Origin of the sequence: Flavonifractor sp. AGMB03687 (assembly GCF_017811815.1) — a bacterium.
Taxonomy (GTDB): Bacteria; Bacillota; Clostridia; order Oscillospirales; family Oscillospiraceae; genus Flavonifractor.
Map to the genome: position 1 here is coordinate 399,347 of NZ_JADKZI010000001.1, position 56,607 is coordinate 455,953.

Annotated in this window: 55 protein-coding genes and 1 pseudogene (2 of these 56 only partly in view); 45 read left to right on the forward strand and 11 right to left on the reverse strand. The window is 62.6% G+C overall.

Features of this window, described 5'->3' with window-relative positions; all coding sequences use genetic code 11:
- The 3 genes and pseudogenes from J9789_RS01905 to J9789_RS01915 form a co-directional block, all read left to right on the forward strand.
- A pseudogene (locus tag J9789_RS01905) lies at positions 1-138 on the forward strand (peptidoglycan recognition family protein); its annotated part reaches 390 nt to the left of the window's first position; the annotation flags it as partial.
- Between the two features lie 26 nt (positions 139-164).
- On the forward strand, positions 165-362 hold the full coding sequence (locus J9789_RS01910) for a hypothetical protein (protein ID WP_209341705.1): 198 nt from the start codon (positions 165-167) through the stop codon (positions 360-362).
- Positions 363-388: 26 nt separating this feature from the next.
- Complete coding sequence (locus tag J9789_RS01915; protein WP_209341712.1) at positions 389-580, forward strand: hypothetical protein; 192 nt, start codon at positions 389-391, stop codon at positions 578-580.
- Between the two features lie 48 nt (positions 581-628).
- Here the strand turns inward: J9789_RS01915 and J9789_RS01920 are convergent, their stop codons facing one another.
- Both J9789_RS01920 and J9789_RS01925 read right to left on the reverse strand, forming a co-directional pair.
- The gene (locus J9789_RS01920; RefSeq protein ID WP_348633614.1) at positions 629-1,654 is read right to left on the reverse strand and encodes an LCP family protein; all 1,026 of its coding nucleotides are present in this window, start codon (positions 1,652-1,654) and stop codon (positions 629-631) included.
- Between the two features lie 217 nt (positions 1,655-1,871).
- Positions 1,872-2,180, reverse strand: a complete 309-nt coding sequence (locus J9789_RS01925) for a hypothetical protein (protein WP_209341715.1) — start codon at positions 2,178-2,180, stop codon at positions 1,872-1,874.
- A gap of 165 nt (positions 2,181-2,345) precedes the next feature.
- Here J9789_RS01925 and J9789_RS01930 point away from each other — a divergent pair, with 165 nt between their 5' ends.
- The 4 genes from J9789_RS01930 to J9789_RS01945 all read left to right on the forward strand — a co-directional run bounded on the left by J9789_RS01930 (position 2,346) and on the right by J9789_RS01945 (position 6,840).
- Positions 2,346-3,377, forward strand: a complete 1,032-nt coding sequence (locus J9789_RS01930) for an ABC transporter substrate-binding protein (protein ID WP_209341717.1) — start codon at positions 2,346-2,348, stop codon at positions 3,375-3,377.
- Entirely contained in the window at positions 3,352-4,146 is a 795-nt protein-coding gene (locus tag J9789_RS01935; RefSeq protein ID WP_209341719.1) for an ABC transporter permease subunit, read from the forward strand. Before J9789_RS01930 ends, J9789_RS01935 begins: the two co-directional genes overlap by 26 nt.
- The gene (locus J9789_RS01940; protein WP_209341720.1) at positions 4,143-4,718 is read left to right on the forward strand and encodes an ATP-binding cassette domain-containing protein; all 576 of its coding nucleotides are present in this window, start codon (positions 4,143-4,145) and stop codon (positions 4,716-4,718) included. Before J9789_RS01935 ends, J9789_RS01940 begins: the two co-directional genes overlap by 4 nt.
- 337 nt (positions 4,719-5,055) lie before the next feature.
- Entirely contained in the window at positions 5,056-6,840 is a 1,785-nt protein-coding gene (locus J9789_RS01945; protein ID WP_209341721.1) for an LTA synthase family protein, read from the forward strand.
- Positions 6,841-6,885: 45 nt separating this feature from the next.
- On the opposite strand, the gene J9789_RS01950 is transcribed toward J9789_RS01945, so the two are convergent.
- The 3 genes from J9789_RS01950 to J9789_RS01960 are packed head-to-tail and all read right to left on the reverse strand — an operon-like array spanning position 6,886 to position 11,205.
- Complete coding sequence (locus J9789_RS01950) at positions 6,886-9,273, reverse strand: transglutaminase-like domain-containing protein (protein WP_209341722.1); 2,388 nt, start codon at positions 9,271-9,273, stop codon at positions 6,886-6,888.
- On the reverse strand, positions 9,270-10,271 hold the full coding sequence (locus tag J9789_RS01955; RefSeq protein WP_209341724.1) for a DUF58 domain-containing protein: 1,002 nt from the start codon (positions 10,269-10,271) through the stop codon (positions 9,270-9,272). Before J9789_RS01955 ends, J9789_RS01950 begins: the two co-directional genes overlap by 4 nt.
- A 4-nt stretch (positions 10,272-10,275) precedes the next feature.
- Positions 10,276-11,205: a MoxR family ATPase gene (locus J9789_RS01960; RefSeq protein WP_209341726.1), complete on the reverse strand. Its 930-nt coding sequence runs from the start codon at positions 11,203-11,205 to the stop codon at positions 10,276-10,278.
- Between the two features lie 250 nt (positions 11,206-11,455).
- Here J9789_RS01960 and rimP point away from each other — a divergent pair, with 250 nt between their 5' ends.
- From rimP to J9789_RS02010, 10 genes are all read left to right on the forward strand, one after another.
- The gene (gene rimP / locus J9789_RS01965) at positions 11,456-11,911 is read left to right on the forward strand and encodes a ribosome maturation factor RimP (RefSeq protein WP_209341735.1); all 456 of its coding nucleotides are present in this window, start codon (positions 11,456-11,458) and stop codon (positions 11,909-11,911) included.
- Between the two features lie 50 nt (positions 11,912-11,961).
- On the forward strand, positions 11,962-13,119 hold the full coding sequence (nusA, locus tag J9789_RS01970) for a transcription termination factor NusA (RefSeq protein WP_209341737.1): 1,158 nt from the start codon (positions 11,962-11,964) through the stop codon (positions 13,117-13,119).
- Between the two features lie 38 nt (positions 13,120-13,157).
- A complete protein-coding gene (locus tag J9789_RS01975) occupies positions 13,158-13,433 on the forward strand; it encodes a YlxR family protein (RefSeq protein WP_209341739.1) in 276 nt (91 codons plus the stop codon).
- The gene (locus J9789_RS01980; RefSeq protein WP_209341741.1) at positions 13,426-13,962 is read left to right on the forward strand and encodes a 50S ribosomal protein L7; all 537 of its coding nucleotides are present in this window, start codon (positions 13,426-13,428) and stop codon (positions 13,960-13,962) included. The genes J9789_RS01975 and J9789_RS01980 overlap by 8 nt, the downstream gene beginning before the upstream one ends.
- A gap of 115 nt (positions 13,963-14,077) precedes the next feature.
- Positions 14,078-16,435, forward strand: a complete 2,358-nt coding sequence (gene infB, locus J9789_RS01985; protein ID WP_348633621.1) for a translation initiation factor IF-2 — start codon at positions 14,078-14,080, stop codon at positions 16,433-16,435.
- Between the two features lie 111 nt (positions 16,436-16,546).
- Positions 16,547-16,936, forward strand: coding sequence for a 30S ribosome-binding factor RbfA (gene rbfA, locus J9789_RS01990; protein WP_209341743.1), 390 nt, complete (start codon positions 16,547-16,549; stop codon positions 16,934-16,936).
- A gap of 3 nt (positions 16,937-16,939) precedes the next feature.
- Positions 16,940-17,890, forward strand: coding sequence for a DHH family phosphoesterase (locus tag J9789_RS01995; protein ID WP_209341745.1), 951 nt, complete (start codon positions 16,940-16,942; stop codon positions 17,888-17,890).
- A complete protein-coding gene (gene truB, locus J9789_RS02000) occupies positions 17,883-18,767 on the forward strand; it encodes a tRNA pseudouridine(55) synthase TruB (RefSeq protein WP_209341747.1) in 885 nt (294 codons plus the stop codon). Before J9789_RS01995 ends, truB begins: the two co-directional genes overlap by 8 nt.
- A gap of 5 nt (positions 18,768-18,772) precedes the next feature.
- Complete coding sequence (locus tag J9789_RS02005) at positions 18,773-19,684, forward strand: bifunctional riboflavin kinase/FAD synthetase (protein WP_209341756.1); 912 nt, start codon at positions 18,773-18,775, stop codon at positions 19,682-19,684.
- 30 nt (positions 19,685-19,714) lie between these two features.
- Positions 19,715-21,034: a DUF1576 domain-containing protein gene (locus J9789_RS02010; protein ID WP_209341758.1), complete on the forward strand. Its 1,320-nt coding sequence runs from the start codon at positions 19,715-19,717 to the stop codon at positions 21,032-21,034.
- A 38-nt stretch (positions 21,035-21,072) separates the two neighbouring features.
- On the opposite strand, the gene J9789_RS02015 is transcribed toward J9789_RS02010, so the two are convergent.
- The 4 genes from J9789_RS02015 to J9789_RS02030 form a co-directional block, all read right to left on the reverse strand.
- Positions 21,073-21,822 (reverse strand): DUF3169 family protein, encoded by a 750-nt coding sequence (locus J9789_RS02015; protein WP_209341764.1) that lies wholly within the window; start codon positions 21,820-21,822, stop codon positions 21,073-21,075.
- On the reverse strand, positions 21,815-22,030 hold the full coding sequence (locus J9789_RS02020) for a helix-turn-helix transcriptional regulator (protein ID WP_209341765.1): 216 nt from the start codon (positions 22,028-22,030) through the stop codon (positions 21,815-21,817). The genes J9789_RS02015 and J9789_RS02020 overlap by 8 nt, the downstream gene beginning before the upstream one ends.
- 145 nt (positions 22,031-22,175) lie before the next feature.
- The gene (locus J9789_RS02025) at positions 22,176-23,105 is read right to left on the reverse strand and encodes an SPFH domain-containing protein (protein ID WP_209341768.1); all 930 of its coding nucleotides are present in this window, start codon (positions 23,103-23,105) and stop codon (positions 22,176-22,178) included.
- A gap of 14 nt (positions 23,106-23,119) precedes the next feature.
- Entirely contained in the window at positions 23,120-23,575 is a 456-nt protein-coding gene (locus tag J9789_RS02030; protein ID WP_209341777.1) for an NfeD family protein, read from the reverse strand.
- Between the two features lie 136 nt (positions 23,576-23,711).
- Between J9789_RS02030 and J9789_RS02035 the strand changes: the two genes are divergently transcribed.
- From J9789_RS02035 to J9789_RS02130, 20 genes are all read left to right on the forward strand, one after another.
- Entirely contained in the window at positions 23,712-24,845 is a 1,134-nt protein-coding gene (locus tag J9789_RS02035) for a class I SAM-dependent RNA methyltransferase (protein WP_209341779.1), read from the forward strand.
- Complete coding sequence (locus J9789_RS02040; protein ID WP_245184992.1) at positions 24,845-26,020, forward strand: S-layer homology domain-containing protein; 1,176 nt, start codon at positions 24,845-24,847, stop codon at positions 26,018-26,020. Before J9789_RS02035 ends, J9789_RS02040 begins: the two co-directional genes overlap by 1 nt.
- Positions 26,021-26,044: 24 nt before the next feature.
- Positions 26,045-26,992 (forward strand): diacylglycerol kinase family protein, encoded by a 948-nt coding sequence (locus J9789_RS02045; RefSeq protein WP_348633615.1) that lies wholly within the window; start codon positions 26,045-26,047, stop codon positions 26,990-26,992.
- Between the two features lie 200 nt (positions 26,993-27,192).
- On the forward strand, positions 27,193-27,477 hold the full coding sequence (locus tag J9789_RS02050) for a co-chaperone GroES (RefSeq protein ID WP_087188593.1): 285 nt from the start codon (positions 27,193-27,195) through the stop codon (positions 27,475-27,477).
- Between the two features lie 214 nt (positions 27,478-27,691).
- Positions 27,692-29,317: a chaperonin GroEL gene (gene groL / locus J9789_RS02055; protein WP_209341781.1), complete on the forward strand. Its 1,626-nt coding sequence runs from the start codon at positions 27,692-27,694 to the stop codon at positions 29,315-29,317.
- A 383-nt stretch (positions 29,318-29,700) separates the two neighbouring features.
- Positions 29,701-30,831 carry an ROK family transcriptional regulator gene (locus tag J9789_RS02060; protein WP_209341782.1) on the forward strand — a complete coding sequence of 377 codons (1,131 nt, stop codon included), beginning with the start codon at positions 29,701-29,703 and terminating at the stop codon, positions 30,829-30,831.
- A gap of 230 nt (positions 30,832-31,061) precedes the next feature.
- The gene (locus J9789_RS02065; RefSeq protein ID WP_209341783.1) at positions 31,062-32,057 is read left to right on the forward strand and encodes a sugar phosphate isomerase/epimerase; all 996 of its coding nucleotides are present in this window, start codon (positions 31,062-31,064) and stop codon (positions 32,055-32,057) included.
- 20 nt (positions 32,058-32,077) lie between these two features.
- On the forward strand, positions 32,078-33,220 hold the full coding sequence (locus tag J9789_RS02070; RefSeq protein ID WP_209341784.1) for a Gfo/Idh/MocA family oxidoreductase: 1,143 nt from the start codon (positions 32,078-32,080) through the stop codon (positions 33,218-33,220).
- 61 nt (positions 33,221-33,281) lie between these two features.
- Positions 33,282-34,379: a substrate-binding domain-containing protein gene (locus tag J9789_RS02075; RefSeq protein ID WP_209341786.1), complete on the forward strand. Its 1,098-nt coding sequence runs from the start codon at positions 33,282-33,284 to the stop codon at positions 34,377-34,379.
- A 76-nt stretch (positions 34,380-34,455) separates the two neighbouring features.
- Entirely contained in the window at positions 34,456-35,967 is a 1,512-nt protein-coding gene (locus J9789_RS02080; protein WP_209341788.1) for a sugar ABC transporter ATP-binding protein, read from the forward strand.
- Positions 35,968-35,971: 4 nt separating this feature from the next.
- Positions 35,972-36,979: an ABC transporter permease gene (locus J9789_RS02085; RefSeq protein WP_209341790.1), complete on the forward strand. Its 1,008-nt coding sequence runs from the start codon at positions 35,972-35,974 to the stop codon at positions 36,977-36,979.
- 28 nt (positions 36,980-37,007) lie between these two features.
- Positions 37,008-38,318, forward strand: coding sequence for a xylose isomerase (xylA, locus tag J9789_RS02090; RefSeq protein WP_209341792.1), 1,311 nt, complete (start codon positions 37,008-37,010; stop codon positions 38,316-38,318).
- Positions 38,319-38,385: 67 nt separating this feature from the next.
- Complete coding sequence (gene xylB, locus J9789_RS02095; protein WP_209341793.1) at positions 38,386-39,912, forward strand: xylulokinase; 1,527 nt, start codon at positions 38,386-38,388, stop codon at positions 39,910-39,912.
- A gap of 125 nt (positions 39,913-40,037) precedes the next feature.
- Positions 40,038-41,039: an iron ABC transporter permease gene (locus J9789_RS02100; protein WP_209341794.1), complete on the forward strand. Its 1,002-nt coding sequence runs from the start codon at positions 40,038-40,040 to the stop codon at positions 41,037-41,039.
- On the forward strand, positions 41,032-41,841 hold the full coding sequence (locus tag J9789_RS02105; protein WP_209341795.1) for an ABC transporter ATP-binding protein: 810 nt from the start codon (positions 41,032-41,034) through the stop codon (positions 41,839-41,841). Before J9789_RS02100 ends, J9789_RS02105 begins: the two co-directional genes overlap by 8 nt.
- A 12-nt stretch (positions 41,842-41,853) precedes the next feature.
- Complete coding sequence (locus J9789_RS02110) at positions 41,854-42,945, forward strand: ABC transporter substrate-binding protein (RefSeq protein WP_209341797.1); 1,092 nt, start codon at positions 41,854-41,856, stop codon at positions 42,943-42,945.
- Positions 42,946-43,695 carry a hypothetical protein gene (locus tag J9789_RS02115; protein ID WP_209341799.1) on the forward strand — a complete coding sequence of 250 codons (750 nt, stop codon included), beginning with the start codon at positions 42,946-42,948 and terminating at the stop codon, positions 43,693-43,695. It abuts the gene before it with no gap.
- The gene (locus J9789_RS02120; RefSeq protein WP_209341801.1) at positions 43,692-43,865 is read left to right on the forward strand and encodes a hypothetical protein; all 174 of its coding nucleotides are present in this window, start codon (positions 43,692-43,694) and stop codon (positions 43,863-43,865) included. The genes J9789_RS02115 and J9789_RS02120 overlap by 4 nt, the downstream gene beginning before the upstream one ends.
- A 35-nt stretch (positions 43,866-43,900) precedes the next feature.
- Positions 43,901-44,662: an Ig-like domain-containing protein gene (locus J9789_RS02125; protein ID WP_209341803.1), complete on the forward strand. Its 762-nt coding sequence runs from the start codon at positions 43,901-43,903 to the stop codon at positions 44,660-44,662.
- Between the two features lie 45 nt (positions 44,663-44,707).
- Positions 44,708-45,808, forward strand: a complete 1,101-nt coding sequence (locus J9789_RS02130) for an S-layer homology domain-containing protein (RefSeq protein WP_209341805.1) — start codon at positions 44,708-44,710, stop codon at positions 45,806-45,808.
- A gap of 88 nt (positions 45,809-45,896) precedes the next feature.
- Here J9789_RS02130 and J9789_RS02135 read toward each other — a convergent pair whose 3' ends face one another.
- Positions 45,897-46,898 carry a M56 family metallopeptidase gene (locus J9789_RS02135; protein WP_209341808.1) on the reverse strand — a complete coding sequence of 334 codons (1,002 nt, stop codon included), beginning with the start codon at positions 46,896-46,898 and terminating at the stop codon, positions 45,897-45,899.
- A gap of 3 nt (positions 46,899-46,901) precedes the next feature.
- Positions 46,902-47,255, reverse strand: coding sequence for a BlaI/MecI/CopY family transcriptional regulator (locus tag J9789_RS02140; protein WP_209341812.1), 354 nt, complete (start codon positions 47,253-47,255; stop codon positions 46,902-46,904).
- 503 nt (positions 47,256-47,758) lie between these two features.
- On the opposite strand from J9789_RS02140, the gene J9789_RS02145 reads away from it, so the two are divergent.
- The 8 genes in view from J9789_RS02145 to plsX are tightly spaced (at most 56 nt apart) and all read left to right on the forward strand, a layout consistent with a single transcriptional unit that may run on beyond the window.
- A complete protein-coding gene (locus J9789_RS02145) occupies positions 47,759-49,141 on the forward strand; it encodes a potassium transporter TrkG (RefSeq protein WP_209341814.1) in 1,383 nt (460 codons plus the stop codon).
- 30 nt (positions 49,142-49,171) lie between these two features.
- A complete protein-coding gene (locus J9789_RS02150) occupies positions 49,172-49,825 on the forward strand; it encodes a TrkA family potassium uptake protein (protein ID WP_209341825.1) in 654 nt (217 codons plus the stop codon).
- A 1-nt stretch (position 49,826) separates the two neighbouring features.
- Positions 49,827-50,597 (forward strand): RNA methyltransferase, encoded by a 771-nt coding sequence (locus J9789_RS17235; RefSeq protein WP_280842566.1) that lies wholly within the window; start codon positions 49,827-49,829, stop codon positions 50,595-50,597.
- Positions 50,598-50,617: 20 nt separating this feature from the next.
- Positions 50,618-51,841, forward strand: coding sequence for a DNA-processing protein DprA (gene dprA, locus J9789_RS02160; protein ID WP_209341827.1), 1,224 nt, complete (start codon positions 50,618-50,620; stop codon positions 51,839-51,841).
- Positions 51,842-51,855: 14 nt separating this feature from the next.
- Positions 51,856-54,177 carry a type I DNA topoisomerase gene (gene topA / locus J9789_RS02165; RefSeq protein ID WP_209341829.1) on the forward strand — a complete coding sequence of 774 codons (2,322 nt, stop codon included), beginning with the start codon at positions 51,856-51,858 and terminating at the stop codon, positions 54,175-54,177.
- 23 nt (positions 54,178-54,200) lie between these two features.
- Positions 54,201-54,818 (forward strand): flavodoxin family protein, encoded by a 618-nt coding sequence (locus J9789_RS02170; RefSeq protein ID WP_209341831.1) that lies wholly within the window; start codon positions 54,201-54,203, stop codon positions 54,816-54,818.
- Between the two features lie 20 nt (positions 54,819-54,838).
- Positions 54,839-56,146, forward strand: coding sequence for a methylenetetrahydrofolate--tRNA-(uracil(54)-C(5))-methyltransferase (FADH(2)-oxidizing) TrmFO (trmFO, locus tag J9789_RS02175; RefSeq protein WP_209341833.1), 1,308 nt, complete (start codon positions 54,839-54,841; stop codon positions 56,144-56,146).
- A 56-nt stretch (positions 56,147-56,202) separates the two neighbouring features.
- Positions 56,203-56,607 carry the 5' end (the start) of a phosphate acyltransferase PlsX gene (plsX, locus tag J9789_RS02180; RefSeq protein ID WP_209341835.1) on the forward strand. It continues 633 nt past the right edge of the window, so 405 of the gene's 1,038 nt are visible here — the first part of the coding sequence; its start codon is at positions 56,203-56,205; its stop codon lies off the right edge, out of view.

Below are 56,607 nucleotides of genomic sequence, written 5' to 3' on the forward strand. Positions count from 1 at the left end.
TATGGCCTGGACCCCGAGCGGGACATCATCGACCATGCGGAAGGCTGTAAGTTGGGGCTGGCCTCCAACCACAGCGATGTGGGACAGTGGTTCCCCAAGCACGGCAAGAGCATGGACACCCTCCGCGCCGACGTGAAAGCGCGGCTGAAGGGGGTGAACCGGAGATGACGCAAGAGCAGTTTGACGCCGCCCTGGCCGCCCGGGAGGGGGAGATCTCCGCCCGGACGGTGAGCGACTGGGCCAAGGTGGCCTGGAAGAAGGCGGAGGACGCGGGGATCTTTGACGGTACCGCTCCCGGCGCGCCCCTGACCCGAGAGCAGGCCGCTTTGATCCTGGAGCGGCTGGGTCTGCTGGGAAAGTGACAGGAAACAAGAGGAGGAAGTAAAAAATGACCTGGGGAACCTACTATTTCTTTTACGAATGCCCGCAGTGCGGCAAGAAGTACCGCTATGAGCTGGAGTTCGCCTCCGAGCCCGAGTTCGGCTTCTGCCCCGACTGCCACGTTATGGGCACCTTCGTGGGCGAGACCAAGGACAACAAGCAGGGCGAGGACAAATTCGTAGTCCACGAATTTGTGTAAGCCTGCACACACGCAAAAAAAGGACGCCTTCCGGCGCCCTTTTTTTGTTCAGTCATATCGCTTGGCGGTGCCGCTCTGGGTGATGTTCAACATGTCGGCGGTAATGTCGGTGGTGTAGGGGTTGAGGCCGGAGGTGTTGACGATGTCCAGCACTTTGTCGGGGTAGAGCTCATAGCACCAGCTCACGCCCTTGTACTTCACCGTGCCGTCGCCAGGCAGGGAGGTGGCGGTCACGTTGTCAAAGTTAAAGCTCAGGCCCTTGTCGGCGAAATAGGCCAGGTCGGAGACCTTCAGATCGGTCTCCACGTTCTCCATAAAGATATTATAGTAGGTGGGCAGATTCAGGGGCTGGGAGATGGCCTTCTTCAGCACTGCCATGATCAGCTCCCGCTGGGTCTTGGTGCGGCCGATGTCGGCGTCGGGGTAGGCGTCGTAAATGTTATGGGGATAGACGCCGGAGCCGTCGGAGTTCTTCCGGCAGCGTACCACCTTCAAAGCGTCGGTACCGGTGAGGTACTGCATCCCCGGCTCAAAGTGGATGTGCAGGTTCTGGGTAGGGTCGTCATAGGCCATGTGGACGGGCACATTGAAGTTGACGCCCCCCACCGCGTCCACCAGCTTCACAAAGCCCTTGGTGTTGACCTTCACATAGAAGTCGATGGGGAAGCCTACGATCTTGCGGACTTCCTCCTTCAGGGCATCGATGCCGTTGTAGGGGTACATACTGCACAGCTTATGGAAAGACTTGCCCTTGGGGGAGACGCCGTCAATCAGGGTGTCCCGGGGGATGGAGGCCATAGCGATGGTCTGATTCACCGTGTCATAGGTGGCTACGATCATGGTGTCCACGTTGCCGCTGGCCTGGTCGCTGGCGCACAGCAGGAAGGTGTAGGTGTACTCTTTCCGCTGGCGGGTGGGCGTGCCGCTGTCGGTGGGCTCCGGCGAATCGGTGGACAGTCCCGCGCTCTCCGCCGGAGGGGGTGTCTCCTCCAGGGCGATCTTTGGGGGCTGGGCCATCAGCCGGAAGGCGGTGTATCCCACCACCACCAGGGATGACAGGATCAGCAGGACCACAAACAGTACCCTGAGTGCCCGTTGGCCGGGGGTCAGACGGACTTTTTCTCTCTTTGCAAGCCTTTTGGCCACGGGAGACCACGCCTTTCTTTGGTAACATTATCAATATTATGTACGATGTACGTGATGCGATTCGAATTGACCGCATTATATCGAATTAGACGGCTGCTCACAAGATAAAGTTTCTTAAGATTTTGTTTTTTTGACAGGAATCGACCTATTCCTCCCCCACGAACCGGCTGCGGATGCTGAGGGTGGCGGCGGTGAGGGCGTTGACCGCCCCCAGCAGCTCCACCAGCAGCTGGTTCTGGCGGGTTAGCTCCTCCAGCACCCGGTCCATGGCCGGGCTGTGCTCCGGACTCTGGGCGGGCCAGGGACAGCCGTTCCAGCAGGGGATGGGATGGACGTACCGCTTCATGGCCGGCTCCTGGGACCGCGGAGGCTCCGGATGACTCTGGGCCAGGATCGCGGCCGCCCGGCGCTGGGCCTCCAGATCCCGGTTTTTCGGACAGGTGGTTTGGCTCATAGAAATACCTCCTTTATGCCCCCATCCTATGCGTTTTGGGCCCCGTCGGTCCTGCCATGGCAGAATTGGGGAAATTGCGCGTTGACATTTTCAGGGGACATGGTACACTAAACTGGATCGTATGAAGGGAAAACCCGTCGATGGTCTAGAAAGGAACGAGACACCATGAAAAAGAAACTGCTTGCACTGGGCCTGACTGTGGCCCTGGCGCTGGGCCTTGTTGCCTGCGCATCCAATACCGACAACCAGGAGAGCACCCCTCCTGCCGAGACCACCCCCGTGGTGGAGAGCGAGACCCCCACCCTGGAGGGGACCGACATCAACCTGGGCCTGCTCAACGGCCCCACCGGCATGGGCGCCGCCAAGCTGCTCTCCGACAATGACGCCGGTGAGACTGTGAACCACTACACCGTCACCATGGGCTCCGATCCCTCCACCGATATCGTGCCCAAGATGAACAGCGGTGAGCTGGACATTGCCGCCCTGCCCACCAATGTGGCCGCCAACCTGTACAACAAGACCGGCAACATCCAGCTGCTGGCCCTCAACACCCTGGGCGTGCTCCACATCCTGGAGAACGGCGACACCGTCCACTCCCTGGCCGACCTGTCCGGCAAGACCATCTATGCCATCAACCAGGGCACCAACACCGAGTTTGTGCTGGACTACCTGCTGACTCAGAACGGTCTGGACCCGGATACCGATGTGGATATCCAGTGGAAGACCAGCGAGGAGGTCACCTCTCTGATGGCCTCCGGTGAGATCGACCTGTGCATGCTCCCCGTTCCCGCCGCTACCACCGTGCTGATGCAGAACAGCGACGTGCGGGACGCCATCGACCTGAGCGACGCCTGGACCGAGTCCGGGGCCTCCGGCACCTTCACCATGGGCTGCGTGGTGGTGCGCACCGAGTTTGCCCAGGAGCATCCCGAGGCGGTTGAGGCCTTCCTCACCGAGTATGAGGCCTCCATCAACTACATCAAGGACAACCCGGAGGAGGGCGGTCAGCTCATCGAGCAGTACGGTATCGTGCCCAAGGCTGCCATTGCTACCGCCGCCATTCCTCAGGCCAACATGATCTTCACCGCCGTTGAGGACCTGAAGTCCATCTCCAGCTACTATGAGGTGCTCTTCGCCGCCGACCCCACTTCGATCGGAGGTTCCATCCCCGATGACGCCTTCTACTACATCCCGTAATTTCAAACGACATAAATTACTGCGAGCTGTCATACCCCTGGCCTTCTGGCTGGGGGTTTGGCAGCTTGCGGCCTTTTTGGTGGACCTGCGCACCAACGGCCACGGGGCCCTGCTGCTGCCCTATCCCATGTTGGTGGCCCAGCGGCTGCGGCTGCTGGCGGTCCAGCCCGCCTTCTGGCAGGCGGCAGCGGTGACCTTGGGCCGCATTTTTGGGGGCTTTGCCGTAGGCGCTGCGGTAGGTGCGTTGGTGGCGGCGGCTACCTCCGCCCTGCGGGCGGCGGACTGGGTGCTCACCCCGGCGGTCAAGGTAATAAGAGCTATCCCGGTGGCCTCCTTCATCGTGCTGGTGCTGCTGTGGGCCCCCTCCTCCGGCTGGGTGCCCGCCATCGTGTCCGGCCTGATGGTGCTGCCGGTGCTGTGGGGCAACGTCAGCAAGGGCGTAGCTCAGACCGACCCTCTGCTGCTGGAGGCCGCCCGGGCCTACCGCTTCGGCCGGGGCAAGACCCTTCGGCTGGTCTACCTGCCCTCGGTGCTGCCCTACTTTGCCAGCGGCTGCGCCACCGGCCTGGGTCTGGCCTGGAAGGCAGGGGTGGCGGCGGAGGTACTGTGCCAGCCCAAGCTGGCCATCGGCACCCAGCTGTACCGGGCCAAAATCACCCTGGAGACCCCCGACCTCTTTGCTTGGACGGCGGTGGTCATCGTGCTGAGTTTCCTGCTGGAATATGTGCTGGGCTTTCTGTTCCGGCGGCTGGGAGGGGGTAAAACATGATATCAGTCAAGGATATTACCGTCCGTTTTGAGGAAAAGACGGTGTTGGACCATTTCTCCCTGGAGCTGCCGGAGGAGGGAATCACCGCCCTGTCCGGCCCGTCGGGCTGCGGAAAGACCACCCTGCTGCGGGTGCTGGCGGGGCTCCAGCCGGTGGAGGGGGGTACGGTGACCGCCCCCAAGCCGCCGGTCATCCTCTTTCAGGAGAACCGGCTGCTGCCCTGGCGGACGGTGGAGCAGCACATCACCGACGTGCTTCCCCGGAGCCGCCGGGAGGAGGCTGGGCGCTGGCTGGCCCTGGCGGAGCTGGAGGGGGAGGAACGGACCTATCCCGCCGCCCTGTCCGGCGGCATGGGGAGGCGGCTGGCCCTGGCCCGTACCCTGGCCTGCGGCGGAGGACTCCTGCTGCTGGACGAGCCCTTCACCGGGGTGGACGCCCCACGGGCGGCGCGTATCCTGGACCGGGTGCGGCAGCTGGGGATGCCGGTGGTGCTCTCCAGCCACGAGGCGGAGGTGGTGGCCCTGTGCGACCGGGTGATCGAACTGTCCGGTCCGCCTCTGCACCAGACCTGACAGAATATTCAGATTGCCTTCAGAGTTGGGAAGGTTTTGTGAATTCAGGCGAAAGCGCGTTGCGCTTTCGCCTTTTTGTGATAAAATGGGAAACATACATTTTTGGTAAAGGCAGCGTAAAGATATGAGTCATCCCATTGAAACCAAGGAACATCCGGAAGTGCCGGAGTCTGTCGAGACTGGGGAGCCGTTGGAAGCCCCGGAACCCATAGAGGAGAAACCGCCGGAAAGGGGGGGTTGCGCAAGGAAATTCAGATACCGAAAGTTCCGCGGAAGGCGCCTGCGGCCCAAATGGCCCAGGCTGCCCCTGTCGCCCCGGCAGTACTGGTGGGTCACCATGGTGCTGCTCATCGTGGTGCCCCTCATCTCCTTCACCATGGTGGAGTACCTCAACTACAACGACCCCTGGCACAGCTTCAGCACCGTCCAGATCGCCCTCAACCTGATGTGGTACTACCTGGCCGAACTGGTGTTTTACTTTTTGCGGGGACGGCGCAGCGGCGCCATCAAGCTGGGCCTGATCGTTACCTGGGGTTTTGGCTTTGCCAACCACTACCTCATCGCCTTCCGGGGCCGCACCCTGTTTCCCGGGGACTTTCTCTGCCTGGGGACCGCTGTCAATGTGGCGGGCAACTATGATTACCGCCTGTCCCAGCGGCAGTTTATTACCCTCCTCGTTGTGGTAGCCATCTTCCTGCTGATGAAATTCCTGCCCAAAGAACCCCGGAAGAAGTTTTCCTGGAAGGTATTCCTCCCCTCAGCGGGGCTGGCTGCCGCCTTCCTGGCGGTGTTCTTCGGCACCAGCATGGTGGAGCGGCTGGGCATCGAGCCCTCCATGTGGACCACCCGGGGCAACGGCCTGTTCCTCAACTTTACCGTGTGCATGAAGTACATGCGGGTGGAAAAACCGGACACCTACTCGGAGGAGACCCTGAACGCTCTGGGCGGGGAGAACATCAGCGACGATGTGTCGGTGAGTGTGGTGGACCCGGACGGCACCACCCGGCCGGTAAATGTCATCGTCATCATGAACGAGTCCTTCTCCGACCTGTCCGTGCTGCCGGGAGTGGAGACCAACATGGACGCCATGCCCTTCCTCCGCTCCCTCACCGAGAACACCATCAAGGGCTACGCCTATTCCTCCGTGTTCGGCGGTACCACCGCCAATTCGGAGTATGAGTTCCTCACCGGCAACACCACCGCCTTCCTGCCCGCCGGCACGGTGCCCTATCAGATGTATGTCTCCGACGGGGACCCCACTCTGGTGGGTCAGATGTCCGCTCTGGGCTACCATACCATTGCGGCCCACCCCTACCGCTCCTCCGGCTGGAACCGCCCCTCGGTGTACAAGAATTTCGGTTTTGACGAGGTGTACTTCGAGAGCGACTTCCAGGACCGCACCTATATGCGGGGGGATGAAAAGACGGGCTACGTCACCGACCAGAGCGACTACGAGAATCTGATCCGACTCTATGAGGAGAAGGAGGAGGGGGAGCCCCTGTTCCTCTTCAACGTCACCATGCAGAACCACAGCGGCTACCAGATGTCCTGGGAGAACCTGCCCCGGGAGGTGTGGCTCACCGGGGAGCTGGAGGGGAAGTTCCAGACGGTGAACCAGTACTTATCCCTCATCTATCAGAGTGACCAGGCCCTGGAGTATCTCATCAACTACTTCTCCCAGGTGGAGGAGCCCACCATGATCCTCCTCTTTGGGGACCATCAGCCCCAGGTGGCTACCAACTTCTACACTGACGTACTGGGGGAGGACCCGGACACCGAACTGGCCCAGAAGAAGCAGATGGTGCCCTTTGCCCTGTGGGCCAATTACGACATCCCGGAGGCGGAGGGGGTGGAGCTCTCCCTCAACTACCTGTCCACCCTGCTGATGGAGACCGCCAATCTGCCTCTCACCGGCTACCAGAAGTTCCTGTCCGAGCTCCAGGAGGTGGCCCCGGTCATCAACACCGTGGGCATCCGGGACGCCCAGGGCAACTGGTACGGGGAGAATGAGACCCTGCCTGCCGACCTGGACGCCGCCATTGAGGAATACAAGGTGCTGCTGTACAACAACATCTTTGATAAGTCCAACCGGCTGGAAGACTTCTTTTCCCTGATCCAATAACAAAACGCGCCCCCGGAGGGAATTCCCTCCGGGGGCGCATCTTGTTTAACAGAGTCCCAGGATATAGCGGCAGCAGAACCGCTTGTACCAGGGCAGGGCCTTGTCCACCTGGGCGGAGATGGTGCGGGCGGCCTCCACGACGGTGGTCCGCTCCTCCTCCGTCAGGGTGTGGGGGCTGAACTTGGCCTTCTTGGCCAGCTCGGCCACCTCATCCGGCATTTGTCCGCCCCAGCGCTCCAGCTTCTTCAGGTGGAGGTAGGCGGCGATGACGGCCCGGTTGGTGTTTTCCTGGCGGAATTTCTTCTCCCGGCGGCTCCGGCCCACAGACCGGCGGACAGGGAAGGCCAGTAGCACCAGCACGGCGGCCAGAGGGATCAGGAGGAAGCGCAGGTCCAGGGGTGCGGCTTCCTCGCCTTCTTCCTGCGGATTGTCAGGAGCGGCGGAGGGTCGGGCGCTGGCCTGGGGCGCCTGGGTGGCGGTGGGCGTGGGTGCCGCAGTAGGCGTGGGAGTGGGCTCCACGGTGCCGCTCTGGCCGGGATTGCTGCCGGCATAGGCGGGGGTGACCTCCACCGGCTCCCAGCCGTAGCCGTCCAGATAGATCTCGACCCAGGCGTGGGCGGCGGAGTCGGGGACATTCACATGGCCGGAGGCGGGCACATCGGCCACATAGCCGGTGACATACCGGGCGGGGATGCCTATATGCCGCAGGATCAGGGTGGCGGCGGAGGCAAAGTGCATGCAGTAGCCCTCGTGGCTCTCGGTCAGGAAGTAGGACACGAAGTCCTCCCCCTCCGGGGTGGCGGGGGTGTCCGGGTTGTACTCCGCCAGACCGTCCAGGTAAGCGGCTACGATGCCGGCCATTACCATGGGATATGTCCGTGTGATGTCTGTTTCTCTTTCGGCACCGCCTTGGAGCAACTCCAGATAGGCCTGATAGGCGGGGTTCTCTGCTCCGCCGGGGAGATGGCCGGGCATATCTGTGACTAGGTCCTCAATAACGGCATCCAAGGCGTCCACAACATCTTCATACACAGCCATATAGGAACTGTCATAGACAAAGTTGGCATAGGTACTCTCGGCCTGGCTGGCCTCCCCTGGCAGCTCCGCGCCCGACAGGGGATCACAGTTGGGCTGGACGTATACCGTGTGGGTCCACACGTCATCCCCCCGGGCCAGGTAGGAGTCGTTGACAAATTTGGCTCCGCTGAGCTCGTCGGGCTGGGAGAGGATGTGGTAGGGCACATACACATAGCCGGGGTCGGCCCCCACGTTGCGGACGGTGACCTTGGCGTAGTCCTTGTTGGGGAACATATCCCGGTCCGCCAGAGCGGGGAAGTTCAGAGGCTGGAAGCCCTCCAGGGAGGGATAGAACACACTGTCCGTAAAGGAGGGAGGCTCACCCTCCTGGGTCTCATCCCAAAACATCCAGCTGTAGCGATCCTCCGGCAGCGGGTTCCAGCTGCCGTCCTCATACACGGCGCTGGAGAAGCCCCGCAGGTAGATGCGGCCCCGCAGGTCGGTGTCCACCTCCAGCACCGTCCGGCCGGAGAAGTTCAGGGGACCGGCGTTAGACAGCTCCACCTTGCCGTCGGCGTCGGCGAAAGAGCCGCCCGACCCGAAGCCGAAGGGCCCTTTTCCGTGGAAGAGAGTCACATCCAGGTGGGTCACCCAGTTGTTGATGGAGTCGAGAGCGTCATCCGCCCATTGGGGCCGCTGATAGCTGTCCTGGGGCATGGCCAGGCCCAGTAGGAAGAGAAGCAGGGCCGCTGCCGGAAGGGAGAGCAGGGTGAGCTTGGCGGCCCCCGCCCGGTCCTGACGGCGGACCAGGGAGCCCAGACCCATGACGGTCCAGCCCAGGATCAGTCCCATCAGGGGCAGCCAGGCCGGAGTCACTGAGATGCACAGGGGCGCCAGCACAAAGGGACTGGTGAGCAGAAAGGACACGGAGAAGGAGGGCCGCCGCACCACGGCCAGGGCCAGCAGTACCCCCAGCACCGCAGCCACCACCAGGGTCAGCAGGGTGGCCGAGCGGACCCAGACACCGGTGGGCAGCTGGGCAATGGGATGGATAAAGCCGTCCAACTCCAGGCTGGTGCACACGGTGTTGACCACGGAACAGCGGTAGGTGATCTCACCCAGCTGCATAATGGGAAACAGCCGCCAGACGGTGAAGCCGGCAGCCCCCAGTACCGCGGCCATGCCGACCAGCATCCAGCGGGTGGGGAGGGCACAGATCAGGGTGAGCAGCACGCTCAGCAAAGCGCAGCCAATCAGCAGCAGAAGGGGGTGGAGGGGCTGTTGCACCGCCGAGGAGAAGGACCACAGGGTACCGGTGAGCAGCAGGAAGAGCAGCAGACAGCCGGTGAAGAGCTCCAGGGGCCGGGGCCGACGGCTGGCGCGGGGCTTGAGCGGATGCTTTGGATGGCGTTTCATCGTCCCCCTCCTTCCACGCCTTCCGGCGTCACATGGAGATGGCGCACCTTACCGGAACCGGCGGGCAGCAGCAGGGTGCCGTCCAGGATGGAGCGGCCCTCCTGGGGCGCCGGGGTGGAGAAGGCCAGCTCCAGGCAGGCCAGCAGAGCATGCTCCCCGTCCACCGACCGGTCCTCCACCATGCTGGTGAGGGGGGCGGCCCACTGGATGTGGTGGGGGCGCTCCTGCTCCAGGAGCCAACGGGACAGGGCGCACAGCTGGGCAAAGGTGCGGTCCAGCACTTCGGGGGAGCCGAAGTGGTCGTAAGTCACCACAATGGCGGCCTGCTGGGGCTCCAGGGTCTCACGGACTACCAGCTCATCCAGCTTGGAGGACAGCTTCCAGTGGACCGACCGCAGCGGGTCGCCCGCCCGGTATTCCCGCAGGTCGTAGTCCTCGCCAGGGCCGCCGCCGGGGCGGGGACGGAGCACCACGCCGTCGTTCTGACCGCCGGTGAGCTCCTGGGTGTCGTCCAGCTCCAGGGCGGGGGGCAGCACCAGCACGGCCCCATCGATCCCACGCCCCACAGGCAGGGGGAAGAGACCCAGCAGGTCGCAGCTCCAGGCACGCTCTGCCCGGCACACCAGCCGGCCGCAGTGGTCGGCGGGGACAGTCAGGGGGACCTCCTTTGTCGGGGAGGCGAAGAGCAGGGCCTGTCCCTCCTCGCCGGTGAGCTGGTTGGTCCAGCGCAGCCTGACCCGGGGGCGGATCAGGGGGAAGGGGGAGGCGGTGTGCAGGGAGATGTGGAACTGGGCACTTTCGCCCCGAACCACGGAGGGGCTGGCAGGCCGAATCTCCAGCCGGCTCCCCGCCAGGCCGGGCAGGGCCAGCAGCAGGGAGAGAACCGGCAGCACGAGGATAAATACCAGGATGAAGGTGGACAGATAGAACCGGAATAAAATTTGAAACAATACCGCCGCCGCCACCAGAACGGCGTACAGGATCCGACGGCTGATCATAGCCTCACCCGATCTTGGGGGGCTGGACCTGCCGGAGGATCTCCGACAGATCGAAGCCGCCGCTGGCCTCCGCCCGGGGGGAGAGGATGAGCCGGTGGGCCACCACATCGGCAAAGACCATGGACACGTCCTCCGGGTTCACGTAGTCCCGGCCCAGCACCAGGGCGGCCGCCTTGGCCATGGCGGTGAGGGCCAGGGAGGCCCGGGGACTGGCACCCTGAACGATCATGGGGTGGGTGCGGGTGGCGTTCACCAGCCGGATGATGTAGTCCAGCACCTCGTCGGACACATACACCCGGTCGGCCCGATCCCGCAGGGCGGCCAGACCGTCCAGATCCAGCACCTGCCGCACCTGCTCCAGGGGATTGCCCTTTTGCTTGCGGCGCACCATGTCCAGTTCGTCCGCCGGAGCGGGGTAGCCGATGGACAGGCGGATCATGAACCGGTCCATCTGGGAGTCGGGCAGCAGCTGGGTGCCCGAGGCCCCCGCCGGGTTCTGGGTGGCGATGACCAGGAAGGGCTGGGGCACCAGGTGGCTCACGCCGTCCACGGTGACCTGTCCCTCCTCCATGGCCTCCAGCAGGGCGGACTGGGTGCGGCTGGTGGCCCGGTTGAGCTCGTCCGCCAGAAACAGGTTGCACAGCACCGCGCCGGGCTGATACTCCATAGCGCCGGTGGCCTTGTTATAGATGGAAAAGCCGGTGATGTCCGAGGGCATCACATCGGGGGTAAACTGCACGCGGTTGTATTTCAGGCTCAAGGCCTTGGAAAAGGCCAGGGCCATGGTGGTCTTGCCCACCCCGGGGATGTCCTCCAACAAAATGTGGCCCCGGGCCAGAATGGCCAGCAGCACCTTGGCCAGCACGTCGTCCTTGCCAACCACCGCTTTCTTCACTTCGCCCAGGATCTCCAGGGCCTGCTTGTTGCCGTCCATGTTCCGCCCTCCTTAAAAATATCTGAAAGCTAAGTTTTATTGTACCAGAGTGTACCATTATGTCAACTATAAGGAATAAAAAAGCCTGGAATGGAAAAAATCACGGCAGACCCTTGCGCAAAACACCACTTTGTGGTATAGTACATACGTTAGTAGTAGAGGTATGATGAGAGTGGGGTCACGGCTCCGCTCTTTCTTATTGAAAAAACGGGGAATGTAAAAAATTTACATCCCTTGCCGGAGGTGGCTTATGGCCAAGGTAACAGAGCTGGTATCCACCCTGGCGGCTCCCCTGGTGGAGGCCGCCGGCTGCACCCTGTGGGACGTGGAATACGTCCGTGAGGCGGGGCAGTGGTTCCTGCGGGTTTATATTGATAAGGAGGACGGCGTCTCCATCAACGACTGCGAGGCGGTGAGCCGCCCCCTGTCCGACGCCCTGGACGAGGCTGACCCCATTGAGGGCAGCTACGTGCTGGAGGTGTCCTCCGCCGGTGCAGACCGGCCCCTGAAGAAGCCGGAGCATTTTGCCGCCTTCATGGGCTCGGAGGTGGAGGTGCGCCTCTACCGTACGGTGGACGGCCGGAAGGACCATGTGGGAGTGCTCTCCGGCTACGAAAACGGCGATGTGACCATTGACACGGCGGACGGACCCAGGACCTTCGTTAAGAAGGACGTGGCTCAGACCCGGCTGTACGTGCGGTTTTAAGATGTAGGGGCGGCAGGAACCGCCCGTGTTGAGGATAAGGAGACAGAACTATGCCGAAGAAGAACGCCAAAGCGCAGAAGACCAATGAGCTGGACGGCAAGGAGTTTTTCGCCGCCATCAATCTGATTGAGAAGGAAAAGGGCATCCCCAAGGCCTACATGCTGGATAAGATCACCCAGGCCTTGGTGTCCGCCTACAAGCGGGACCATGAGTCCGCCGGTGACAACATCGTGGTGGAGGCCGACGAGGAGGCCGGTACCGTCCGCATGTTCGTCAAGAAGGACGTGGTGGAGGAGGTAGATAACCCCTGCACCGAGATGAGCCTGGAGATGGCCCGTTCCAAGCTGCCCCAGGCCCAGTTGGGCGACGTGATCCGCATCGAGATCAAGACCCGGGACTTTGGCCGCATTGCCGCCCAGACCGCCCGTCAGGTCATCATCCAGGGCATGCGTGAGGCCGAGCGGGGCATGGTGTACGACGAGTTCTCCTCCAAGGAGCACGAGATCCTCACCGGCGTGGTCACCCGCATCGATCCTCGTTCCGGTGCTGCCAGCCTGCGCATCGGCTCCGGCAGCGAGGCCACCGAGGCATTCCTGGCCGCCGGCGAGCAGGTCAAGGGCGAGGAGTACGTGGAGGGCATGCGCCTACGCGTGTATGTGGTGGAGGTCCGCCGTTCCACTAAGGGACCCCAGGTCCTCATCTCCCGCACCCACCCCGGCCTGGTGAAGCGCCTGTTCGAGATGGAAGTGCCCGAGATCTACGACGGCACCGTGGAGGTCAAGTCCATTGCCCGTGAGGCCGGTTCCCGCACCAAGCTGGCTGTCTGGTCCGCCGATCCCAACGTGGATCCCATCGGCGCCTGCGTGGGTCCCCGCGGCCAGCGCGTCAACAACATCGTGGAGGAGCTCCGTGGCGAGAAGGTGGACATCGTCAAGTGGTCCGAGGACCCCGCCGTGTACATCGCTGCCGCCCTGTCTCCCGCTGACGTCATCAGCGTGGACATCCACGAGGAGGGCAAGACCTGCCGCGTGGTGGTGCCCGACGATCAGCTCTCCCTGGCCATCGGTAAGGAGGGCCAGAACGCCCGTCTGGCTGCCAAGCTGACCGGCTGGAAGATCGACATCAAGCCTGAGTCCGCTCCTGCCGACGAGGAAGTGGAGGACGAGGACGACGTGATCCTCGAGGACGAGGCCGAGATCGAGGAATAAGGTTTTCGTTTTAAATGTAGTGGAAGGGGGGCAGAAGGATGCCCAAGAAGATTCCCATGCGCCAGTGCGTGGGCTGCCGGGAGATGAAGCCCAAGAAGGAGCTGATCCGGGTGGTGAAGAGCCCGGAGGGAGAGGTCTCTCTGGATTTCAAGGGAAAGAAGCCGGGCCGGGGCGCCTATGTGTGCCCTGACGAGGCCTGCCTGAAGCGGGCCCGGAAGGCCAGGGCGCTGGAGCGGGCCTTCTCCGCCCCCATGCCCGATGAGGTATATGAGGCGCTGGAACAGCAGATGCGGGAGGGCGATCAGGATGGATAGCGTACTGCATCTGCTGGGCATCGCCCGCAAGGCGGGCCGTGTGGAGGTGGGCGAGGAGCCGGTGGGCGCCGCCGCCCGGGCCCATCAGGCCAAGCTGATCCTCACCGCCTGCGACGGCGCCGACAACAGTCTGCGCCGGGCGGCCCACTTTGCCGAGATCGGCAAGGTGCCCCACCTGCCTACCCCCTACACCAAGGGCGGCCTGGGCGGCGCAGTGGGCCGCTCCGCCTGCACCATGCTGGCCCTCACCGACGTGGGGCTGGCCGCGGCCATTGCCGCCAAGCTGGCTTCCGCCGACCCGGAGCACTGCTCCGCCGCGGCGGAAGAGCTGAAGGTCAAGGCCGGGAAGGCCCTTCAGCGACAGAAGGAGCAGCGGGCCCACGAGAAGAACCTGCAGAAGAAGAACAAGAAGCCCTGGGCTCCGCCCCCCAAGGCGGCCAAGGAGCCCCAGAGCGCTCCCCCGGCCAAGAAGCAGGTAAAACCCTTTGCCCCTAAGGGCAAACTGACGATCAAGAAACCCCAGTCATGAACACAACGTGGCTGAGACAGATTGGAACAAGCAGGCTTGTTCCAATAAGAAAGCGCAGCGGACCCGCCGCGTTTTCCTATTGGCGCAAGCCGACCAGTTGGAGGTGGCTTATTTGCTGAACAACAAGTATCGTGTGCATGAGGTGGCCAAGGATTTCAACAAGAATTCCAAGGAGATCACCGACATTCTGACCAAATACGCGACGACCCCGAAGAACCACATGCAGCCTCTGGGCGACCGGGAGCTGTCCCTGATTTTTGAGTATCTCACCCAGCACAACCAGGTGGAGAGCATCGAGAGCATCTACGCCGACGTGTACCGGGAGCCCAAGGCCGCTCCCGCCGAGCAGCCCAAGGCCCAGCCTGCCCAGCAGCAGGGCCAGAAGGGCTCCAAGCAGCCCGCTCAGAACGCTGCCCCTGCTGCCAAGCCCGCTCCTCAGCAGGAGCAGCCCAAGGCCCAGCAGCCTCAGCAGCAGAACCGTCCCACCACCCGCGTGCCCGAGAAGAAGGTGGTGGACACCCGCAAGAGCGGCAACGTGAACCTGGAGAAGTACGACCAGCGGCTGGAGGATCTGGCCGCCGGCAAGACCAAGCAGATGCAGGCCGGCAAGCAGAAGTTCCAGGGCCGCAACCAGCGCAAGGGCGGCTTCCAGGGCGGCAGCAAGCGCCGTCAGGAGGAGCAGGAGAAGATGCGCCGGCTCCAGATGGAGATCGCCAAGAAGACCCCCCTCACCGTCAAGATCCCCGACGAGATCGGCGTGGGCGAGCTGGCTTCCCGCATGAAGAAGACCGGCGCCGAGGTGGTCAAGACCCTGATGAAGAACGGCGTCATGGCCTCTCTGTCCGATGTCATCGACTTCGACACCGCCGCCATCATCGCCGAAGAGCTGGGCTGCAAGGTGGAGAAGGAGATCATCGTCACCATCGAGGAGCGCCTCATCGACACCGCCGAGGACAAGGAGGAGGATCTGCTTCCCCGCGCCCCCGTGGTGGTGGTCATGGGTCACGTCGACCACGGCAAGACCTCCCTGCTGGACTATATCCGCAACGCCCACGTGGCGGCGGGCGAGGCCGGCGGCATCACCCAGCACATCGGCGCTTATCAGGTGGAGGTGGGCGGCAAGCCCATCACCTTCCTGGACACCCCCGGCCATGAGGCCTTCACCGCCATGCGTGCCCGCGGCGCTATGATTACCGACGTGGCCATCCTGGTGGTGGCTGCCGACGACGGCATCATGCCCCAGACCGTAGAGTCCATTAACCACGCCAAGGCCGCCAAGATCCCCGTGATCGTGGCCATCAATAAGATGGATAAGCCGGAAGCCAACCCCGAGCGCATCAAGGAGCAGCTTACCAAGTACGAGCTGGTGCCCGAGGAGTGGGGCGGCGACACCATCATCTGCCCCATCTCCGCCAAGACCGGCGAGGGCATCGACAACCTGCTGGAGATGGTCAACCTGACCGCCGAGATGCAGGAGCTGAAGGCCAATCCCAACCGTTCCGCCCACGGCGCCGTCATCGAGGCCCGTCTGGACAAGGGCCGCGGCCCCGTGGCCACCCTGCTGGTGCAGAACGGTACCCTCCATCAGGGCGACATCATCATCGCCGGCACTGCCGTGGGCCGTGTCCGCGCCATGACCAATGCCCGTGGCGAGAAGCTCACCGAGGCCGGTCCCTCCGTGCCTGTTGAGATCATCGGCATGAGCGAAGTGCCCGGCGCCGGCGACGACTTCCACGCCGTGGATGACGAGCGCATGGCCCGTGAGCTGGTGGAGCAGCGTAAGCACGACCAGAAGATGGCCGCCTCCAGCCCGGTGGGCAAGGTGAGCCTGGAGGATCTGTTCAGCCAGATCAAGCAGGGCGAAATGAAGGACCTGAACATCATCGTCAAGGCCGACGTGCAGGGCTCTGCCGAGGCCGTCAAGGCCTCCCTGGAGAAGATCTCCAACGACGAGGTCCGTGTCCGTGTCATCCACTGCGCGGTGGGCGCCATCAACGAGAGCGACGTTATGCTGGCTACCACCTCCAACGCCATCATCGTGGGCTTCAACGTCCGTCCTGACTCCAACGCCAAGGACACCGCCGCCCGCAACAAGGTGGATATGCGGATGTACCGCGTGATCTACGACTGCATCAACGAGATCGAGACCGCCATGAAGGGCATGCTGGCTCCCAAGTTCAAGGAAGTGGAGCTGGGCCAGGCCGAGGTGCGCAACGTGTTCCGCATCACCGGCGTGGGCATGGTGGCCGGCTGCTACGTCACCAACGGCAAGATGCAGCGCGGCGCCAACATGCGCCTGCTGCGTGACAACGTGGTGATCTATGACGGCTCCATCGCCTCCCTGCAGCGCTTCAAGGACAGCGTGAAGGAGGTCGCCGCCGGTTACGAGTGCGGTATCACCTTCGAGAAGTTCCAGGACATCAAGGAGGGCGACGTCATCGAGGCCTTCCTGATGGAGCAAATCGAAGTTTAATGGATTGAAGGTTTTCCCTGAGGGATAACCAAGGAAAATAAAAACAGACCCGTTCCGTCCCCAATTCATTTGAGGAGGGGGCGGGTCTGTATTGCGTAATAGGAGAAATGTATGGCAAGTAATCGTATCGGACGTATCAACGAGGAGATCCAGCGGGAGCTGGCTACCCTCATCCGCACGGTCAAGGACCCCCGGGTCCACGGTCTGGTGTCCATCACCGGTGTGGATACCACCTCTGACCTGCGCTATTCCAAGATCTATGTCAGCGTGCTGGACAAGAGCGATGTGAAGGAAGTGGTCAAGGGCCTGAAGTCCGCCGGCGGCTATCTGCGCCGGGAGCTGGGCCGCGCCCTTCAGCTGCGCTACACCCCGGAGCTGCAGTTTGTGGAGGACGACTCCATCGACACCGGTGCCCACATCCTGAGCATGCTGCGGGACCCCGAGGTGGTCAAGCCTGCCAATCCGGCCAACGCCCACATTGATCTGGACAGCGAGGAATAAACCATGACCTATACCGAAGCTGCGGCCTGGCTGAAGGAGCACGACCGCTATCTGATCCTCACCCACAAGCGGCCCGACGGGGACACCATCGGCTGTGCCGCCGCCCTGTGTCGGGGCCTGCGTGGCCTGGGCAAGACTGCCCATATCTGTTCCGGCACCGGTGAGACCCACCTGTTCACCCCCTATCTGGAGGGCCTGCTGGCTCCTGAGGGGTATGAGCCGGACACGGTGGTCAGCGTGGATATTGCTGCCAGGAGCCTTTTTACCACATCCGGTCAACCCTGGCTGGAGCGGGGCATCGACCTGGCCATCGACCACCACCCCTCTCAGGAATTCTTTGCCAAGGAGACCTGCCTGGACGCCGGGCGGGCGGCCTGCGGCGAGATCCTCTATGAGATCCTGAAGGAGCTGGGGCAGGTCAATCAGGAGACCGCGATCCCCCTGTATGTGGCCGTCTCCACTGACACCGGCTGCTTCCAGTACGGCAACACCACGGCGGACACCCACTGGGTGGCCGCCGCCCTGATGGCCACCGGCATCGACGTATTCCCCCTGAACAAGCGCCACTTCCGCACCAAGACCTGGGCCCGGCTCCAGGTGGAGCGGCTTATTGTGGAGCGGATGCACCGCTACGAGGACGGCAAGATCGCCGTGGCTCCCGTGTCCCTGTCCCTGATGGACGAGGCAGGGGCCACCGAGGAGGACATGGAGGACATCGCCGCCTTCCTGGGCCAGATCGAAGGAGTGGAGACCTCGGTCACCATCCGGGAGCTGGCGGCAGGGGAGTGCAAGCTGTCCGTCCGTACCAGCGGCGGGCTCAACGCTACCAAGGTGTGCGCCCTGCTGGGAGGCGGCGGTCACGCCGCCGCTGCGGGCTGCACTGTCAGCGGCACCCTGGAGGAGGCGGAGTCCGCCATCCTGGACGCCATCCGGCAGGTGGAACACGATGCCTAACGGAGTCATTATCATCGACAAGCCCCAGGAGTGGACCAGTATGGATGTCTGCGCCAAGGTGCGGGGCATCCTCCATGAGCGGCGGGTGGGCCATGGCGGCACCCTGGACCCCATGGCCACCGGTGTGCTGCCTGTCTTTGTGGGGCGGGCTACCCGGGCGGTGGAGTTCGCCACAGAGGGGAAAAAGGAATATATCGCCGGTTTAAAACTGGGCGTTATCACAAATACCCAGGATACCACCGGCCAGGTGCTGGAGCAGCGGCCGGTACAGGTGGACCGGGCGGCCCTGGAGGGTGCCCTGGAAGGGTTCCGGGGGGATATCCTCCAGATCCCACCCATGTACTCCGCCATCAAGCGGGACGGCAAAAAGCTCTATGAGCTGGCCCGTGCGGGCAAAGAGGTGGAGCGGCCTCCCCGCCCGGTGACCATCTATGGGCTGGAGGTGCTGGAGGAGGTCCCTGAGGGCTTCCCCAAGGAGGCGGATACCTGGTATCTGCGGGTGCGCTGCTCCAAGGGCACCTATGTCCGCACCCTGTGCCACGATATTGGGCAGGCTTTGGGCTGCGGCGGCTGTATGTCGGCCCTACGGCGCACTGAGGCGGCGGGCTACACCCTGGACCGAGCGGTGACCCTGGAGCAGCTTCAGGCTGCCTCCGATCCCACCGCCCTGCTGGCCCCGGTGGATGCCTGCTTTGGAGAGTACCCCGCGGTGACCATCGGTGCGGATGTGCTGAAAAAGGCCAAGAACGGCAGCCCCTTCCCCTGTGCCGCCCAGGACGGCACCTGGCGGGTGTACGGCCCTGACGGCGAGTTCCTGCTGCTGGGCCGGTGCGCCGGGGGCACCATGACCACCATTAAAAGCTTTTTCGAGGTGTAAGTACATTGAACGGGACAGAGACAAGACGTGTGATCGCGCTGGGCTTCTTTGACGGCGTTCATCTGGGCCACGGAGCCCTGCTGCGCCGGGTGGGGGAGAAGGCGGCTGAACTGGGAGCGGTTCCGGCGGCGGTCACCTTTGATACCCATCCGGAGAACCTGATCCTCAAGACCCCGGCGGTGCCCCTGCTCAGCTCGCCCATGGACCGGGCGGAGCTGATGCGGCGGTACTACGGCATCCGGGACGTAATCGTGGCCCACTTTGACGAGCGGATGATGCAAATGCCCTGGCGGGAGTTCGTCACTGACTATCTGGTGAAGGAGCACGGGGCGGTCCACCTGGTGGCCGGCCACGACTTCCACTTCGGCTACAAGGGAGAGGGCAACCCGGACCGGCTCCAGACCCTGTGCCAGGAGCTGGGCATCGGCTGCGACATCATCCCCAAGGTGTGCCGGGACGATATCACCGTGTCCTCCACCTATATCCGTACCCTGGTGGCTCAGGGCGAGATGGAGCGAGCCAATGAATTTCTGGGTCATCCCCATACCCTCACCGACACAGTGGCCCACGGCAAGAAGCTGGGCTCCACCCTGGGCTTCCCCACGGTGAACCTGCGCTTCCAGCCCGGCGTGCTGGTTCCGGCCTACGGTGTGTATGCCACCAAGGTATGGTTTGAAAACGGCGACAGCCGCCCGGCAGTGACCAACGTAGGGGTGCGCCCCACGGTGGATGACGGCGACCGGGTGACGGTGGAGGGCTTCATTCTGGACTTCAGCGGTGATCTGTACGGCCAGACCGTGCGGATGGAGTTTTACAAACGGCTGCGGGGAGAGCGGAAGTTCGACAGCCTGGAAGAACTGAAACAAGAAGTTATGCGCAACGCGGAACAGACCAGACACTATTTTGAGGGCCTGTAATACGGCTGCCCATCCGAAGGGGGACACCATATGCGCTATCATAAGATCTATCCCGCCGCAATTTGTTTCTCTGTCTACCTCATCGCCATCGGTCTGATTTTGGGTGATCCCTCTGAGATCCTGCCCGGTCTGTGGAAGATCATTCAGACTGAGGACGCCCTCATCACCGACTATGTGAAGATCGCGGGTATCGGAGCGGCCTTTGTGAACGCCGCTCTGGTCACCCTCATCAGCCTGGGAATCCTCCACTTGAGCAAGGACCCCCTCAATGGCTACACCTTGGTGGAGATCGGCCTGATGGCGGGCTTTGCCCTGTTCGGCAAGAACATCGCCAACATCTGGCCCATCATCTTCGGTACCTTCCTGTATGCCAAGGTCCGCCGGGAGGAGTTCGGCAAGTACGCCTCCGTATCCCTGCTGGCCACCTCGCTGTCGCCGGTGGTAAGCTATGTGGCGCTGGACAACGGCTGGGGCAACATCTGGTGGGCCATCCTCATCGGTGTCATCATCGGCTTTGTGCTGCCTCCTCTGTCTGCCTATACATACAAGATCCAGAACGGCATGAACCTGTACAACATGGGATTTGCCTGCGGTCTGCTGGCCACCATCATGGTGCCGGTCATGACCTCTCTGGGTGCAAACCCCAATGTGGCCCACCACTGGGCCACCGGCTATAACATGCAGCTGGGCATCTGCCTGGGCGGCCTCTGCCTGATTCTGATCGTCATGGGCCTGTTTTTCAGCGGGCGGCCCATTTGGGCGGCCTGGGCAGGCTACCGGCGACTGCTGCTCACCACCGGCCGGGCCCCCAGTGACTACCTGCGTATGTTCGGCGCGGCGCCCACTTTGATCAACGTGGGTGTCAACGGTCTGATCGGTATGGCGTTTATTCTGCTGACCGGCGGCGACCTGAACGGCCCCACTCTGGGCGGTATCTTTACCATCATGGGCTTCTCCGCCTTCGGCAAACACGCCCGCAATATTGTCCCCATTATGCTGGGCGTGGTGCTGGGCAGCTTCTGTATGCATTGGAGCATCAACGACAGCGCCGTGCAGCTGGCCCTGCTCTTCGGTACCACTCTGGCTCCCATCTCGGGCTACTTCGGCTGGCCCTTCGGTATTTTGGCTGGCTTCCTCCACTCCTCGGTGGTGCTGCGGGCCGGTACCCCGGTGGAGGGCTTCAACCTGTACAACAACGGCTTCTCCGGCGGCCTGCTGGCCATCGTGCTCTATCCCATCATCTCCGAGGCCATCCGGCACCGCCGTCCTCAGCTTCAGGACGCCGACTACCTGGACGTCTTCGAGCACGACAGCCCCACGGTTCCGCCTCCCATTTCCAAAAAACACTGATAAAAGAGCCTGTATCCAATTGGATACAGGCTCTTTTATCAGTGGGACTTACGGCGGCTGAGGCGGATGCACTCCAGGGTGTAGGAGACCTGGAGCACGCCCCAGATCAACACCACCATCAGGATAGGCAGCAGGCCTACCTCAGTTACAAGACTGAGAAGCACAAGTATGACCCAGAGGGCGGGGCAGAGGCCGTTGAGGATTTTATAGGCGTGGAAGGCTGCCTGCCCGATCTGGGCCCGCTCCAGCTCGTCGCAGCTGTCCAGCCACTTCTTATGGAAGTTGACGTCGTAGATGCTGCCCTTCTTCTCTGGATTCATCCGCCGGGTCAGATCCACCACTTTTTGCTGAAGCAGGATGAGAAAGACCAGAGAGATCAGGAAAAGGAGAGCGTTTATCAGGGAAGCATCGTAGAGGAAACCGGCGGCCAGGAAAAAGAGATCAGCCAGCATAGCCAGGGAACTGAACAGCAGGGTGTAGCTCAGCTTCTCCTCAATGGCCTGATAGGCCTCATCACACTCCTGATCCCAGACGGCGTACTCCTTTTTGGCGGAACAATAAAGACAGAGGCCGGGGATCAGCAGAGCGGCGGTGCACACCGGGATGGCCCAGGGGGTGACGGTCCTCAGAAACACATCCAGACCCTCCCGGATGGTGTTCAACGTTCCCAAATCGGCTGCCAAGGCGCTGAAAAAGCCGACTGCACCGCCTACCAGGCCAGCAACCAGGATCACCAGCAGAAAGCGGGGCAGAGACTTCCGGTTGTCCCGTTTTACCGTATCATTCATGTTCTTCCTCCTCCTCATAGATAAAGATATCCTCCACAGTCACTCCGCACAGCCTGGCCAGCTTGAGGGCTAGGGTCACCGAAGGGGAGTAGTCCCCCCGCTCGATTTGGCTGATGGTCTGGCGGGATACCCCCGCCAGGCGGCCCATCTCCTGTTGGTTGACCCCAAGTCTGGCTCGGTACTCCTTGAGCCGGTTGTACAGCGGCATGGTTACACCTCCCGGGCTGACAATTATTCACGTCAAAATGACAACTATCCTTGTCAAACATAGGATAGCATTGACAAGGATAGTTGTCAAGAGGAAGATAAAAAATGCGCCGCGGTTTTCCGCGGCGCATGGATGGGACGGGAGATCAGCTCTTCTTTTCGGAATCGGAGCCGGACTCAAAGGCGGCCTTGGCGGAGGCGCACAGGCCTGCGAGGCCCTGGATCTCCGAGGGAATAATCAGCTTGGTGGCCTGGCCGTTGGCGGCGGCCTGGAAGGCCTCCAGAGCCTTGATCTTCAGCACCTGATCGGTGGGGCTGGCCTCATTGAGGAGCTTGAGAGCTTCGGCGGTGGCCTGCTGCACCTTCAGGATAGCCTCGGCCTCACCTTCGGCCTTCATGATGGCCGCCTGCTTGGCGGCGTCGGCCCGGAGGATCAGGGACTGCTTTTCGCCCTCAGCCACCAGGATCTGGCTCTGCTTCTGGCCCTCGGCCTGGAGGATGGATTCCCGGCGTTCCCGCTCGGCCTTCATCTGCTTCTCCATGGCGTCCTGGATCTCTCTGGGCGGGATGATGTTCTTCAGCTCCACACGGTTGACCTTGATACCCCAGGGGTCTGTGGCCTCGTCCAGAATGGAGCGCATCTTGGAGTTGATGATGTCGCGGCTGGTGAGGGACTGGTCCAGCTCCAGCTCGCCGATGATGTTGCGCAGGGTGGTGGCGGTCAGATTCTCAATGGCGCTCATGGGGTGCTCTACGCCGTAGGTGTACAGCTTGGCGTCGGTGATCTGGAAGTAGAGCACCGTGTCGATCTGCATGGTGACGTTATCCTTGGTGATGACGGGCTGGGGAGCGAAATCTACCACCTGCTCCTTCAGGGAGACCACTTTGGCTACCCGCTCAATAAAGGGAATCTTGAAGTGGACGCCCACGCCCCACACGGAGTGGAACGCGCCCATGCGCTCGATGACGTAGGCCTTGGACTGCTGGACGATCTTCAGGTTGGCGGCCAGCAGCAGAATAATGAAGATCACCAGGATAATAATGATAATGGGGATAAAGGGAATATTGTCAAACATTTTCCTTCCTCCTTTTATCGGTGGATCATACAGCTCTCTTTCGTGGGGGTCACAATGAGCTTCACGCCTTCAATGCGCAGCACGCGCACGGTGGTACCCTCGGGGATGTTTTCCTCCGGATCGGAACGGGCGGTCCACACACTGCCGCCTACCGTTACCTGCCCCTGGGCGTTCCGGTTGTCGATGGCCTGGGTGACCACACCCTCGGCGCCTACCGCCCGGTCGGCGTTGGTAGCCACCTGCTTGGGAGCCACATAGCGTCGGGTGAGGGGCCGGATCACCAGTAGGGTGACCAGGGAGACCACCAGAAATACGGCAAACTGGATCCAGATATTTTGGACGAAGAAGGACGTGATCAGTGCGGCCAGAGCGCCCAGAGCGAACCAAAGGGAGACCAGGGCCACGGTAGCGGCCTCCACCACCGCTAGGACCACCAGGGCCACCAGCCAGCAAATACTGGGTATGGGCATAGACGAACCTCCTTTCTTAGGGCTATCCTAGCATACTTCTGTAAAAAAGGAAAGTGACATTCCGTTACAGTTTGCCAAGCGGCGCGAAATAAGGTATACTGGACCAAACCGATAAGACTGGAATGAGGAGCGAATCATGAGAGAACTGGAATTGCTGATCCCCACCCTGTTTGGCCTGGAGGGCCTGTGCGCCGAGGAGCTGCGCCGGCTGGGCCTGCCCGAGGTGAAGGCGGAGAATGGGCGAGTGGGCTGCAAGGCTCGTCCGGAAGACATTCCCAGAGTAAATTTGAACCTGCGTACCGGCGAGCGGGTGCTGCTGGTGGTAGGCCGGTACCATGCTGCCGACTTTGAGGCCCTCTTTGAGGGGGCCAAGGCTCTGCCCTGGGAGGACTATATCCCCCGGGAGGGCGCCTTCCCGGTGAAGGGCCACTCCCTCAACTCCCAGCTCCATGCGGTGCCCGCCATCCAGTCGGTGCTGAAGAAGGCTCTGGCTGCCCGGCTGGGAGCCAAATACGGCATGGATACCCTGCCGGAGAGCGGGGCCCTGTACCAGGTCCAGTTCTCCATCATGCACGACGAGGTCACCCTGATGCTGGATACCTCCGGCGCGGGCCTCCACAAGCGCGGCTACCGTGCGGTGGGCGTGGTGGCCCCCCTGCGGGAGACCCTGGCCGCCGCCATGGTGCTTCTCTCCCGCTACCGGGGAAGAGACCCCTTCTGCGACCCCTTCTGCGGTTCGGGCACCATTGCCATCGAGGCCGCTCTCATCGCCAAGAACCGGGCCCCCGGCCTGAACCGGGCCTTCTCCGCCCAGCGGTGGCGGTGGCTGGACAGCGGCCTGTGGCTCCAGGCTGCCGATGAGGCCATGGACAAGGAGTTCCACGGGGACTACGACATCTGGGGCGGTGACATCGACCCCAAGGCGGTGGCCATCGCCCGGGACAACGCGGTGAAGGCCGACGTGGAGGATGTGGTGCGCTTTGAGGTGGCCGACGCCACCAAGTTCCACCGGGATGCCCCCGTGGGCCGTGTAGTGACCAACCCGCCTTACGGCGAGCGCATCATGGAGAAGCGGGAGGCGGAGGAGCTGTACCGGGCCTTCGGTAAGGCGGTGCGTACCCTGCCGGAGGGCTGGAAGGTGAGCGTGCTCTCCTCCCACACGGAATTTGAGCGCACCTTCGGCCGGACGGCGGAGAAGAAGCGGAAGCTGTACAACGGTATGCTGAAATGTGATCTGTTCCAGTATGGAATCAACCAACGGAGGAACTGATGATGAGAAAAAAGAGGACCGTTCGGAGTTTGTGCCTGCTGCTGGCCCTCGCACTGCTGCTGGCGGGACAGGCCTTTGCCGCCCCCGAGGGGGCCACGGTATGGGGCTACAGCGAGGGGCTGGCCCAGTGCGAGTACAACGGCAAGTGGGGCTTTGTGGACGCCCAGAAGAAAGTGGTCATTCCCCTGCAGTATGACAGTGTGGTATCCTTCTCCTTGGGCCTGGCCGCTGTCAACCTGGACGGCAAGCTGGGGGTGATCCGACAGGACGGCACCTATCTGATCCGGCCAGAGTACGGCACCCTGCTGCCTCTGGACTGCGGCCTCTATGTGGTGCAGAAGGGGACCCGCTGGGGCGTGGCCAGCATCCTGCCCTTCCCGGACGGCCAGGGAGGCACCACCAACCTGCTCTACGACCTCATCTATGACAGCGCCACCATCACCGAGCAGGGAGGTACCCGAGTCCTTACCCTCACCAAGGACGGGGAGGCCACCAAGATCCCGGTCTTTGAACTGCCCCGTATTCTGGTGGAGAAGGGGGTGCCCTCGGCCCGATTCCCCCTGACCCGGGGCAAGCTGCCCGATTTCAGCGATGTGTCTCCCCGGGACTGGTTTGCCGTGTGGGTGGATATCGCCTATAATGTGGGCCTTACCTCCGGCGTGGGCGGCAACCGGTACGCCCCCAACCAGACCCTGACGGTGGCTGAGGTCCTCAAGTTGGCCGCCACGGTGGAGAGCCGCTACAAAAACGACAGCTTCCACACCAGCAGCTCCACCGGTCCCTACTGGTACTCCGGCGCGGTGAGCTACTGCCTGGCCAGCGGCATTATCAAAAGCGGCACCTTTACCCAGAAGGATTATCTGCGCCCTGCTACCCGGCGGGAGATTGCACAGATCTTTGCGGCCACCAGTCAGGCCCGCAACATGCGCAACATCAACGATCTGAACAAGGTCAAGGCCAGTGTGCCAGATATCACCCCCTCCAGCCCGGGGGCGGACGCCATCTACAGCCTCTATGCCAAGGGCATTCTGGGCGGCGTGGACGACAAGCTGACCTTCAATCCCAAGGGCACCGTGACCCGGGCGGAGGCGGCGGCTATCGTGGCCCGCATGGTGCGGGCCGAGCAGCGGCTGACCCTCTGGGGCAGCTATGATGCCGGTGTCCTGGTGAGCTGAGAAGAAAGAGAGAGGAGGGTGCCTGTGCGGCACCTGTTTATCATGAATCCCCATGCGGGAAAGTATGACCGCAGTCAGGAGATGCTGGAGAAAGTACGCTTCACCATGGCGGGCCGCCGGGAGGAGTGGGACGCGGTACGGACCACCGGACCGGGCCACGCCGTGGCCCTGGTGGAGGAGGCCGCTCAGAAGGGGGACCCGTTGCGGGTCTACGCCTGCGGCGGCGACGGGACCCTGAATGAGGTAGTCAACGGTGCAGCGGGCCAGGAGCATGTGGCGGTGACCCACTGCCCCATGGGCTCGGGCAACGATTTCCTGCGTATCTTCGGCCAGGACGCCGGTCGGTTCCGGCAGCTGGACCAGCTGCTGGACACCCCCCAGACCGCTATGGACCTCATCGAATGCAACGGCCGGTATTCCCTCAACGTGTGTTCCGTGGGCTTTGACGCCCGTATCGGCTTTGGCGCGGCGGACTTCAAAAAGCTGCCCCTGATCAGCGGCTCCGCAGCCTACCAGCTTTCCGCCGTGCGCACCATTATCAAGGGCATCCACCTGCCCTACCAGGTGGAGGTGGACGGGGAGGTCATGCCCGGGGACCGGTTTACCCTGCTGTGTGCCTGCAATGGGCGGTTCTACGGCGGCGGCTTCAATCCAAGCCCCGATGCCATGCCGGACGACGGACTTCTGAACTTCATCGTCATTCCGGCGGTGTCCCGCTTTACGGTGGCGGCCCTCATCCAGAAGTTTGCCCGCGGCGAGATCGGGGACATTCCCCAGGCCATTCTGCGCCAGGGCAGGGAGATGAAGATACACTGCGACCGGGTCAGCGCGGTGAACGTGGACGGCGAGCGGGTGGACGGGCAGGAGATCACCCTGGCCCTGTCAGATAAAAAGGTGCAGTTCTTCTATCCGGCCGGTGCCTCCTGGCAGCCGGAGAAGGCGGGCCACCGGGAAGCAGCCGCGGTAAAATGAGGACATGCGTTAGCACTCCACACCCGAGTTTGTGAACAGAAGTTGAACTTTTTAAAAATCAACCCCCTTTTTTCGAAAAAGGGGTTGATTTTTTTGCGCGGGAGAGGTATTATCATACACGTGGTTAGCACTCCGACAAAATGAGTGCTAACACCTGAATTGGTTAATAAGAAAATGAATCATATAAGGAGGAACCCATTATGAAACTCAAGCCTCTCGCCGACCGTGTGGTCATCAAGCTGGTCGAGGCCGAAGAAAAGACTAAGAGCGGCATCATCCTGACTGGTTCTGCCAAGGAGAAGCCCGAAGTGGCTCAGGTAATCGAGGTTGGCCCCGGCGGCCTGGTGGACGGCAAGGAAGTCACCATGACCGTGAAGGTGGGCGACAAGGTCATCACCAGCAAGTACGCTGGCACCGAGGTGAAGATCGACGGTGAGGAGTACACCATCGTCCGTCAGTCCGACATCCTCGCTATCGTCGAGTAATTACGTCCAGGGGGGATGATATCCACCCTAGATACAAACCCGCCGCGCCGCAAGCGGCACAGCGGGTTTGATACCCCCCTCGCCTTTGCACACAAAGGCGGTTGCCCGCCGGTGGCGGAGCAAGCAGTGGTGTCCTGCGCAGGCGCATGTCCTGCTCCGGACGGAATTCAAATTTAATTCCGCGCAGGCGGAATTTGCATGGAGGTAATTCATTATGGCTAAGATCATTTGCTACGGTGAGGAAGCCCGCCACGCTCTGGAGCGCGGCGTCAATCAGCTGGCTGATACCGTTAAGATCACCATGGGCCCCAAGGGCCGCAACGTGGTGCTGGACAAGAAGTTCGGCGCTCCCCTGATCACCAACGACGGCGTGACCATCGCCAAGGAGATCGAGCTGGACGATCCCTTTGAGAACATGGGTGCTCAGCTGGTGAAGGAAGTTTCCACCAAGACCAACGACGTGGCCGGCGACGGCACCACCACCGCTACCTGCCTGGCTCAGGCCATCATCCGCGAGGGTCTGAAGAACCTGGCTGCCGGTGCCAACCCCATGGTCATGAAGAAGGGCATCTCCAAGGCTACCGCTGCTGCTGTGGAGGCCATCAAGGCCAACTCCAAGAAGGTCAACGGCTCTGACGACATCGCCCGCGTCGGCGCTGTCTCTTCTGGCGACGAGACCATCGGCAAGCTGATCGCCGAGGCCATGGAGAAGGTCTCCAACGACGGCGTCATCACCGTTGAGGAGTCCAAGACCGCTGAGACCTACAGCGAGGTCGTGGAAGGCATGCAGTTCGACCGCGGTTATATCACCCCCTATATGGTCACCGACACCGAGAAGATGGAGGCTGTTCTGGACGATGCCCTCATCCTCATCACCGATAAAAAGATCTCCAACATCCAGGAGCTGCTGCCCATCCTGGAGCAGGTGGTGCAGTCCGGCAAGAAGCTGCTGGTCATCGCCGAGGACGTGGAGGGCGAGGCTCTGTCCACTCTGATCGTCAACAAGCTGCGCGGCACCCTGAACGTGGTGTGCGTCAAGGCCCCCGGCTTCGGCGACCGCCGCAAGGAGATGCTGGAGGATATCGCTGTTCTGACCGGCGGTACCGTCATCACCGCCGACATGGGCTATGAGCTGAAGGAAGCCACCATGGATATGCTGGGCAAGGCTCGCCAGGTGAAGGTCTCCAAGGAGAACACCATCATCGTGGACGGCGCCGGCAGCTCCGAGGCCATCAAGAACCGCACCAACCAGATCCGCAGCCAGATCGAGACCACCACTTCCGACTACGACCGCGAGAAGCTCCAGGAGCGTCTGGCCAAGATGGCCGGCGGCGTGGCCATCATCCGCGTGGGTGCTGCCACCGAGGTGGAGATGAAGGAGAAGAAGCTGCGCATCGAGGACGCTCTGAACGCTACCCGTGCCGCTGTTGAGGAAGGCATCGTGGCCGGCGGCGGTACCGCTTACGTGAACGCCGTCTCCGCTGTTGAGGCTCTGCTGGACAGCACCGAGGGCGACGAGAAGACCGGTGTCCGCATCATCGCCAAGGCTCTGACCGAGCCCATGCGCCAGATCGCCACCAACGCCGGCATCGACGGCTCCGTGGTGCTGGAGAACGTGAAGAAGGCTGACAAGACCGGCTACGGCTTCGACGCCTACAACGAGACCTATGTGGACATGATCTCCGCCGGTATCGTGGATCCCACCAAGGTGACCCGTTCCGCTCTGGAGAACGCCGCTTCCATCGCCGCCACTCTGCTGACCACCGAGGCTCTGGTGGCCGACAAGAAGGAGCCCGCTCCTGCTGCTCCCGCTGCCCCCGACATGGGCGGTATGTACTAATCTAACGCCAAAGATTTTGGGCCCCCGGAACTTTGTTCCGGGGGCCTTTTCTTGTCGGCCGCCAGACCAAGCGGTTTGCCGGAGGCAAAACCTTGATGCCGGGCGGATTCATTCCGCCCGAGCAGATACAATGGGGATCCCCGCGGGATCGGCGATCCCGTGGGGGAGGCCGACAAGAAGGAGCCCGCTCCCGCGGCTCCCGCTGCCCCCGACATGGGCGGTATGTACGAATCCAACGCCAAAGATTTTGGGCCCCCGGAACATGGTTCCGGGGGCTTTTTTTAATTGGGATGAAAATTATTTTATACGCCCCTTGCATTTTGGAGCAGAATGTGATAGGTTGATGGTAATAGAAAATACTTTTACAAAAGAAGGGGTAGCATATGCAAAGAGCGTTGACGTCGGCTGCCCTCAAGCAGACCAACCGGCGCAGAATCTACCAATATGTCTACCAGAACGCTGAGCCTGTCACCAAGCAGGAGATCGCCGGCGCTCTGGGACTGAGTCTGCCCACGGTGTCCAATAATCTGAACGATTTTCTGGATGAGGGGCTGCTCTCCTATTCCGGGACCCAAGCCTCCACCGGCGGGCGCAAGCCCCGCACCATTGCGCTGGTGGCGGACGCCCGCTTCTCGGTGGGCATCTCCATCATGGACGACGCGGTACGGCTGGTGGCCATTGATATCCGTGCCCAGGAGCTGGGCTATCAGAAGGTGCGCCGGAAGTTCAGCCACACGCCGGAATACTATCAGGAGGCAGCCCGACTGCTGGAGAATTTCCTGGATCGCCTCGGTCTGGACCGGAAGCGGTTGCTGGGCGTGGGCATCACCGTGCCCGGCATTGTGGACGCGGAGCGGGAACAGGTGGTATTTGCCCCCACGCTGGATCTGCGCAACATCCCCCTGTCCGAAGTGATGGAAGCGTTCTCCGCCTATCCGGTCCGGGTGGAGAACGACGCCAACGCCAGCGGCTATGCTGAAAGTTGGGTGCGCAGCGAGAACCGCAACCTGATTTACCTCTCTCTGGAGCGCGGTGTCGGTGGTGCCATTTTGATGGGGGATAAGCCCTACACGGGAGACAACGGCCGCAGCGGTGAGTTCGGACACATCTGCATCGTGCCCAACGGGCGGCCCTGCCGCTGCGGAAAGCGGGGATGCCTGGAGGCCTACTGTTCTACCTCCCGCCTCAGCGACGATCTGGGTATTACCCTGGAGGAATTTTTCACCATGCTCAAATGCGGCAACCAGCAGATTGCCCTGACCTGGGAGCAGTACCGCAACCATCTCACCGACGGCCTGGCCATCATCCGGATGGGGATGGACTGCGACATCGTGCTGGGCGGTATGCTGGCCGCCTACCTGGAGGACCACCTGGATCGCATCCGGCAGGAGGTCTGTCAAAAGACCCTCTTTGACGAGGATGGCCAGTTTTTGACGCTGGACTGTTTTAAATCCCACAGCGCGTGCGTGGGTACTGCCCTCCATTACGTGGAGCGCTTCCTCAGTGCATTTTAATCACTCATGTTACAAAAGCCGAAGCAGACGAAAAAAGTCTGCTTCGGCTTTTGTTGTGAAAAAGCACATAGCGAATTGCACAATCTTTTTCTCCTTTATTAAAAATGGCAAAAAAGGGATTGACTTTTCCGAAAAGAGGGAGTAATCTATCGGCAAGAACTTTAGTAAATATATTTTATAAAACGGATTTATGATAGCGTAACGGTGATAAGCAAAAGGAGGAACCAGTTATGGGTAAGCGACCTGTTACATTGACCACCTGCCAGTGGGCGGACCTGCCCCTGGATGAGCTGTGCGCCCTTGCGGAGAAGATGGGCTATGACGGTCTGGAGATCGCCTGCTGGGGCAACAACCTGGATCTGGACCGGGCCCTGGAGGATGAGAGCTACATCCCCTGGGTGCAGGAGACTCTGAAGAAACACAACCTGATCTGCAAGGCCCTGGCTACCCATATCATCGGTCAGTGCGTGGGTGATGCCCCCGATCCCCGGCTGAACAACTTCGCTCCCGCTGCTCTGGCGGATCAGCCTGACGCCATCCGTCAGTGGGGCATCGACACCATGAAGAAGGCCGCCGTGGTGGCCAACAAGATGGGTGTCAAGATCATCACCGGCTTTACCGGCTCTCCCATCTGGCGCTACCTCTACTCCTTCCCCCAGACCACCGAGGAAATGGTCGAGGAGGGCTACAACAAAATTGTGGAGCTGTGGACCCCCATTCTCAACGAGTTCAAGAAGAACGATGTAAAGTTCGCCCTGGAGGTCCATCCCGGCGAGATCGCCTTTGACTACTACTCCACCAAACGCCTGCTGGAGAAGTTCGCCGACCGTCTGGAGTTCGGTATCAACTTCGATCCCAGCCACCTGATCTGGCAGGGCATCAAGCCCCACCTGTTCCTGTCCGACTTCCGTGACCGCATCTACCACGTCCACATGAAGGATGCCGCCGTCACTCTGGACGGCCGCAGCGGCCTGCTGGGCTCCCACATTGACTTCGGCGACCTGCGCCGGGGCTGGAACTTCCGCTCCCTGGGTCACGGCGATGTGAACTTTGAGGAGATCATCCGGGTGCTCAACGACATGGGCTATGACGGCCCCCTGTCGGTGGAGTGGGAGGACAGCGGCATGGACCGCATCGACGGCGCCACCGAGGCTGCCGCCTTCGTCCGCAAGGTGGACTTCCAGAAATCCGACATCAAGTTTGACGACGCCATCTCCAATGGCTGAGGAAAGGCAGGGCTGAAAACATGGCGAAAGAACTGAGATACGGCATGGTAGGCGGCAGCGTCTACGCCTTCATCGGCGAAGTGCACCGCAAGGCCATCGCCTTTGACCCCCGTGCGGAGCTGGTGTGCGGCTGCTTCTCCAACATCCCGTCGGAGAACGAGGACACCGCCAAGGCCTACGGCATTGATTCCAGCCGGATGTACGCCGACTACAAGGAAATGGCCAAGGCGGAGGCCGCCCGGGAGGACGGTATCGACTTCGTCTCCATCTGCACCCCCAACTTCCTCCACTATGAGATCGCCAAGGAGTTCCTGCTGGCGGGTATCAACGTGGTGTGCGAGAAGCCCCTGTGCTTCGAGGTGGGCCAGGCGGAGAAGCTGGAGGCTCTGGCCAAGGAGAAGGATCTGCTCTTCGCCGTGACCTATACTTATCCCGGCTACACCATGAGCCGCGTCATGAAGGACATGATCGCCGCCGGCAAGATCGGCAAGATCGCCGCCGTCAACGCCGAGTACGTACAGGATTGGCTCATCAATGAGCTGGAGCCCCAGGAGGGCGCCAAGGAGAACCTGTCCGTCTGGCGCAAGGACCCCAAGTTCTCCGGCATTTCCAACTGCGTGGGTGACATCGGCACCCACATCGAGGCCTATGTGAACTATGTCACCGGTATGAAGATCAAGCGGCTGGCCGCCACCACCAACAAGTACGGTCACGCTCTGGATCTGAACGCCAATATCCTGGTGGAGTATGACAACGGCGTCAACGGTGCCTACTGGTGCTCCCAGATCGCCGCCGGCCACTACAACGGCCTGGTGGTCCGGATCTTCGGCGATCAGGGCGCCCTGGAGTGGCGTCAGGAGCAGCCCGACTATCTGTATTATACCCCCAAGGGTCAGGCCATGCAGGTGCTCACCCGGGGCGGCAACGGCATCGACCAGCCCGCCGGCGGCTACAGCCGTCTGCCTGTGGGTCATCCCGAGGGCCTGTATGTGGCCTTTGCCAACATCTATCGGGACTATGTCACCGCCCTCATCGAGAAGAAGGCCGGCCGGCCCTACAACACCGACTCCATCACCATGGTGGACGCCGGCGTGGACGGCGTGAAGTTTGTCCATGCAGTGGTTGAGAGTGCGGAGAAGGATTCCGCCTGGGTGGAGCTGTAACACATCGGATTTTTTGCGGCAAAGGCCGCGGAAAATAAATTGACAAGGAGGACCAATGAACATGAAAAAGTATCTTGCGCTTATCCTTGCGATCGTCATGTCCCTGAGCCTGGTCGCCTGTGGCGGCGGCGGTGGCGGTGGCAACACCGAGACCCCCAGCGGCGGCGGTGAGACCCAGACCGGCGGCGAGCCCGCTGCCGGCGGCGACATCTATGTCCTGGTGCCCAACGCCGACCACGGCTGGACCGGCGCCGTTCTGACCTATGCTCAGCAGAAGGCTGAAGAGGTCAACGCCGAAGGCACCTACAACGTAGTGGTCCAGGCTGCTACCGACGCCAAGAACCAGCAGGAGCAGATCGACGACCTTCTGGCCGCTGCCACTCCTCCCGCCGGCATTGTGATCCTGCCTTACGACAACACCATGGAGTCCTCCATGGCTTCCATCGCTGCCACCGACATCCCCTTCATCATGGTGGACCGCATCATTGACAACCCCGTGGTGCAGGAGAAGGTTACCGCCAACGTCAAGGGCGATAACGAGGGTATCGGCAAGGCTACTGCTGAGCGCTTCATCGAAGACGGCCTGCAGCCCGGCGACAAGCTGTACGTCATGATCGGCGACACCTCTTCCGTGCCCGAGATGCGCAACAAGGGCTTCACCGAGACTCTGGCTGCCAACGGCTGGACCGAGGAGCAGCTAGCCACCATCGAGTACTCCGCCGCCACCGGCTGGAGCCGTTCCACCGGCAAGCAGCTGTTCATCGACTGGATCAATAGCAAGACCGTCGAGGAGCTGGGCGAGTATCACTACATCTTCACTCACGACGATGAGATCGGCATGGGCATCCTGGAGGCCCTGAGCGGCACCGAGATCGAGCAGGCCAAGAAGGACGCCTTCCTGGAGTCCATCAAGTCTATCGGTTCCTCCTCCGGCCTGGGCGAGATGTATGAAGTGCTGTCCGGCACTCACGCCAACACCGCCTATCCCGACATCGTTGCCAACTTCGACCTGTTCTCCGTTACCTATCCTCCCAAGATGATCCAGACCGCCGTGGATGACATGATCAGCCACCTGAACGGCGAGTCCGTGGAAAAGGATCATACCATTACCGTCGACGTGGTCGACTCCACCAACGTGGCCGATTACGAGGGCTTCTAAACGAGACCGAGCGGCGGTCCCCGCGGGCGCTGTGCCGCCCACGGTGACCGCTGTTCCTTAAAGAGGGTGCCTGACCATGAAAATTTTGCAGATGACCGATATTACCAAACGCTTCTTCGGCGTCACCGTGCTGGACAAGGTCAGCTTTGACGTGGAGGAGGGAGAGGTACACGCCCTTCTGGGCGAGAACGGCGCCGGAAAGTCCACCCTGATGAACATTCTGGGCGGCGTCCACCAGCGGGACGGAGGCACCGTGGAGTTCTGCGGCAGTCAGATGGATTCCATTACCGTCAAATCGGCGGACGAGGCGGGGATCGCCTTCGTTCACCAGGAACTGAACGTCATCAACGACCTGACCGTCTACGAGAACCTGTTTCTCAACAAAGAGATTCTGGGAAAATTCCGCAACCTGAACAAAAAGGAAATGATCCGCCGCTCCCAGGAGCTGTTCAACCGGCTGGGAGTGGACATCAATCCCACCGAAATGGTGGGCAACCTGGACACCAGCCGCAAGCAGCTGCTGGAGATCGCCAAGGCGCTCCACGCCGAGGCCAAGCTCTTCATCCTGGACGAACCTACCACAGCCCTGAATACGGAGGAGATCGAGCACCTGTTCGGGATCGTCCGTCGGCTGAAGGGGGAGGGCAAGTCCTTCATCTTCATCTCCCACAAAATGCCGGAGATCTTTGAGATCGCCGACCGCTACACCATCCTGCGCAACGGTTCCTTCATCTCCTCCGGCCGCGTCGCGGACACCACACCGGAAGAGGTCACCCGCCAGATGGTGGGTGAGGGCTATGTGAACCAGGAGGTCTATGAGACCCGCAAGCTGGGTGAGCCCATCCTGGAGCTGGAGGGCCTGACCGGTGACGGCTTCCGCAACGTGACCCTGTCGGTCCGCCGGGGCGAGGTCGTGGGCTTTACCGGCCTGAAGGGCGCCGGCAGCAGCGAACTGATGCAGGCCATTTTTGGCGTAATTCCCTTCGGCGCCGGCACCCTCAAAGTGTGGGGCAAGTCGGTGGCCTCCGGTACCATCCACAAGGCCATGAAGGATAAGATCGCCATGCTGGCCGCCAATCGAAAGGAAAACTCCGTCATCCCTGATATGACGCTTCTAGAGAATACATACTGTGCCGAGCACAGCCTCAGCGGCCGCCATCCCCACATCCACGTAAAGCGGGAAGTGGCCAAGTACAACAAGCTCAAGCAGATGCTCAACATCAAGGCGGAAAGCCATGAGAACCTGATCGTGAGCCTCTCCGGCGGCAACCAGCAGAAGGTCATTCTGGCCCGGTGGCTCAATACCGAGGCGGAGATCCTGCTGCTGGACAATCCCACTCAGGGCATTGACGTGGGCGCCAAAACGGAGATCTACAAACTGATCCAGGAGTTGGCCAAACAGGGCAAGACCATCATCGTCAACACCCTGGAGATCCCCGAGATCCAGAAGGTGGCCGACCGCTGCGTGGTGTTCTACCACGGCGGCGTGCAGGCCGTGCTGGAACGCAGCGAGATCACCGAGGAGCGGGTCATGCTGCTGGCTACCAACGCCTCCGCCATCCGCGCGGAGCAGGGACAAGAGGTGTGAGACCATGAAAGAGAAGAACAAAGGCACCGCACTCATTAAGAGTATCTGGCACAAGTATAACTTTATCCTCATCTTCCTGGCCATCCTGGCGGTATTCCTGATCATCAACTCGGGCGCCACCACCATGACCACTTTGATGAACATTCCCCGTCACTCCACCGTCATCGGCATCATTGCCCTGGGCATGGGCCTCATTATTCTGACCGGTGACATCGACCTGTCGGTAGGTTCCCAGCTGGCGCTGGTGGGCGGACTCACTGTCATGGTGTTCAATAACACCAATAGCATCGCCGTCTCCCTGCTCTTTTCCGTCTTCATGGGTGTGGTGCTGGGTCTTATCAACGGCGTGCTCATCGGCCTGGTCAAGATGCCCGCCTTCATCGTGACCCTGGCTACCATGCTGATGTACCGTTCCATTGCCCAGACCGTCATGAACAGCAACAACTGGACCATTTACCAGCTGGACGCCGGCCTGTCCCAGTGGCAGCCCCTGTGGGTCATCGGCAACCAGTCGGTGTTCCAGATCCCCATCCTGGTGCTCATCCTCATTGTGGTGGTGGCGGTGATGACCTACCTGTCCACCAGCACCAAGTTCGGCAAGCGGGTGTACGCCCTGGGCAGCAACGAGCGGGCTGCCCAGCTCTCCGGCATCAACGTCAGTATGACCCGGGTGCTGGTCTTCGTCATTGCCGGTGTGCTCATGGGTATCGCCTCCTTCCTCTATGTGGCCAACGTGGGCTCCGTGGACCCGGCCACCAGCGGCAAGAACTATGAGCTGTACTCCATTGCCGGTGTGGTTATCGGTGGCATCAGCATGTCGGGCGGCAGAGGCCGCATCCTGGGCGTGGTATTCGGTTCCATGTCCTTCACCATCATCGACAAGATCATCACCGCGCTGGGCCTGAACCCGCTGATCAACGACACCATCAAGGGCGCCATCCTGCTGCTGGCCATCGCCGTACAGATGCTGCCCGTCATCACCCAGAAGCTGCGTAAGGCGCGCACCGCTTGATGCGATCAAAATAAGGGAGGATATCGCCATGAAAACCTATGAGGAGATCGACAAAATTGTGTACGCCGGGCCGGACAGCAATGAGCCCTTTGCCTTCAAATACTACAATCCGGACGAAGTACTGGCCGGCAAGCCCATGCGGGAACATCTGAAGTTCGCCATGAGCTACTGGCACACCATCTGCGCCGAGGGCGTGGATATGTTCGGCAGCGGCACCATGGACAAGAGCTTCGGCCAGAGCGATCCCATGGCCAAGTTCCGGGCCAAGGCCGACTTTGCCTTCGGCCTCATGGATAAGCTGGATCTGGACTACTACTGCTTCCACGATGTGGACATCGCCCCCGAGGGCGCCACCGTCCGGGAGAGCCTGGAGAATTTCCGCCTGATGGTGGGCTATCTGAAACAGCTCCAGGAGAAGCACAATAAGAAGTGCCTGTGGGTTACCGCCAACAACTTCGGCGACAAGAAGTTTATGGCGGGCGCCGCCACCTCCTGCAGCGCCGACGTGTACGCCGTGGCTGCTGCCAAGGTGAAGGCCTGCATCGACGCCGCCATCGAGCTGGGCGCCACCGGCTATGTGTTCTGGGGCGGCCGTGAGGGCTACGAGACCCTGTTGAACACCAACATGGGGCTGGAGCTGGACAACCTGGCCCGCTTCCTCACCATGGCCCGTGACTATGGCCGGGCCCACGGCTTCAAGGGCGACTTCTACATCGAGCCCAAGCCCAAGGAGCCCACCAAGCACCAGTATGACTTCGACGTGGCCACCTGCATGAACTTCCTGCGGAAGTACGGCCTCACCGGCGACTTCAAGATGAACATTGAGGCCAACCACGCCACTCTGGCGGGCCACACCTTCCAGCATGAGCTGCGCACCGCCATCGTCAACGACTCCTTCGGTTCCATCGACGCCAACCAGGGCGACCTGTTCCTGGGCTGGGATACCGACCAGTTCCCCACCGATGTGTACAACACCACCTACTGCATGATGGAGGTGCTGAAGGCGGGCGGCTTCACCAACGGCGGTCTGAACTTCGATGCCAAGACCCGCCGTCCCTCCAACACCCTGGAGGACATTCTGCTGGCCTACATTGCCGGTATGGACTCCTTCGCTCTGGGCCTGCGGAAGGCACTGGCCCTCCAGGCCGACGGCCGCCTGGACCAGTTTGTGGAGGACCGGTACGCCAGCTACCGCAGCGGCATCGGCAAGACCATCGTGGACGGCACCGCCACCCTGGAGTCCCTGTCCGACTACGCCATGGGCCTGGAGAAGATCGACGTACCCAGCGGCCGGCAGGAGTATCTGGAAACCATCGTCAACAACGTCATGTTCCGCTGAGCACTTGTGCGCGGAGGGGCGCGCCCGACCCGGCGCGCCCCCTTTTATTTTGGAAAGGAGAAGGGCTATGGCATATCTGATGGGCGTGGACCTGGGCACCTCCGGTACCAAGACCGCCCTGTTTGACGAGGAGGGGCGTACCGTCGCCTCCTGCACCAGGACCTACCCCCTGAGCCAGCCGCAGAACGGCTGGGCGGAGCAGGACCCGGAGCTGTGGTGGCAGGCGGCCCGTGAGACCATCCGGGGGGTGCTGGATGAGAGCGGCGTCTCCCCCAGTGAGGTGAAGGGCGTGGGCCTGTCCGGCCAGATGCACGGTCTGGTCATGCTGGACAGCGAGGGACGGGTGCTTCGCCCCTCCATCCTGTGGTGCGACGGCCGTACCGGTCGGGAGTGCGGGGAGATCACGGAGTTGGTGGGGAAGGAGCGGCTCATTCAGCTTACCGCCAACCCGGCCCTTACCGGCTTCACCGCCGGCAAGATCCTGTGGGTGCGCCGCCATGAGCCGGAGTTATATGCGAAATGCCGCCGCATCCTGCTGCCCAAGGACTACCTGCGCTACAAGCTGACCGGGGAGTTTGCCACCGAGGTGTCCGACGCCTCGGGCATGAACCTGTTGGACGTGGCCCACCGCTGCTGGTCCCAGGAGGTGCTGGACAAGCTGGACATCGACCCTGCCCTGCTGGGCAAGCTGTATGAGTCCACCGATCTCACCGGTACCGTAACGGCGGCGGCTGCCGCCGAGACCGGTCTGGCCCCCGGCACGCCGGTGGCAGGCGGCGCGGGAGACAACGCCGCCGCGGCGGTAGGCACCGGCGTGGTGCGCTCCGGCCGGGCCTTTGTGACTCTGGGTACCTCCGGTGTGGTGTTTGCCCACGCCGACCAGGTGAGCATCGATCCCGGCGGACGGGTCCATACCTTCTGCGCCGCCGTGCCCGGGGCGTGGACGGTGATGAGCTGTACCTTGGCCGCCGGCCTGTCCCTCCAGTGGTTCCGCAACCAGTTCTGCGCCGAGGAGCGGCAGCAAGCGGAGATTGATGGGGTGGACCCCTACGACATCATGACCCGGGAGGCTTCCCAGTCTCCCATCGGGGCCAACCGGCTGATCTATCTGCCCTACCTGATGGGCGAGCGGTCCCCGCTGCTGGACGAGAAGGCCAGAGGCGCCTTTGTGGGCCTGTCCGCCATGCACGGCCGGGGCGACCTCATCCGGGCCGTGATGGAGGGCGTGTCCTATTCCCAGCGCCAGTGCCTGGATATTTTGCGGGAGATGGGGGTGGCCCCCGACCATATCATGGCCTGCGGCGGCGGCGGACGGTCTTCCTTCTGGCGGCAGATGCTGGCCGATGTGCTGGGCTGTACCGTCCAGACTGCCAAGGCGGCCCAGGAGGGGCCCGCCCTGGGCGCGGCCATCCTGGCCGGTGTGTGCGCTGGGGTGTATCCCGATGTGCCCACCGCCTGCGACGCCATCGTCCATCCCGACCAGTCCTGCGCTCCCTTGGGAGAGAACAGCGGGGCCTACGAACCCTTCTATCAGCTGTATACCGGACTTTATCCCGCCCTCAAGGGCAGCTTTGAGACTCTTTATCAACTTTAATATCATCTTTACGCAGAAAAGGCCGTGTACACGGCCTTTTTTGCATATTCTGGGCCAGTTGCGTTTTTATTCCACTATGTTATAATTTGAATATATGCAAGAGCGATACCGGGGGAGGTGGAAGGATGCCGGGAAAGGGAAGGTGGCTGCGCGGTGTGTGCCTGGTGCTGCTGCCCCTGCTGTGCGTGGGAGCCAGTCTCTTCATCGGCCTGTATGACCTGAGTCCGGGCGATGTGCTGGCCATCCTGTTTCACCCCGGCCAGGCGGAGGCTGCCCAGGTCAGCGTGGTGTGGCAGCTGCGGCTGCCCCGCACCCTGGCCGCCGCCCTGGTGGGTGCCGCTCTGTCAGTGAGCGGCGCCGCCTATCAGGGCGCCTTCCGCAATCCCCTGGTGGATGCGGGTATGCTGGGGGTGTCCAATGGGGCGGGCTTTGGCGCGGCTCTGGCCATTGTGGCATTGGGGGGCGGCGCTGCCATCTACCCCACCGCCTTTCTCTTTGCCGTGCTGGCGGTGGTGCTCAGCGTCCTGGCCGGGCGGGTGGCCGGGGCGGGCTCCGGCATCACCCTGATTTTGGGGGGCGTCATCATCTCCGCCTTTTTCAGCGCCTTTACCTCCATCCTGAAGTACATAGCCGATCCCTACTCCCAGCTGCCCGCCATCACCTTCTGGTTTATGGGCAGCTTTGCCGATATCCACTACCACCACTTTCTCGCCTTCGTACCCATGGGAGTGGGCATCCTGCTGGTGATGCTGTGCCGCTGGCAGATCAATGTGCTGTCTATGGGGGACCGGGAAGCCGCCGCCCTGGGCCTGGATCTCAACCGGTACCGGCTGCTGCTGGTGGGAGGCGCCACTCTGGCCACCGCCTCGGCGGTGTGCATCAGCGGGGTCATCAGCTGGGTGGGACTGGTGGTGCCCCACATCTGCCGGATGCTGTTCGGCAGCGACAACCGCCGCCTGATGGGGGCCAGCCTGTCGTTGGGCGCCTCCTTCCTGGTGGTGATGGACATTCTGGCCCGCACCCTGACCACCGCCGAGATCCCCATCGGCATCCTCACCGCCCTGGTAGGCACCCCCTTCTTCATCTATCTGCTGAAAAAGACCCGGGGAGGTGGCTGGAGTGAGTGAGCTGCTGCGTGTGGAGCATCTGAGCTGCGGCTACCAGGGCGAGCCGGTGTTTCAGGATCTGTCCCTCTCGGTGGACCGGGGACAAGTGGTGTGCCTCATGGGCCCCAATGGCTGCGGGAAAAGCACCCTCATCAACACGGTGCTGGGTCTGCAGCGGCCCATGGCGGGGAGCATTCTGGTGGATGGCCGGGACGGTACCCACCTCTCCCGCCGGGAACTGGCCCGGCACATGGCTCTGGTGCCCCAGCGGCACCAGCCCGTGTTCCCCTATACGGTGCGCCAGGTGGTGCTCATGGGCCGCACCGCCCATCTGTCTCCCTTCGGAGGGCCGGGGCGGGGGGACGAGGAGCTGTGCCGGGAGACCTTGGAGGTAGTGGGACTGACCGCCAAGGCGGACACGCCCTACCATCAGCTGTCCGGCGGCGAGCTCCAGCTGGTGCTGCTGGCCCGGGCCATGGTGCAGCAGGCACCCCTGCTGCTGCTGGACGAGCCTACCGCCCACATGGACCTGCGCAATGAGTTGCTTTTTTTGGAGCGGGTGGCAAAGCTGACCGCCTGCCAGGGGGTGGGGGTGCTCATGGCCACCCACGATCCCGACCATGCCTTCTATCTGGAGGAACAGGGCCTGCCGGTGACCGCCGCCCTGATGGCCCAGGGGGGCCTCTACCGGTGGGGGCCGCCGGGGGAGACCCTGACGCCGGAAACTATGGCCCAGGTGTATGGGGTGGAGGCCGCCATTCTGGAGGGGAACTACCCCAACCAGCCCACGCTGCGGCGGATCGCCCCCCGCCGAATCCTATAGGAGGTGGACGCCATGAAACGAATATCCAGCGCCGCCCTCAGCCTACTGCTCTGTCTGGCGCTGTTATGCGGCTGTATGCCCAGCGGCCAGCCAGTCAGTGAGACGGCAGGGATGCGCACGGTTACCGACCAGGCGGGCCGGACAGTGGAGGTGCCGGAGGACCCGGCCTGCATCTGTGCCCTGGACCCCTTCTGCGCCCCCTTTGTGGTGGCCTTCGGCTACGGGGAGCAGGTGAAGGCCACCATCCCCTCCATCCAGCGGGACGTGCTCATCCAGTCCATCTGCCCCTCCCTGAAGGAGGCCCAGGTGGTGAAGAGCGGCGGCGTAGTCAATGCTGAGGCTCTGCTGAGCATTGGGGTGGATCTGATCCTGCTGGACCGGGACAGCTATGACGACCCGGACAACCGGGCCAAGATCGACGCCACCGGCATCCCCTATCTGGTGGTGTCCAACGCCACCATCGATGAGGCTCTGGACGCCGTGGAGCTGGTGGGCCAGGTGCTCCACGCCGAGGAAGAGGCGGCCCAGTACATTGCCTGGTACCCGGACTGCCTGGCCCGGGCGGAGAAAGTGAGCGCCCAGGTGCCCCAGGAGGAGCGGCCCCGACTCTATCACTCGGTGAACGAGGCGGTGCGCACCGACTACGCCGGCAGCCTGCCCGCCCAGTGGATCGCCGCCACGGGAGCGGTTAACGTCTCTCTGGAGGGGGGCGGCCTGACCATGGAGGGAGGCAGCGCCTACACTACCCTGGAGCAGATCTTTGTGTGGGACCCGGATCTCATCATCTGCAATGAGGTTGGGGTGGCCAACTACATCCTCACCGACGAGAAGTGGAAAGGCCTGGGGGCCGTGGAGCGGGGAGAGGTGTACCAGATGCCCATCGGCCTCAGCCGCTGGGGTCACCCCAACAGCATCGAGACTCCCCTTGCGGTGCTGTGGCTCACCCAGCTGCTCTACCCAGATCTGGCGGAGATCGACCTGGAGGAGGAGACCCGGGCCTTCTACCAGACCTATTTTGACTACACCGTCAGCGATGAAGAGCTGGCCTCCATCCTGTCGGGAGACGGGATGCGTACCCCCAAGACCGGCGGAAAGGTGGAATGAATGGTGGAACATATTTTGCTGATCTGCATTGACGATACCGACAGCCTGGATTCCCCCGGTACCGGCCAGGTGCTGGAGGAGCTGCTGGCCCGTCTGGCGGAGGAGAAGCTGGGCCTGGGCTCTTTCATCACCCGGCACCAGCTGCTCATCCATCCCGACATCCCCTACACCTCCCACAACAGCTCCATGTGCAGTCGGGTGACCACGGAAGACCTGGCGGCGATGATTGCATTCTGCCGGAATTGGCTGAACGGAGCCTGCGCCCCCGGCTCCGACCCGGGCCTGTGTATCACGGAGCCCACCGCCCTGCCGGATCGGGAGAAACTGCTGGCCTTCGGGCGGGCAGCCAAGGAGCGGGTGCTTACCAAGGAGGACGCCTGGGCCCTGGCCCGCAGCGCCCCCGAAGCCATTGCCCTGTCCGAGCACGGAGGTACCGGCCAGGGGATCATCGGCGCCCTGGCGGGATGCGGCCTGCGGCTGAGCGGCATGGATGGCCGCTGCCGGGGCAAGCTCCAGCCCCTGACGCCGGGGGAGTGCCTGACACCCCCTCAGCTCTGCGCCCTGGGCGGGGTGGACGCAGTGTGGGACACGGCGGGCAACCCGCTGCCCCACCAGGCCCAGCTGGTGTTTCTGCGGCCCTGCAAGCCCATTTTTCGCAAAAACCTGCGGGTGGCGGTGGCCCGGCCCCGGGCGGACGGCCGCTGGGACCTGCTGTCCAAGCAGGAACTGCCGGAGGAGCTGCTGGTATGAGTGAGTGGTTTGAGAGCACGGCGGAGGGGGTCACCTTCCGCTTTGGCCGCCGGGACCCGGAGGCCGCCCGGGCTGCCGTCTGCGACGGCTACCGGAGAGATGATGAGGATGAGACGGTGGACGATACCGTCTCCTGCTACAACTGCCGCTACCGGCGCTGGACGGCCTAGTCCTTCACCTGTATGTGGCCGGGGAGGAATGAGATATGAGACGTTATCTGACCGGCCTGCTGGCTGCCCTGCTCCTGCTGTGTACCGCCGCCGGAGCGGTGGATGGGGCGGGACAGAGCGAGCCTCTGGCCCTCAGCGCCAGCAGTGTGGCCGACGGGGCTTCCAATGTGGCGGTGGATACCTCCATCAAGCTGGATTTCACCAAAAATGTAGTCAATCTGCAGGTGAAGGACAACAATAAGACCTGCTTTTCGGTGACCGATAGCCAGGGAAATCAGGTGCCCATTGTGGTGAGCATGGGGGACGACCAGGTGGACCGGGAGGTGCGCAACACCATCTATATCTCCCCGGCCCAGACCTGGCCGGCGGGGGAGACCCTGACCCTTACCATCTCGGGAAACCTGATGGCCAAGAATGGTACCTCTATGGGCACCACCTGCACCCTACGCTTTACCACCGCTGGGGCGGCTGCCACGCCTGCCCCCACGGCGGTAGTCACCGCCACGCCCAAACCGGCGGCCACACCAAAGCCCACGCCTACGCCAATCCCTACTCCCACCCCTGCACCGGCGGAAAGCGAGCCGCTGTCCTCGGAGACCCCGGCGGCGGAGTCCACTCCGGCGGTGGTTGAGACGGAGACGCCCGCCCCGGTTCCCACGGTGGTCCCGACGGAGCCGCCCGCCCAGACCGACGGCGAGGGCGGAATCCCCGCGGCAGCCATTCTGGCGGTGGTGCTGATCGCCACGGCAGCAGCGGCTGCTCTGCTGATTGTGCGCAGCCGCGGGGGCCGCAAATAAATGTGATCTGCGGGCGTCAGCCCGGGAAAGAAAGGAGAACAAGCCATGAAAAGAACCCGTAAAACCCTGCTCAGCCTGCTGTGTGCAGTGGGCCTGCTGCTGTCCCTCACCGTGGCGGCCTCCGCTGCTGACTATGACTTCCAGGGCACCGGCGGCCAGACCCTGAAGCTGACCGCCCCTGCCGCTGTGACGGTGGAGAGCACCGAGGGCGTCTACCGCAACACCATCACCGATGCCCTGCCTGCCGGTCAGGAGCTGACCTTCATCTTCCAGCTGTCCGCCGGTATGAACAACTACGACGAAAACCTCTTCCAGGAGAAGAGCCTGCCTCTCATCGCCGTGAAGGGCAGCTATGAGGGGGAGACCCTCCACAATCCCACCTATGTCAGCGGCAGCAAGGCCGACGGCATCACCATCGCGGTGCCTGCCCTGGAGGAGGGCAGCTATGTGCTGGTCTTCGGCGCAGGCATCCAGGCCAACAACCCGGACAAGACCCTGGGCCAGGACATCGTGTTCCAGTTCACCGTGTCCGCCGACGGCCAGGTGACGCCTCCCGAGACCACCGAGGAGCCGGAGCAGCCGGAGGAGACCCCTGAGACGGTCCAGTGCCCCTACACCGACGTCTCCCCCGAGGCAGCCCCCGCGGTGATGGAGTTGGTGGAGAAGGGCTATCTGACCCCCGAGTCCGATACCATGCTGGGTGCCGACAAGCCGGTAACCCGGAGTGAGCTGGTGACCCTGATGGGCCGCTGCCGGGACATCAACGCCGGCAAGTACACCGTTTCCTCCTTCTCCGACCTGACCGATGACGACCCCGCCATGCCCTATGTGGAGTGGGCCGCTGACAAGGGCCTGATCAACGGCTACGGTACCGGCCTGGTGGGTCCCAAGGACCAGCTGAGCCGGGAGCAGGCCGCCTGCATCCTGGCCCGCTATGCCGCCGCCTTTGAGCTGGAGAATGCCTCCGGCAAGGAGAGCCTGGGTGGCTTTGCCGATAAGGACCAGGTCAGCCCCTGGGCCAAGGAGTCCGTCCAGTGGGCGGTGGCCGCCGGTCTGTTCACCGGGGATACCCTGAATCCCCAGGCCGTAGTCACCCGCCAGGAGATGGCGGTCATGATGACCGCCGTAGGTCTGGCCAAGGGCTAAGATTTTTGTATAAAAAGAGGCGCTGCATTTGCAGCGCCTCTTTTTGCATGGATTGGGGAAATAGCCTATGGTTTGACCTGTCGGTGACTCACAGGGGCGAGCCGCCGCAGAAGAAAAAGAGGATGAACAGGACGGTCAGCACCAGGGAGCGGGCATTGCTGCCGGGAGTCCAGGGCTGCCAGTTCACCAGACGCTTGACCCGCAGCACCGTGTCGCACTCACTGAAGGAGGCGGCGCCGCCCCACAGACAGCGGCCGGAACCCAGTTCCACCAGGGCCCGGGCATAATTTCGGCGGTCTGTGGGAGAGAGCTGCTCCATGACGGCCTCGTCACAGGCCAGCTCCATATCCCGGCAGGTGAGCCGGTAGGCCGCCCAGATCAGGGGATTCCAGGCAAAGTTCAGGATCACCACCATCATCATGATAGCCTTGAGCCAGGCGTGGTGGAGCCGCAGATGGGCGCACTCGTGGAGAAGCACCAGCCTCATCTGTTCCGGTGGCAGCTCCTTCTGGAGACAGATGAGGTGCCGCTCGTCCGCGATGGAGAAGGCGGCGCCATACCGTACAAAGCTGGTGGGCAGACCGGGGCAGAGATAAACTGCCGTATCGGGCACCAGGCTGTAGGAGGACAGGCTTTCCTGGGGCAGGACGGTTCCCCGCTGCATGATTTGCCGCAGCCGGAAGTCCTGAAGCAGCCATGCCGCCACCAGCGCCACCAAAAAGACCAGCCAGATGATGGTCAGGATTTGGGCGGCTCTGTCGCTGAGGGGCAGGGGGAGCAGGCTGCCCCGGGAGAGGACCTCTGCCTGCTCCGGGTCAGAGGCCAGGGCCAGGAAGGCGGGCTGTCCCGGTATTTCCCCCTTGGGCATCAGCAGGCCACGGAAGGTAAAGGTCAGTGGGAGCCAGCCGCAGGTGGTATACAGAGACATGTTAATTCCCATGATCCACCCGGCAAACCACAGCACCACCTGATGCTTGGGCCTCAGCAGCCGCCGGGTGACCGGCCGCAGCAGGATCAGCACGCCGAAGGTAAAGCCCAGCATGAGCCCCAGATTGGTGCTCCAGAGGACCGTGGGGATCAGGAGTTTCATAAATCATCCCTCCTCCATGTTGCGGTCAATGAGGGCTTTGAGGGACTCCGCCTCCTCCTGGGTCAGCTTACGGCCGCTGAGAAAGGCGGTCAGAAAGGGGGAGAGGCCGCCGGCCAGTTTTTCCAACTCCTCGCCTTCCGCCCGCACCGCCTGGGCCCGGGTCAGGACGGGGGTGACCACAGTGTCCTGGTGGAGCACTGCGCCCTTGCCCTTCAGCTTGCGCAGTACGGTGTAGGTGGTGGATTTGTTCCAGCCCAACCGCTGCTGACACAGGGCCACCAGATGGGTGGAGTTAACGGGACCGCTGTCCCACAGCACCTGCATAAGCCGGTATTCGCTGTCGTATAGCTTTTCCATGGGAACCTCCTTTCCTACTAAAGGTTTATTCTAATAAATCTATTTAAAGTTTATCGCAATAAACCTCTTTTGTCAAGAGGGAGCCTTCTGTGGGGCCAACTGGCGAAATCTGTTAAAGTTGCAGGAGAGAGCTGGGGCGGTTTCATTTGCTTTTTATATATAAGGTAGGAAATTGGGGCAGGATGTATAAAAATCGTTGACTTGAATATCTTTGGAAGGTATGCTATAGTTACCTTTGTATGATTCCACGGGGGTACTGCGCCCCCGGGAGAATGCCGAAAGAAGAGGAACTGGTATGTACCCTCATGTGTTGAATAGTGTGTGTTTTGCCGCGGCGCAGGGCGGCCTGGAGCCGGACGCGGGCGCGTATAAGACGGGCTTGCGGGGCCTGGCTCCGCAGGGAAATGAGACGGGCATACCGGAGGAAATTTCTTCCTTCGGTATGCTTTTCTGCGTAAAACAGCGTGTCCCCGGGGGATATGCAGGATCTGGGAGGGCCCGCTGTGATTAGAAGATTTGCGCTTTGGCTCCGGGACATTTTCATCCGGAACCGGAGTCTCAACGCCACCCGCATCGTGGCGGCGTCCTTTGCCATCATTATTCTGGTGGGCGCGCTGCTGCTCACCCTGCCCATCGCCTCCCGGGACGGACAGAGCGCCGGTTTCTTTACGGCTCTCTTTACCGCCACCTCCTCCACCTGCGTCACCGGCCTGATCCTGGTGGATACCTGGGTCCAGTGGTCCCTGTTCGGGCAGCTGGTCATCCTGCTGATGATCCAGTTGGGCGGCCTGGGCTTTATGACGGTGATCACCCTGGTGTCCTTTGCGCTGCGCCGCCGCATCGGCCTGTCTGAGCGGCTCATTATGGTGTCCACCCTCAACCTCAATGACCTGGACGGTGTGGTGCGCATGGTGCGCCATGCCCTGATGGGTACCTTCCTGATGGAGGGTGTGGGCGCGGTGCTGCTGAGCATCGCCATGGTTCCTCACTTTGGTTTGCTGGGGGGCATCTGGCGGGGGATCTTCCATGCCGTCTCCGCCTTCTGCAACGCCGGCTTTGATCTGCTGGGCGGAAAGTTCGGCGCCTTCAGCAGTTTGGCTGCCTTTCAGGATAACCCGCTGGTGCTGGGCACCATTGGCGCCCTCATTGTGGTGGGCGGCCTGGGCTTCTTCGTGTGGGAGGACATTCTGGACAAGCGTAGCTGGAAGAAGCTGGCGGTCTACAGCAAGATGGTGCTCATCACTACCGGCACTCTCATCGTAGGCGGCGCCCTCTTCTTCCTGCTGGAGGAGTTCTCCAACCCGGCCACCCTGGGAGACATGCCCCTGTGGCAGAAGATCATAAATTCCGTGTTCCAGTCCATCACCCTGCGTACCGCCGGCTTTGACGCCATCGGCCAGGGAGGACTGAGCGATACCAGCAAGGCCTTTTCCTGTATCCTCATGCTCATCGGCGGCTCCTCCGGCTCCACCGCCGGCGGTCTGAAGACTGCCACCGTGGCGGTGCTGCTGCTGGCTCTGCGCTCCGGCCTCACCGGTCGGGAGCAGGTCACATTCCGGGGACGGGCCATCCCCTATGGCCGGGTGCTCAACGCCATGACCCTGGCGTTGGTGATGCTCTTCCTGTTCCTGCTGGGTTCCATGGTCATCTCCACCGTGGAGGACCTGCCCTATCTGGACTGTGCCTTTGAGGTGGCATCTGCTATGGGTACCGTTGGCCTGACTACCGGTATCACACCCACACTGACCGGCTTTTCCCAGACCCTTCTAATCCTGCTGATGTATATGGGCCGGGTGGGCGTGCTTTCTGTCTCCATTGCCTTTATCACCCGCGGCCGGCGGTCGGCCAAGATCAAATACCCCGAGATGAATGTGATGATCGGGTAAATATCCGCTCCGGAAGGACGTGTATCTGAAATGAAGACCTTTGTCGTGATCGGCCTGGGCCGATTTGGCAGCGCCGTGGCCACCGAGCTCAGCTCCCTGGGCCACGAGGTGCTTGCCCTGGACGACTCCGAGGAAAATGTACAGAAGGTGGCCGACAAGGTCACCCATGCCGTCACCGGCGACGCCCGCGACCCGGCGGTGCTCCGCGCCCTGGGCGTGCGCAACTACGACTGCGCCGTGGTGGCGGTGGGTGTGGATGTGGGCACCTCCGCCCTCATCACCCTGAACCTGAAAGAACTGGGCGTGCGCAAGGTAATCTGCAAGGCCCAGAGCCATGTTCACCGGAAGGTGCTGGAGAAGATCGGCGCCGACCGGGTGGTGTTCCCCGAGCACGAGATGGGCGTCAAGCTGGCACAGGGCCTGTCCAGCTCCAACGTGCTCAACTTCATTGAACTCAGCGAGGATTTCGGCATCGTGGAGACCGCCGTGCCCCGGGAGTGGCTGGGCAAGAACCTGATGGAGCTGAATGTCCGCGCCCGGTACAAGGTCAACATCATTGCCGTGCGTAAGAAGGGGGAGGAGGCCTTCAACGTGACCCCCGGCCCCAGCACCATTATGGAGACGGGAGACACGGTGGTTGCCCTGGGCCGCACCGAGGATATCAACCGTCTGCAGGATCTGTGATATGAAGATGGAACGGATCACCAGCCGCCAGAACCCCCTGGTGGCCCGGCTGCGTAAGCTGGGAAACGACAAGAAAAGCCGCCGGCAGGAGGGGGCCTTCCTCTGCGAGGGCCATAAGCTGGTGGAGGAGGCCATCCGCTGGAATGCCGGGGTGGAGACCCTGGTGGTGGCGGAGGGGGTGGAGCCCCCCACCGGGCTGCCGGAAACGGTCCGCCTGGTGGAGGTACCCGCCGACGTGCTCAAGTCCATGTCCACCGTGGACACCCCCCAGGGGATGCTGGCGGTGTGCCGCACCCCCGACCTGACGCCGCCGGAGGGGCTGACTCCCGGCCGCTATCTGGTGCTGGACGGGGTGCAGGACCCGGGCAACGTGGGTACCGTGTGGCGGACCGCCGACGCCTTTGGGGCGGACGGACTCATCCTGCTGCCCGGCTGTGCCGAGCCCTTCTCTCCCAAGACGGTGCGCTCCACCATGGGCGCCTGCTTCCGTCTGCCGGTGTGGGAGATGGGGCTGGAGGCCCTTACTGCCCTTTTGGCTGGGGCGGACCTGCCTCTGTATGCCACCGCCCTGCGGGAGGATACCGCCGACCTGCGCTCGGCCGATCTGAGCCGGGCCGCCGTGGCCATTGGAAGCGAGGGCAGAGGGGTGTCCCAGGCTGTGCTGGACGCCTGTGCCCTCACCCTGAAGATTCCCATGCGGGACCGCTGTGAGTCCCTCAACGCCGCCGTGGCCGCGTCCGTGGTGCTGTGGGAGGGCTGGCGGGACCGCTGAGCAAGAGAGGAGGCGCCGCTGTGGCGGGCATTCAATATTTGCTCTGGCTGTCCACCCGGCGGGGCCTTTCCCACCGGCACCAGGTGGAGCTGCTGGACTACTTCGGCGGCGCCGAGCGGGCCTACTTCGCCGACCGGGAGGCCTATGAGCCTCTGGGCCTGACGGAGGAGACCAAGCGGTCCCTGTGTGACAAATCCCTGGACGGGCCCCAGCGTATCCTGGAGAACTGCGACCGGCTGGGGCTGTTTCTGCTCAGTTGTCAGGATGGAGCCTACCCGGAGCGGCTGCTCCAGCTCAGCGACTATCCCCTGGTACTCTACGGCAAGGGCCGGCTCTTCCGTTTTGACGAGGAGGTGGCCGTCGCCATGGTGGGCTCCCGGGAGTGCTCCGCCTACGGTGTAAAGATGGCAGGGCGCATCGGCATGGGCCTGGCCCGTGCCGGGGCTCTGGTGATCTCCGGCCTGGCCCAGGGCATTGACGCCGCCTCCCTGAAAGGAGCGTTGCAGGGCGGCGGTCCCGTGGTGTCGGTGCTGGCCAGCGGTGTGGACGTGATCTACCCGGCCTGCAACAGCTGGCTCTACGAGGATGTGGCCGCCCGGGGCGCTATCCTGTCGGAAAACCCGCCGGGCACCCGGCCGGACGGCTGGCGTTTCCCCCAGCGCAACCGCATTCTCAGCGGCCTGTCTCTGGGTACCGTGGTGGTGGAAGCGGGGGAGCGCAGCGGCGCTCTCATTACCGCCCATGACGCTTTGGATCAGGGGCGGGATGTATTTGCCGTCCCCGGACCGGCGGACGGCCCCATGAGTGCCGGTACCAACGGGCTCATCGCCCAGGGCGAGGCCAAGCTGGTGCGCACCGCCGGGGATATCCTGTGTGAATATGAAGGGCGATATGCCCATAAGCTGTGCCGCCCCAGAGCCATGAGCGCCGAGGAGGCGGACGGGCGGCTGGAGGTGCTGCCCACCCCGCCGCCGGAGCCGGAACCCAAGCCGGCAAAGCCCGCCGAGGAGGAGGCCCTGCCCCTTGCGCCCCGCAGTGGGCTGGAGCAGATGGGGGAGGAGCAGCGGGAGATCTTCTTCCTGCTCAGCGAAAAGCCCCTCTCTGCCGACGACATTGTGGGCAGGACCGAAATACCCGCCCGACGGGTCAATACCGCCCTCACCCTGCTGCAGGCCGGGGGCTTTTTGAAGGAATTACCGGGCCGGCGGTTTGCCGCCGCCGTCCGTTTTGAGGAACAAGAATAAAGGAGTATCGTACAGTGGCGAAATCGAATCTGGTGATCGTCGAGTCCCCGGCGAAGGCCAAGACCATCGGCAAATATCTGGGGCCCGGCTATCAGGTAAAGGCCTCCATGGGCCATGTCCGGGACCTGCCCAAGAGCAAGCTGGGCGTGGACGTGGACAACGACTTCGCGGTGGACTATCAGCCCATCAAGGGCAAGGAAGAGGTCATCGACGAGCTGACCAAGGCCGCCAAGAAGAGTGATAAAGTATTTCTGGCCACCGACCCTGACCGGGAAGGTGAAGCCATCTCCTGGCATCTGAAGGAGATGCTGGGCATTCCGGACGACAAGACCTACCGGGTGACCTTCAACGAGATCACCAAGAAGGTGGTCAACGACTCCATCGCCCACCCCCGGGCCATCGATATGGACTTGGTCAACGCCCAGCAGGCCCGCCGGGTGCTGGACCGCATCGTGGGCTATCAGATCTCCCCTCTGCTGTGGAAGAAGATCCGCCGGGGCCTGTCCGCCGGACGGGTGCAGTCGGTGGCTACCCGGCTGGTGTGCGAGCGGGAGGCCGACATCAAGGCCTTCGTGCCCCAGGAATACTGGTCCCTGGAGGCCAATCTGGCCCGCATCGCGCCCAACCTGGGCCAGTTCAAGGCCAGCTTCTACGGCAAGGAGAAGAAGATGGACCTGAACAGCGAGGAGGAGGTCCAGGCGGTGGCCCAGGCCGTTCAGGCCGCCCCCTTCTCGGTGAAGAGCGTCAAGCGCCAGGACAAGCAGCGCAACCCGGCGCCCCCCTTCATCACCTCCACCCTCCAGCAGGAGGCCAGCCGCAAGCTGAACATGACCCCCCGGCGTACCATGTCCATCGCCCAGCAGCTCTATGAAGGCGTGGACATCGAGGGCGAGGGCACCGTGGGTCTCATCACCTACATGCGTACCGACTCCCTCCGCCTGTCCGACGAGGCCACCGCCGCCGCCCGGGACTTCATCCTGTCCCGCTATGGCGAGCAGTACTACCCCGGCAAGCCCCGGGTGTACAAGACCAAGTCCGGGGCCCAGGACGCCCACGAGGCCATCCGGCCCTCCAACGTCCACCTGACCCCCGAGGACATCAAGAAGTCCCTGACCGCCGAGCAGTACAAGCTCTACAAGCTGATCTGGAGCCGCTTCCTGGCCTGCCAGATGGCCTCCGCCGTCTATGACAGCGTGTCCATCGAGGTGGAGTCCGCCGGCTATACCTTCCGTGCCACCCACTCCTCCCTGAAGTTCTCCGGCTACACCGCCGTGTATGTGGAGGGCAAGGACGAGGACGACGAGACCTTCCAGTCTCCCCTGCCCGACCTGAAGGAGGGGGAGCCCCTGGAGCTGAAGGGCCTGACCCCCGATCAGCACTTTACCCAGCCCCCCAGCCGCTACACTGAGGCCACCCTCATCAAGGCCCTGGAGGAGAAGGGCATCGGCCGCCCCTCCACCTACGCCCCCACCATCTCCACCATCCTGGACCGGGAGTATGTGGTGAAGGAGGGCAAGAACCTGCGTCCCACCCCCCTGGGCGAGGTGGTCACCGGCCTGATGAAGGACAAATTCACCGATATCGTGGACACCGCCTTTACCGCTACCATGGAGGAGCAGCTGGACGAGGTGGAGACCGGCAAGGTGGACTGGAAGAGCCTGCTCAGCCAGTTCTACGGCGGCTTTGAGAAGGAACTCCAGCAGGCCGAGCAGGACCTGGACGGCGAGCGCATCAAGGTGCCCGACGAGGTATCCGATGTGATCTGCCCCAAGTGCGGCCGCAACCTGGTGTATAAATCCGGCCGGTTCGGCCGCTTCCTGGCCTGCCCCGGCTGGCCGGAGTGCGACCACACCCAGCCCATCGTCATCGAGATGCCGGGCAAGTGCCCCAAATGCGGCGGCAAGATTCTGAAAAAAACCTCCAAGCGGGGCTATGCCTACTACGGCTGTGAGAACAACTCCAACAAGGACGAGGCTCGCCGCTGCGACTTTATGACCTGGGACGTGCCGGTGAAGGACAACTGCCCCGAGTGCGGCCACACCCTGTTCAAGAAGTCGGGCCGGGGCTTCAAGAAGCCCTTCTGCATCAACCCCGAGTGCCCCAACTTCCTGCCCGAGGACCAGCGGGGCTATAAGAAAGAGACCACTGCCACGACGGAGACTCCGGCGGAGGGCGCTCCCCCCGAGGAGGAGAAGAAGCCCGCCAAGAAGACGGCGGCCAAAAAGACCACCACCAAGAAGGCGGCCACTACCAAGAAGGCCACCGCCGCCAAGAAGACTACCACCAAAAAGACGGCCACGAAAAAAGCCGCCGCCAAGACCACCGAAGAGGCCTGAGCGGCGGGCGGGAAGGAGAAGCCATGAAGATCCTGATGCTCAACGGAAGCCCCAAGGCCAACGGAAACACCGCCTTGGCCCTGCGGGAGATGGAACATGTGTTTGCGGAGCAGGGTATGGAAACTGAGCTGATCCACATCGGAAACCGGGACATCCGCAGCTGTGTGGCCTGCGGCCGGTGCAGCGAGCTGGGCCGGTGCGTGTTTGACGACCTGGTGAACGAGATCGCCCCCAAGTTCGAGGCCTGCGACGGCCTGGTGGTGGGCAGCCCGGTGTACTACGCCTCGGCCAACGCCACCCTGGTGGCCTTCCTCACCCGCCTGTTTTACTCCACCCCCTTTGACAAGACCATGAAGGTGGGCGCCAGTGTGATGGCCGCCCGCCGTGGCGGACTGTCGTCCACCTTTGATGAGCTGAACAAGTTCTTTACCATCAGCGGCATGCCGGTGGCTTCCAGCCAGTACTGGAACAGCATCCACGGCGCCGCCCCCGGTGAGGCCGCCCAGGATGCCGAGGGTCTGCAGACCATGCGCACCCTGGCCCGGAACATGGCCTTCCTGGTCAAGAGCATCGCCCTGGGCAAGGCCCAGTACGGCCTGCCCCAGCGGGAACCCTTCCAGCGGACCAACTTCATCCGCTGATCCAACCCAAGGAGGAACCTATGGAACCTGTACTCGTGATCGGCGCGGGTCTGGCCGGGTGTGAAGCTGCGTGGCAGCTGGCCCGGCGGGGCATCCCCGTGCTCCTGAAGGAAATGAAGCCCCACAAGATGACCCCCGCCCACCACACCCAGTGGTTCGGTGAGCTGGTGTGCTCCAACTCCCTGCGCTCCGACCAGCTGGAGAACGCGGTGGGCCTGCTGAAGGAGGAGCTGCGGCGGATGGGCTCCCTCATCCTGGCCTGTGCCGACGAGCACCGGGTGGAGGCCGGCGGTGCCCTGGCGGTGGACCGCCACGGCTTTGCCCAGGCCATTACCGAGAAGATTCGCAATCATCCCCTCATCACCGTGGTGGAGGAGGAAGTCGCCCGGATTCCCGAGGAGGGCAACGTGATCGTGGCCTCCGGACCCCTGACCTCCGATGTGCTGGCGGAGGCCATTAAGGACTTCTTCCCGGAGAGCCACTACCTCAACTTCTTTGACGCCGCTGCCCCTCTGGTCACCTTTGAGAGCGTGGACATGGACAGCGCCTTCTTTGCCTCCCGCTACGATAAGGGCACCCCGGACTACATCAACTGCCCCATGACCGAGGAGGAGTACGACGCCTTCTGGACCGAGCTGTGCGCCGCCCAGGAGGCGGAGGTCCACGGCTTTGAGGACAAGAACGTGTTTGAAGGCTGCATGCCGGTGGAGGTCATGGCCCGCCGGGGCAAGCAGACTCTGTGCTACGGCCCCCTGAAGCCCCGTGGCTTGCGGGACCCCAAGACCGGCAAGGAGCCCTTTGCGGTGGTCCAGCTGCGGCGGGACAACGCCGACGGCACCATCTACAATCTGGTGGGCTTCCAGACCCACCTGAGGTGGCCCGAGCAGAAGCGGGTGTTCTCCATGATCCCCGCCCTGAAAAACGCGGAGTTCGTCCGCTACGGCGTTATGCACCGCAACACCTATCTGGATTCCCCCCGGCTGCTGGACCGGTACTACCGGGTGAAGAAGGACCCCCGGGTGTGCTTTGCCGGACAGATCACCGGTGTGGAGGGCTATGTGGAGTCCACCGCCTCCGGCTTCCTGGCTGCGGTGGAGCTGGCCCGGAGGCTCACCGGCAAGCCTCCGGTGGATTTCCCCCAGGAGACCGCCACCGGCGCCCTGGCCCTGTATGTGAGCAATGAGAGTGTCACCGACTTCCAGCCGATGAACGTGAATTTCGGCATCATTCCGCCCCTGGGCTACAAGGTCAAGGGCAAGCGGAACAAGAACGCCGAATTGAGTAAGCGGGCCCTGGAGATTCTGGCCGGCCTGGATGTGGAGGGCTGAGGCCCTGCCCCATCGGTTCCAACAACGGAAGAACACAGAAAGAAGAGGAGAACCATATGAAGATCATCGTAGACGCCATGGGCGGGGACAACGCCCCGGTATCCAACGTACGGGGCGCGCTGGCCGCGGTCCGTGAGCTGGGAGTGGAGGTGATCCTGGTGGGCCGCGGGGAGGACATCCTCAAGGTCCTGAAGGACGACGGCATCGACGAGCTGCCCCCCGGCCTGGAGATCGCCCACGCCAGCCAGGTGGTGGAGATGTGCGACAGCCCCGCCACCGCCTTCCGGGAGAAGAAGGACTCCTCCCTCACCGTGGGCCTGAACCTGCTCAAGAGCGGCGCGGGCGACGCCTTTGTGTCCGCCGGCAGCACCGGCGCCCTGCTCTCCGCCGCCACCCTGATGATCAAGCGGGTGCGGGGTATCCGCCGGGCCGCCCTGGCTCCCGTGGTGCCCACCGGCGCC

What these genes read in the sequence shown, in the direction of transcription:
- J9789_RS01910 (WP_209341705.1), top strand. Translation starts at nt 165, where the DNA reads ATGACGCAAGAGCAGTTTGACGCCGCCCTGGCCGCCCGGGAGGGGGAG.
- J9789_RS01915 (WP_209341712.1), top strand. Translation starts at nt 389, where the DNA reads ATGACCTGGGGAACCTACTATTTCTTTTACGAATGCCCGCAGTGCGGC.
- J9789_RS01925 (WP_209341715.1), bottom strand. Translation starts at nt 2,180, where the DNA reads ATGAGCCAAACCACCTGTCCGAAAAACCGGGATCTGGAGGCCCAGCGC.
- J9789_RS01930 (WP_209341717.1), top strand. Translation starts at nt 2,346, where the DNA reads ATGAAAAAGAAACTGCTTGCACTGGGCCTGACTGTGGCCCTGGCGCTG.
- J9789_RS01935 (WP_209341719.1), top strand. Translation starts at nt 3,352, where the DNA reads ATGACGCCTTCTACTACATCCCGTAATTTCAAACGACATAAATTACTG.
- J9789_RS01940 (WP_209341720.1), top strand. Translation starts at nt 4,143, where the DNA reads ATGATATCAGTCAAGGATATTACCGTCCGTTTTGAGGAAAAGACGGTG.
- J9789_RS01945 (WP_209341721.1), top strand. Translation starts at nt 5,056, where the DNA reads ATGGTGCTGCTCATCGTGGTGCCCCTCATCTCCTTCACCATGGTGGAG.
- J9789_RS01950 (WP_209341722.1), bottom strand. Translation starts at nt 9,273, where the DNA reads ATGAAACGCCATCCAAAGCATCCGCTCAAGCCCCGCGCCAGCCGTCGG.
- J9789_RS01955 (WP_209341724.1), bottom strand. Translation starts at nt 10,271, where the DNA reads ATGATCAGCCGTCGGATCCTGTACGCCGTTCTGGTGGCGGCGGCGGTA.
- J9789_RS01960 (WP_209341726.1), bottom strand. Translation starts at nt 11,205, where the DNA reads ATGGACGGCAACAAGCAGGCCCTGGAGATCCTGGGCGAAGTGAAGAAA.
- rimP (WP_209341735.1), top strand. Translation starts at nt 11,456, where the DNA reads ATGGCCAAGGTAACAGAGCTGGTATCCACCCTGGCGGCTCCCCTGGTG.
- nusA (WP_209341737.1), top strand. Translation starts at nt 11,962, where the DNA reads ATGCCGAAGAAGAACGCCAAAGCGCAGAAGACCAATGAGCTGGACGGC.
- J9789_RS01975 (WP_209341739.1), top strand. Translation starts at nt 13,158, where the DNA reads ATGCCCAAGAAGATTCCCATGCGCCAGTGCGTGGGCTGCCGGGAGATG.
- J9789_RS01980 (WP_209341741.1), top strand. Translation starts at nt 13,426, where the DNA reads ATGGATAGCGTACTGCATCTGCTGGGCATCGCCCGCAAGGCGGGCCGT.
- rbfA (WP_209341743.1), top strand. Translation starts at nt 16,547, where the DNA reads ATGGCAAGTAATCGTATCGGACGTATCAACGAGGAGATCCAGCGGGAG.
- J9789_RS01995 (WP_209341745.1), top strand. Translation starts at nt 16,940, where the DNA reads ATGACCTATACCGAAGCTGCGGCCTGGCTGAAGGAGCACGACCGCTAT.
- truB (WP_209341747.1), top strand. Translation starts at nt 17,883, where the DNA reads ATGCCTAACGGAGTCATTATCATCGACAAGCCCCAGGAGTGGACCAGT.
- J9789_RS02010 (WP_209341758.1), top strand. Translation starts at nt 19,715, where the DNA reads ATGCGCTATCATAAGATCTATCCCGCCGCAATTTGTTTCTCTGTCTAC.
- J9789_RS02015 (WP_209341764.1), bottom strand. Translation starts at nt 21,822, where the DNA reads ATGAATGATACGGTAAAACGGGACAACCGGAAGTCTCTGCCCCGCTTT.
- J9789_RS02020 (WP_209341765.1), bottom strand. Translation starts at nt 22,030, where the DNA reads ATGCCGCTGTACAACCGGCTCAAGGAGTACCGAGCCAGACTTGGGGTC.
- J9789_RS02025 (WP_209341768.1), bottom strand. Translation starts at nt 23,105, where the DNA reads ATGTTTGACAATATTCCCTTTATCCCCATTATCATTATTATCCTGGTG.
- J9789_RS02030 (WP_209341777.1), bottom strand. Translation starts at nt 23,575, where the DNA reads ATGCCCATACCCAGTATTTGCTGGCTGGTGGCCCTGGTGGTCCTAGCG.
- J9789_RS02035 (WP_209341779.1), top strand. Translation starts at nt 23,712, where the DNA reads ATGAGAGAACTGGAATTGCTGATCCCCACCCTGTTTGGCCTGGAGGGC.
- J9789_RS02040 (WP_245184992.1), top strand. Translation starts at nt 24,845, where the DNA reads ATGATGAGAAAAAAGAGGACCGTTCGGAGTTTGTGCCTGCTGCTGGCC.
- J9789_RS02050 (WP_087188593.1), top strand. Translation starts at nt 27,193, where the DNA reads ATGAAACTCAAGCCTCTCGCCGACCGTGTGGTCATCAAGCTGGTCGAG.
- groL (WP_209341781.1), top strand. Translation starts at nt 27,692, where the DNA reads ATGGCTAAGATCATTTGCTACGGTGAGGAAGCCCGCCACGCTCTGGAG.
- J9789_RS02060 (WP_209341782.1), top strand. Translation starts at nt 29,701, where the DNA reads ATGCAAAGAGCGTTGACGTCGGCTGCCCTCAAGCAGACCAACCGGCGC.
- J9789_RS02065 (WP_209341783.1), top strand. Translation starts at nt 31,062, where the DNA reads ATGGGTAAGCGACCTGTTACATTGACCACCTGCCAGTGGGCGGACCTG.
- J9789_RS02070 (WP_209341784.1), top strand. Translation starts at nt 32,078, where the DNA reads ATGGCGAAAGAACTGAGATACGGCATGGTAGGCGGCAGCGTCTACGCC.
- J9789_RS02075 (WP_209341786.1), top strand. Translation starts at nt 33,282, where the DNA reads ATGAAAAAGTATCTTGCGCTTATCCTTGCGATCGTCATGTCCCTGAGC.
- J9789_RS02080 (WP_209341788.1), top strand. Translation starts at nt 34,456, where the DNA reads ATGAAAATTTTGCAGATGACCGATATTACCAAACGCTTCTTCGGCGTC.
- J9789_RS02085 (WP_209341790.1), top strand. Translation starts at nt 35,972, where the DNA reads ATGAAAGAGAAGAACAAAGGCACCGCACTCATTAAGAGTATCTGGCAC.
- xylA (WP_209341792.1), top strand. Translation starts at nt 37,008, where the DNA reads ATGAAAACCTATGAGGAGATCGACAAAATTGTGTACGCCGGGCCGGAC.
- xylB (WP_209341793.1), top strand. Translation starts at nt 38,386, where the DNA reads ATGGCATATCTGATGGGCGTGGACCTGGGCACCTCCGGTACCAAGACC.
- J9789_RS02100 (WP_209341794.1), top strand. Translation starts at nt 40,038, where the DNA reads ATGCCGGGAAAGGGAAGGTGGCTGCGCGGTGTGTGCCTGGTGCTGCTG.
- J9789_RS02110 (WP_209341797.1), top strand. Translation starts at nt 41,854, where the DNA reads ATGAAACGAATATCCAGCGCCGCCCTCAGCCTACTGCTCTGTCTGGCG.
- J9789_RS02115 (WP_209341799.1), top strand. Translation starts at nt 42,946, where the DNA reads ATGGTGGAACATATTTTGCTGATCTGCATTGACGATACCGACAGCCTG.
- J9789_RS02120 (WP_209341801.1), top strand. Translation starts at nt 43,692, where the DNA reads ATGAGTGAGTGGTTTGAGAGCACGGCGGAGGGGGTCACCTTCCGCTTT.
- J9789_RS02125 (WP_209341803.1), top strand. Translation starts at nt 43,901, where the DNA reads ATGAGACGTTATCTGACCGGCCTGCTGGCTGCCCTGCTCCTGCTGTGT.
- J9789_RS02130 (WP_209341805.1), top strand. Translation starts at nt 44,708, where the DNA reads ATGAAAAGAACCCGTAAAACCCTGCTCAGCCTGCTGTGTGCAGTGGGC.
- J9789_RS02135 (WP_209341808.1), bottom strand. Translation starts at nt 46,898, where the DNA reads ATGAAACTCCTGATCCCCACGGTCCTCTGGAGCACCAATCTGGGGCTC.
- J9789_RS02140 (WP_209341812.1), bottom strand. Translation starts at nt 47,255, where the DNA reads ATGGAAAAGCTATACGACAGCGAATACCGGCTTATGCAGGTGCTGTGG.
- J9789_RS02150 (WP_209341825.1), top strand. Translation starts at nt 49,172, where the DNA reads ATGAAGACCTTTGTCGTGATCGGCCTGGGCCGATTTGGCAGCGCCGTG.
- J9789_RS17235 (WP_280842566.1), top strand. Translation starts at nt 49,827, where the DNA reads ATGAAGATGGAACGGATCACCAGCCGCCAGAACCCCCTGGTGGCCCGG.
- J9789_RS02170 (WP_209341831.1), top strand. Translation starts at nt 54,201, where the DNA reads ATGAAGATCCTGATGCTCAACGGAAGCCCCAAGGCCAACGGAAACACC.
- trmFO (WP_209341833.1), top strand. Translation starts at nt 54,839, where the DNA reads ATGGAACCTGTACTCGTGATCGGCGCGGGTCTGGCCGGGTGTGAAGCT.